We start from the raw sequence: 57,671 nt of genomic DNA on the forward strand, positions 1-57,671 counted from the left end.
TGTCAAATCTATACTGTGTTGTGTATCCCAGATATCAGCTGTTACCCGCAACATATCAGCTCTACTTAAAACCGGTAAGTCTCTATTGTCCACCTTGTCTCCGGGAGAAAGACTTAATATGATGGGTCTGTTACACTGACTGATAGCTTTTACAATAGCGTTGACTTCCTCTGGGTAAGGAACAATATCATCATATTTAATAAAATCGACACCCCAATCCGCCATTTGATTGATAAGACTGTTATAATACTCCTGTGCTCCGGGCTTGGACATATCGACTCCATAATTGTAAGTACACCAAGTACACACATTTATTGTGTCAGCGATATCAGCAGCTTTATATTTCGTGCCTTTTATCGGAGTATTCAGATGTACAGCCTTACGGGGAATCCCACGCATCAGATGCAGTCCAAACTTTAACCCTTTTGCATGACAACTGTTTATCAGATCTTTAAATCCATTCGGAAAATAAGTTTTGGAAGGTTCAAACAAACCATATTCATTTATATGAATATCCGAGGCATGCCTTTCTACAGAGAAACGGGTATTTTTCTCCAACAAATACTCTCCAAACCAGCCGTTATCTATCACAAAATAAATATAACCATAAGGTTTAAGCTTTATATTCATCGCCTCCAGATTAGCAAAAGCTGCTTCTTCATAACAATAAACACCATAGGAATCAAAACTATTCCACCCCATAGGCGGAGAATCTGTTCTCTTTTGACAAAACACAGAGACTTGAACAAACACATATATCAAAATCAATCCTATTTTTCTCATTTCTGTTCCTTTAAACATATTCACTCAGACCCAATTTTTTAATTATGATCTGAGTGAATAAAAACTGAATTACAAATTAATTACTCGGCGAATTATATCCAGGATTCTGTTTCAATGATGGATTTAATACCAATTGATCCATTGGTAACGGATCCAGATAATAGATATCCTGCCAGCCGGGATTAGGTTCCTTAAAAAACACAATCCGTCCGGCATCCCTGTTATTATCAGGATAAAGATTCAAAGCAAATTTTGAAATATCCGGTTCACGACCACCGTTAATATAAGCACAATGCCTTTCATCTTCATAGTCGCTTTTCTTTACATAGACTCCCAACTGTTGCTTATTGACATATTTTCCTTTTCTCCACCGGCGCAAGTCGTTCAGACGAAAACCTTCAAACATCAGTTCGACACGCCTTTCACGACGGATTTCCCACAAAACAGGATCCACTGCATAATCCTGATCATATTTAGGATCACCTCCTCTATCTCGTTTAGGATCGAAAGAAGCATCTATTTCCGCCACATTCATATCTGCGACATGAGCTCGTTTACGAAGTTGATTAATTGTAATATCAGCAACTCCCTGATTAAATAAACCCAACTCCCAAGCCGCCTCTGCATGATTAACCATCACTTCTCCCATACGGAATAAGGGGCAGTCTGTTGAATTATCACTTTGGCTACTGCCTAATAATTGTAGGTTTGCTCCATAATAATGTTTATACACATAATATCCTCCAGAGCTGATATTATAAGGTTGATTCATATTATAGATGCCACGCAAATGAGGTATCTCCAATAAATAAATACATCCCCACTGCATGAGAGGCAACTGTTTTGAAGAACCATCAGCTTCCGGTTTACCTGTAATTGTTTGCATAAAGTCGATATACTCCCTGTCTTCCGGCTTTTCTGTATTAGTTATCTTTGATGCATCATCAGGATAATAAAGCGGAGCGCCTCCATTCACACGATAAGGAGGTGCCACAGTAAAATATAAACGATAATCACGATTTCTAAATTCCACATTCATCGTTGCATCACCTGTCTTCGGATCTCCTTCATAATTACTACTTGTCCAAATAGGTTTTCCGTCTGAACAAAGAAAAGCCTGAACAGATTCAGCACATGCTTCAGCATATGAATCACTCGACCTCAAGATTCGATCGATTCCATGTCCTTTCCCCGGATTAACGTAATTACGATACAGCAAAACACCAGTTACACCTGCTAAAGATTCCGAATTAAACAGCTCATCAAAATGATTATGTACAGTAGGATACTTACCGATCAATTCTTTCGAAGCATCATAACTTGCCTGTAAGTAATCAGTATAAGGGATCTCTCCGGAAATCTGATGATATTTCTGAAATGTACCTTCGAATAGTCCGAATCTGGATATAAGTGCATTTACAACATCTCTATTAATTGTATTGTCTCCATCACCAGTCGTTTTTATATTATCTCTTGCATAAAGTAAAAGATCAAGAATCTTTTTGGAAACTTCCGATCTCGGAGTTCTTGGACCATATAAAAGTTCATCATCCTGATCGGTCACCGTCTTTTCCAACCAAGGAACATCTCCAAACTTAGCAACCAATTGAAAATAATTGAATGCTTTGAAAAAGTATCCTACACTCCTCCAGTGTTCCTTATCTTTTTCATTCATGCTTGAATCATCAATCTTATCCAACATAACATTTAACGCACGAATATTTCCAAAATCCCATCCTCCACCACTTCCCGGAGTTGTTACTTTATTAAATGCATATATATTTTCATTACTGGCTGCTCCCCAAAAGCCGTTATCTGTATTAGCCTCCATTTGGTTTTTATCGTAAGCGTATTTTCCCAAATTCTGATAGAACTTCCAACAATACGTCTTAAAATTGTCATATGTTGTAAATACAGTTGCCTCAGTAAGCGAATTCTTTGGTTGTCTGTCCAGAAAATCATCATTACATGCAATAAAAACCAGACAACATATAGTCATTACTAAATATTTTTTCATATTGAATTAGAATGTTAGATTAATACCAAATGAAACTTGTCTCATCAATGGATATGACCAGGCCCCACTTCCCGAATCACCTGTAACTCCGGGCAACATGGAACGACTGCCTGGAACAGCAGCATAAGCATCCGGATAAAACCCGGTAGGAAGATGATGCCATGTATATAGATTTTCTCCACTAACGAAAACTTTCAAGTTCTGAATAGTAAGACGCTGACACCATATCTGAGGCAAATTATAAGACAATGTTATATTTTTCAGACGTAAGAACGATGCATCGCGCAAATATTTTGTTTGCACCTTCTGGTTAGCCCCATTATTACCTCCAACACCATAAGCTTTAGGCCAATATGAATTTACATTATCTTCAGTCCAATAATTCATTTGATAATCAAACACAGATGTAATAAATTGTGAATTTGGCCCCCAGTAATTAGGCATCCACAAATCACGTTTTCCCACTCCATTGAGGAAAAGTGACAAATCGAAATCTTTCCAACCGAATCCGGCGGTTATCCCATACAAAAAACGAGCAGAGTTATTACCGATAACACGACGGTCACCCGGATTATTAAAAGTATTATCGGCTGCCCATATTTCACCATCGCCATCATAATCTACAAAAAGAATATCGCCCGGATTAGGATTTACACCTTTTACACGCGGAATGCCCGGCAATAAATTTCCATTTGCATCAAAATCAGCAGTTGTATAAAAACGATCGGTTGTATATCCCCAGATTTCACCATATTGCATACCTTCACGTAAGTTAATCGTATTATCCGAATCAAGCGCACCTGCGGGATTATCATATTTTGTGATCTCCGCCTTGGAATCGTACAGATTGAATCCAAGATTATATCTGAAATCTTTTCCGATATTACTTCTCCAGGACAGGCTTATTTCCCATCCTTTAGTTCGTAAACTGGCAGCATTACTCTTTGGGGCGGATGTTCCCAATATACCAGGCAAAGCCTTTGATGGAGCCAACATTTCTTTTGTATCACGTTGATACCAGTTGAAAACAGTCTCCAATCTATTATCAAAAAGCCCTAAATCGAAACCGACATCAAATGTTTCAGCTTTCTCCCATGTATAATTAGCACTAATCAATCCCGGAGCACCTATTGAGGTTACATAATCAGATTCACCTGGCAACACCCAATTTGATTTAGTATTCGATGTTTGTGTCAAAGCATTCATTGTTGCAATATACCCGTAATAATCTACATTCTGATTACCGATACTACCCCATGAAGCTCTCAATTTTAATTGAGTCAGGTAGTCTTTGGTAAATTCCATAAATGACTCTTCCGATATTCTCCATCCAGCTGAGAAGGAAGGAAAAAATCCGTAACGATGATCCGGATTAAAACGAGATGAACCATCATAACGTCCGTTTGCTTCAAACAAATAACGTCCTTTATAATCATAATTTACACGGTAAAAAAGACTGCGCAGGGCATATTCCTGAAAATTATCATTATTTGTCAAAGTACCGGTAGCCAATCCTAGTGATGGCAAGTCCTGGTTTATCAGATCCTGCCGTGAGCCGGCTAACAGTTCATAATAGTATTCTTCCTGATTAAAACCTCCCATAACAGAGATATTATGACTGTCAGCGAAAGTCTTTTTGTAAGTTGCATAAATATTTATAGCATTGTTTGTCGAGAAGTTCTGAGACATGGAATAAACAGTATTGGTTCTTGTCTTTTTCTTCTCATTACTGGTTGGTAACAAATAATCAAAAATCATAGGAGAAGTACTTTCCGAGGCCCAAGTTCGATAAAAACTATATTCTCCTACAACTTCCAATTCTTTCAATGGCTTAAGAATAATACGTCCCAAAATACGAGTGCTATTGCTTCTATTCATTTTAGGATTACCTAGCTCAATCAAATTGCGTGGAGAACCATAAGGGACAAGTTCTTCCGTATCACCACTATTCGGATGTCCATATCCTAAAGGTCCCATTGGCTGATAATTAGAAGCGAACGCCCATATTGCCTGATTATTGTTTTCAGCATTAGTCATTGCTGTCGATGTTTTTGAATCAGAATAACGAATATCCAATTGTCCTGTCAACCACCTAGTTGCATCCAAACTGACAAATGAAGAAACATTGTAACGAGAATAGGTATCTTTGTCTGTTATCAAAATACCATCATTATTAACCATACCAAAAGAAATACGATAACTGGCTTTGCTTCCTCCTCCGGAAATAGACAAATTATGTTGTTGCTGAAAGCCGAATTTATCCATCATATCTTTATAGACATCGGTCGGCGCCAAATTATAAGGAGTTCCTCCATCCAACACAACCCCTTCGGGATGCAAACCTTGTGCATATTCATCCAGATATGTCAACCATTTACCGGTACTCTGTCCCGCATAATAAGTTGGAGCAGAAATATCATCGTACACTTTAACTGTTTCATACGGAGATACTTTCTGAGGCAAAGTCGCCGGCTTGGAAAATGCAAAATTATTAGAATAATTGAAACGAATCGGTGAATCTTTCTGTCCTTTCTTCGTTGTAACAAGAATAATCCCAAAAGCCGCACGCGCCCCATATATAGCTGCGGATGCTGCATCTTTTAAAACAGATATTGACTCAATATCATTTGGGTCCAACATATCTAAATCCATTGGCACATTATCAACCAGAACCAATGGCTTTGCATCCGGATTATTAATACTAGTCACACCACGGATATTATAATTCATTCCCGAACCTGGTTTACCATTATTCGAACTGATTTGCATACCCGGAATCGCTCCTTCAAGAGCCTGAATAGCACTTGCTACAGGTCTGTTTCCTAAAACTTCATCCATTTTTACAGAAGTCACTGCACCTGTCAAATTTACTTTCTTTTGGCTTCCGTAACCAACCACTACGACTTCGTTCAAACTTTGAGTGTCTTCCGTTAAAACGACATCCAATGATGTTTTTCCTTTAAGTGCTATTACTTGCTGTCTATAGCCTATATAAGATACTACAATTTCAACATTGTCAGAAGGAACTTCCAATGTGAATTTCCCGTCAATATCTGTAATTGTTCCACTAGTTGTTCCTCTTACAGATATATTTGCACCAATAACACTTTCTCCTGTATGATCTTTTACGGTACCGGTTATCTTATGGACCCTCTGCCGGGGATTAGGTGTCAATAATATCTTTCTATTTTCTATTCGGTAAGAATAATCGCTGAATACATCTTTCAATATACTCTCTATATCTCCTTTTCGAATGTTTACATCTACTCTTTTCGTCAGATCTATCTCTTCCGTACTATAAAAGAAAACAAACTCTGTTTGCTTTTCAATAGCTTGTATGGCTTCTTTCAATGAGACATTGGATAACTTTAAATTAATAGATGTCTCCTGAGCATAACTATTCACCGCCGATAATTGAAAAAAGGTAACAAAAACCAAAAACAATATTAGTTTCATTCTTCTAAATGAATTAATGTTAAGAAAGGACATACCATTCCCTTCCGTGGATTTTTTTTTCATATGTTTGTATTGCTTTATATTAATAAGAAGCTCTCGATTGTCGCATTTTGAGAGCCGATTTTAATTAGACATTTATTAGGCGGATGTTACCAGCATCTGCCTAATTTGTTTATTACTTTGGAACTTACATCATAGGCTATCAGATTTAAAAGGTTAATACTATATTTTATAAAGAATAATGTTGTCGTCTTTTATAGTATAGTCAATACGGACCAATATAGACAACATCTTTAATATTTCTTCTTTTGACTCATTACGTATCGTCAACGAATATCTGGAATTTAAAGGAACACCCTGTTTACAGGATATCTCAATACCGTACCACCGTTCCATCTTTCTGAGAATCGTAGATAAACGTTCATCTTCAAAGACCAGCTTTTCAGCTGTCCACAAAGCATATTCAGCTGCATCCACACGATCAACAGTAAAATTGTTTGCCCGTTTATCAAAGGACAATTTCTCATTGGGAGACAGGATACGTTTTTCTCCGCTATTCTTCATCATGACTTCGACCTTTCCTGATAACAGAACTGTTTCCGATATATTTTTCTGTTCATAGTTTCGCACATCAAAATGGGTTCCAAGTACTTTAACTGACATATCGGAGGTTTCCACATAAAAAGGAGCATTCGCATCCGGCTTTACTTCAAAATAACCTTCACCAATCAGTTTTACTTTCCGGACATTTCCTTCAAACTGATCAGGATAAATCAATTTACTATTGCTATTTAACCAGGCCAATGTCCCGTCCGGCAAAGTTACAGCCCCCTTATGTCCGGGTCCCATAATGGCCTGATTCATCATGACATTTACAATTTTAGGCATATTCATTGCGCTTTCTCTTCCAGAGAAAAAGGCAATAGTCGCACAGGCAATCAATAAAGCTATCGAGGCCGCAACTTTCATTAATTTTATAGAAAAGAACTTCTTCTTACCTCTCTTTTCGAAAGCCAATGCATTCTTTCTAAAAGTATTAAAAGCTTTGACACTTTCACCATAATGCAAAGAAATCGAAGCCTCTGAGGTTAACCATAAATCTCTTGTTACAGCAAACTGCTGCTGATTATCCGAGTCTTGCTCCAACCAATTCAGCAATTGCTTCATCTCTTCCTCCGTTGCTGTCTGGTTCAAATATTTTATAATAATATCTTCCATTTCATCCATCATTTATAATTATCACACAAAAACATCTTCTATCCCTTGCTTTATCCTAAGAAATAAATATTATTTAACACATGAAAAGCATTAATACCTGAAAAGACCAAAATCGGAATAGAATATTGCATCCTTTCATAAAATAGGTATCTTTGTGCGGGAGAGGATGTTTATTAGATTCAAATAAAATGCATAACAGACACAATATGATAAAGGACGATCCCCTGAAACAAGATTTTATCTTTTTCGAGGATATGTTTCATGTTTATTATTGTCCTTTACTGGCATTTGCCAATAAATATACAAATGACAAACATGCTTCAGAGGATATTGTACAAGATGTTTTTCTTGCCTTATGGATGAAACGAAAAAGTATTAATTTTAATGAACCTATAAAACCCTATTTATATAAGGCTACCTACAATAAATCAATCAGCTATCTTAACTCTTTACAGGAAAATCTAAATATCGACGAACAAAATATCAAATTACAGTTACAACAAAAAATAATCAGTTACGATTTACAGGAGTCATTACTATTAAAAGAAATTTCAGAAGAAATTATTTCCTGTGTAGATACACTACCAGAACAATGTCGCAGAGTTTTCCTGCTAAGTCGTGGACAAGGGCTAAAAAACAAAGAGATAGCACAACAACTAAATATCAGTGAAAAAACGGTGGAAGGACATATCAGTAAAGCTCTAGCCGAACTTCGGTCTCATCTAAAAAAACTGGATTTGCTACCTATAGTTTCATATATCCTATATCAATGTATAGGACTGTCTTAAAATGTTCTTTTTCGCCACAGACAATAATGTACTTGGAAAATAACACAAAAAAGCTGGACTCTATCTGTAAAATAATAGAATCCAGCCTCTTCTTTTAGATATAGAAACCTCTATTACAATGTAAATTCTCCTTCCAGCCGGATATCATCCGAAGCTGCTCCAACCATGACTTTAAAGTCTCCCGGTTCTACCACTTGCTTCATTTCCATATTATAAAGAGACAGCTCTTCTTCACCCAATGTGAAAGTGACTTTCTTACTTTCGCCTTTCTTCAGGGAGAGACGTTCGAAAGCCTTTAACAGGATTGGGGACTGGGATACAGAGGCTACTTTGTCACAGATGTAAAGCTGAACGACTTCTTCCCCTTCACGGTCTCCGGTATTGGTAACCGTACAACTGACTGTTTGCAAGACATCTTTTCCATTACCTTTCTGTAGCTCCAATTGACTGTAATCAAACTTAGTATAGCTCAATCCATAGCCAAATGCATAAAGAGGCGTTCCTTCTTCTTCGACATAGGCACGCTGTTTTCCCTGTGAATAGAATAAGGGTAACTGACCTTCGCTACGGGGTACGGATACTGGCAAACGTCCGGCAGGATTATAATCGCCAAACAAAACATCTGCTATAGCTGCCCCACCTTGTTCACCCGGATACCAGGCAGTAAGCAACGCCTGTGCCTTTTCCGAAGCCAGGTTCATATTTAATGTACGTCCCTGGATATAAATAACAACTAATGGTTTGCCTGTGGCAGCTACCGCCTCCAGGAGTTTTTCCTGATCGCCCAGTAAACGCAATGTGCTACGGTCATATCCTTCGCCACAATCCATATCCGACAGGAGTTGGTTTCCATCATTAGAAACATCCGCTGCACCTGTACCTATATATTTTGTCTTGAAATCGCGGGCACTCGAACCACCGACAACCAAAACAACTGCATCGGCAGCACGGGCAGCTTCCACCGCTGCCGGGATATTACTGGTCGTTACATCACGGATTGCACAGCCTTTTACATAATTCACTTTCGTTGAAGGAGAAACGGCTTTTCGTATACCATCCAGTACTGTAACAATCTCTTCACGTTCCTGAGGAGCCGTGTAGTCACCCAACTGGTTATACATCATATCCGCATTCGGACCGATTACAGCTATACTTCCAATATTTTTTTTCAGAGGCAATACACCTTCATTTTTTAGTAAAACAATCCCTTCACGGGCAACTTCGCGAGCCAGTTCTTTGTGAGTTTTTGAACGTACCACCTGTTTGGCCTGTTCCGGTGAAACATACGGATTCTCAAACAGTCCCATGCGGAATTTCAGACGAAGGACATTAGCGACCGCTCTGTTGAGGTCATCCATGGTAATGGCACCTTCTTCCAAAGCTTTCTGAAGATTCTTTCCATAAGCATTTCCTCCCAGGTCCATATCAAGACCGGCTTTCAAAGCCAGAACGGCAGCTTCCTTATTATTTTTCGCCACTCTTGCCCCGACAATGCCTTCGATACTTGTCAAATCCGAATAAACGAACCCTTTAAAACCCCATTGATCACGGAGAACATCCGTCAATAAATATTTATTAGAAGTACAGGGAATACCATCGATAGAATTATAGGAAGTCATAATCGTTCCAACCCCTTCTTCCACTGCTTTCTTGAAAGGAGGCAGATAATCGGAAAATAACTGACGCATACCGACATTGGCACGTGCACCGTTATGTCCGGCTTCAGGAATGCCATAAGCGGCAAAATGTTTCAAGGTAGAATACAAATGCTTTCCGTCATTCTGCGATTTCCCCTGCATACCTTTCATAAAGGCAATCCCCAGATGAGTTGTCAGCACAGGATCTTCACCGAAAGTCTCTTCCATACGTGACCAACGTGGTTCACGGGCAATATCCAGCACCGGACCATAACCGATGTTGGCCCCCTGTGAACGTGCTTCCAGGGCAATAGCTTCTCCCATCCGATGCATTAACTCTGCATTCCAGGTACTTGCCTGAGACAAAGATGTCGGGAAGACAGTGGTACCAATCGCCATATGTCCGTGAGGACATTCTTCTGCAAACAGCACAGGGATTCCCAGACGGGTTTCTTCTACAGCATATTTTTGTAAGGCATTCAAAGCTTTAGCTGACAGTTCCGGATTTAATCCTGTCTCCAAAGTCTTTTGTGTCCAGGGATCGGCGCGGAGGACTGCCCAGAATGAACCGATAGGCATCGTCTTCATCCGTTCTTTATAGAGGTCGGAAGCAACAACGCCGTTTTCCGTTTTAGTATACATTTCCCAACCAAGCGGACAACATAACTGGCCGACTTTTTCTTCAACCGTCATACGTCCTATAAGATCGTTTACTCTGTCTTCAACAGGAGCCGTAGCCTGCTTGTATAACGGTCGTTGCGCCACGGCCTGTCCCGCACAAATGGCAAGGCCGATAATTAAAGTTGTTGTTTTACTCATATAACAAGTTATTTTATTTCAGTTATTTATCAGAAGCAAACTGCAAAGCAATCGGTTCGTTTTTCAACCCTTTCGGAAGGGTGACTCTTACCTTACCGTCCTTGCTTGTATATTTTACTGTTTTGTTACCTTTCAGCATTTTCATTTTACCTGTCGGAATGTTTCCTGTCCATTCAATTGTTTCAGGCAAATTCTCTCCTTCCGGCAAAGCATAAACAGCATATAATGTTTTACCGTCCTTATCAGCTGTAAACCAGACATTTCCATCATTATAAACCGGAGTGATACGAGTGTTGTAAATAGCCTTTCCATTGGCTCTCAGCCAGTCACCGATCACATGCAGACGTTCTGCAACAGCATCTTCAATAGTACCCTGTGGCGTAGGACCGACACCCAGCAGCAGACATCCGCCTTTTGCTGTGATTTCAGCCAGCAGACCGATTACTTTCGTCGGAGATTTATAAGGAGCATTAGGAACCCATCCCCAATCGTTACTCAAAGTAATACAACTTTCCCAGGGATTATTCAACTGAGTCTCAGGAATACTACGTTCCGGAGTTTGATAATTTTCATTTCTTCCACGGATAGTACGGTCTACGGAAATCAGTCCGGGTTGAGTAGAAGTACGTACCTTGTTCAATAATTTATCCAGATGGACATCTTCACCGGTCACCCAGCCGCCATCCAGCCAAAGGATATCGAAGTTGCCATAATTAGTCATCAGTTCATCCATCTGGTTATAGGTAAATTCCTGGTAATTTTTCCACCAGTCTGGATGACGGTCTATCTTATAATTCTGTCGACGGTTGGGAGTTGCAAAATAAGGATTCCAGAACCATTCGCAATGCCAGTCCGGTTTGGAGAAATAACACCCGATCATGAAATCCTTCTGACGGAATGCGTCAAAGACATAACGGGCCACATCTTTTTTGGGGTTATTGGCAAAAGGACCGTTTGCAATAGAAAAATCTGTATATTTTGAATCAAACATACAGAAACCATCATGGTGTTTGGTTGTAAAAATCATATATTTCATTCCGGCATCCTTCATAATATCAGCCCATTTGTCCGGATTGAACTGTGTCGGGTTCAATGATTCCTTTAAACCGAAATACCACTTCTTGTATTCATCATAGGTCATATCCTTTTTACGGGAAATCCAGTCTACATCCTCTGAACAAATAGACCATGACTCTACAATACCCGGAACCGAATAAAGCCCCCAATGGAATAACACACCGAATTTCTGGTCCTGCCATTTATCAAGTTTATCCAAGACCTGTTGATCTGTAGGCCATTCATAATCGGTAGAACGTTCATGAACGAATCCTTGTACTTCTTGGGCGTTTACATTCATAGACAAAGCTACGCCAACTAAACATCCGAATAGTGTTTTCTGGAATTTCATAAAATGATTGTTTTAATTATTGTACATTCTTAATTTTTCGTTTAAGTCAAATCAGATTTAGTATTAAAAATCACGGCAAGTTATAGAAAATATCCCAAATGTCAAAATGTAATCCAGACAATATGTAACAAAAAAAATGTATGGACTGGGCGAGTGATTGATTTGTCAGACGACATTCAATCTCAGCCCGGTCCATACACTTTTTGTTCTATTTATTCCAAAGAACTATCCAATACGATGATCTTCCCTTTTGCCAGCTTAACAGATTTCACCAAGCCGGCATAACGTACAGGAATAATTTCATCCCTCTTCGTCCTGTCTGCTTTAATTACTGCTTTAGTCAATACTCCGTCTTTCCAGAAAATATCGACCTCATAACCACCACGTGCCCGCAATCCGGTAACAGAGCCTGTCGGATATTTTGCCGGTAAGGCTGGTAACAAGCTGATTTCCCCTGCATGACTCTGTAAAAGCATTTCGGTAATAGCGGTAGTAATACCAAGGTTTCCATCTATTTGCCATGATTTCATAAATTCGCAAGTCAGATTCGGAGATAAAGCCAGATCAAAATGACGGTCTATCACACGTTGCACACTATCCGGTTCTTCAAAACGGGCCCAGTAAACGGCTGGGAATGATCCTGTCCAGCTACCACTGTTATAAGAATAACCCGGGCGCCGGTATTCTATCGTTTTTCTGAAAGCCTGGGCCAGTTCAGGCGTCCCGCGCAGCGTTATTTGATTTCCTACGGCAAATGCCCAGCCATGCCCGACCTGTCCGCTGGCCGGATTGGAAGGTTCCCAATCATCGTTCCATTCCTGTAGTTGTCCTGTTCTTGGGCTGATCTTCATCGGAGGCAGTTTAGCATATGCTTTTGCCACTTCTTCTTTAAAAGCTCCGTCATTCAGAATTTCAGCAGATTTCATCGTATTTTCAAACAAAGCACGAACGATCTGCATATCCTGGGCGGAACCGATACAGGCCCATCCCTTCTCGCCATTCGGTTTGATATAACCATTCTCAAAAGATTCGGACGGACTCGTTACCAGATACCCATCCCGATCCGTTTGCAGGTTATCCAGGTAAAAGATGGAAGCGCTCTTTAATAAATCATAGTGATCGCGAAGGAAATCCTCATCCAGGGTAAACAGATAATGATCCCAGATATGTTGGCAAAGCCAGGCACCTCCTACCTGGAACAAAGAATATAATCCGGTTCCTCCAACCATCCAGGTCGTACGCCATATATCGAGATTATGATGGGCAACCCAACCACGGGAGTTATACAGGTTCTTGGCTGTCCTTGCACCGTCGACAGCTGTTTCCCGGATCATATCGAACATCGGGAAATGGCATTCGGAAAGATTGGTGATCTCAGCCGGCCAGTAATTAATCTCCGCATTGCAGTTGATCGTCCAGTTTGCACTCCAGGCAGGTTGCATGTCCTGATTCCAGATACCTTGTAAGTTTGCCGGCTGCGAACCTGGCCGTGAAGCCGAGATAAGCAGATAGCGTCCGAACTGGAAATACAAAGCAGTAAGGGCCGGGTCCATGTCGGGTTTATAATTTTTTATTCGCTGGTTAATCGGTAAATTTGATTCCGGAGATTCACCCAAATCGATACTTACCCGTCCGAACAGGGAAGAGTAATCTGCCAGATGCGCCTTATATAAATCAGGGTATTTCTTCGTCTCCAGAGAGGAAAGATATTTTTTGCATATTGCTTTTTCATCTCTCCCATTTACAGCAGGATCTTTATCGAAGCCATTAAAGCTGGTAGCTGCAACAAAAGTAATAGTGGCAGATGCCGCATCTTTTACATGCAATTTATCATCTTGGGCAGAAATCGTTCCTCCCTCCTGCTTTACTAATAACCGACCTTCAAAACGCATGCCTTTCCCTTCCTTATATACCGGAGGATGAACGCCTGTATAATTAGGATCGGTATGCCAGGGAGCCTGCCCGTTAATTACAATCTGATCACCTTCCACCTTTGTCTGGTTATTGATCTGACTACCCAGGCCAGCGATAAACTCAACAGCGTTCTTCTTATCTGCAGAGATATTCATTACAAGAGCCTGGTCGGGGTATGAAGCAAACAGTTCCCGTTTATAATTAACTCCATTCTGCGTATATGTAATCGTGACTACTCCCCGGTTCAGGTCCAACTCTCTTCTGTATCCGGAGACATTCCCGTCACCAGGCCATTCCAGCAGAATATCGGCCAAAGGCATATAATTCTGGTTCCAGGGGCCAAGCATATGTTTATCGATCAACTCTTGGGCCTCCAGGTTCTTTTCTCCCAACAGCAATTTTCGTATTTCCGGAAGACATTTATAAGCTCCCGGCCGCTGCAAATCCCGTGGTTCGCCGCTCCAAAACGTATCATCGTTTGTACGGATGGTATCTTTGGTTACTCCTCCATAAACCATCCCGCCCAAACGGCCGTTGCCTATAGGAGTCGCTTCATACCAGGAAGCGGCAGGCTGGTCCATATAAAGGATGGTCGAAGACAGGTTCTTTGCCAGAGGCTGACCTCCGGCACAAGACAATAATGCTACCGGTAATAGGTACCGGATAACTTTTATAAAAGTGTTTTCCATAATATATAATATATCTATCAATTATTTATAGCCGGGTTTCTGATCCAATTGAGGATTAACATCCATCTCGCTAAGTGGAAATGGCCACACATACATATGGTCCTCAAATGTACATTTTCCTGCCGGAGTTACCAAAGAATTCATCACCTCTTTTGCTGTCTTCCACCGGATTAAGTCGAAATGTCGTAATCCTTCGAAAGCCAGTTCACGCCTTCTTTCCAGTCGTAGTTCGTCACGGGTTACAGATGTTACAGAATTCAAGCCGGCTCTTTCCCGGATTTCGTTCATGCACTTAACAGCCAAAGCATCTGATGTGCTACCATTCCCCTGCTCCATCATTGCCTCTATATACATCAGATAAACATCTGCGTAACGGAGAATAACAACATCATTATCTGTCCGGAAATCATAATTTGTATATGTGTAAGTTTCTTTTTTATATTTATCCATATGTTTCAGTAAGATCCATCCTGTCAAAGGAGCCTGTTCTGTCGATGCTTCTTCTCCAAAAGGATTGATAAATGTTTTCTCACCTATACCGGTAAAAACGTACCATTCTTTCAAACGTTCATCATTCTCATTATAACATTTCATCAGATCGTCCATCGGAGCGATTTCATTCTGATAATAATAAACCATCTCTGCATCATGACGGTAATCCGGATTCAAGTAAGTAATGGAAAATATAATTTCCGGGTTATCCTTCTGTCCTTCCCTCTTTATAAAAATAGACTGATAAGTATCTGCCAGGCGATACCGGCCGGACTGAATCAATTCCCGGGTAATGTTTTCCACCGTTTTCCAATCTCCCTGAAATAAAGCAATCCTTGCCTTTAAAGCCTGGGCCGACCCTTTCACTGCATGTCCGCTGCCATAAGCAATATCCGGTAAATTATCTACGGCAAAATTAATATCCTGATAGATAAAATCATAAACCTCCGAAGCCGGACTTTGCTTTACTTTAGAAGCCTCCACCGAGGTAATCGCCTCCTTATACAAAGGAATATCACCGTAAAAACGAACTAACTCGAAATAGAAAAAAGCTCTTAGAAAACGAACTTCGGCTTCATAAGCATTTGCCTTTTCCTCACTCAACTTGGCATTCTCCTTTGCTATCGGGAAATTCTTCATAAAATTATTACAAGCAGCAATACCTTCATACCCGGCTTTATAATTATCACTGATAATTCCACCGGTTGTCGCTTCTATCGATCCACTTTGGATACTGGCTATTCCGCTCCAGGTTGTCCAAGAGTAAGAATTATCTGTAATATTATCCAGTCCGTAGCGGTTCCAACTCATCGATCCTCCTTTGAGTTTGGTATAGACACCAGCGATTCCGCTTTGAATATCGAGTTCTGTTTTCCAGAAATTATCCGGTCCTAACTGGTCCTGAGGAAACAGGTCCATATCATTACATGCAGGCATGGTAAACAGCAAACATGTAAGAAGCATATATATCAGATTCTTTTTCATGGTTGTCTTTTTAAAGTTTTAAAATTTAAGATTTAATCCAAGTGAGAAGGTTTTTGCATGAGGATACTGGGCATGCCAGCCGTCCCCCGCCCGTTCCGGATCAAAATCAGGATATTTCGTAAAGGTGAAAAGATTCTCTCCCGAGAAATATACCCTCAGAAAATCAATGCCAACTTTATTCAACAATGATTGCGGCAGATTATATCCCAATTGAATATTCTTCAATCTCAGGTAAGCGGCATCTTTTAGATTATAAGTGGAACGTAATCCCGTCATCGGTGCATAACCATGCGTATAAAGTGCCGGAACATTGGTATCCGTATTTTCCGGAGTCCATGCATCCAGGAATCGTGAAGGAGGAGGAGCTCCCTGTGCAAACGGGGCATCGCCAAAGAAGTCGGTCCATATCTTGCGGCGGGTTATTCCCTGGAAGAATACCGACAAATCCCAATTCTTATAGCCGACATTAAAGTTAAACGAATATAACATTTTAGGATAGACACCTTCTACCATTGTCCTGTCTTTTCCATCGATTACTCCGTCATTATTCAAATCTTTAAACTTGATGTCTCCCGGTTTTGGATTATTCGGATGGTCTGGTGAGTTGGCTATATCTTCTTCCGACTGGAATATCCCGTCCCATATATATAGATAATGTTCTCCATATGGTTTTCCCACTTCATAAATATAACTGCCATAAGAAGGAGCCCTTAATTCCAATACCTCATTCTTATTCATGGAAGCCATAAAGCCTGCTCCGTAAGTAAATTCGCCAATCCTGTTCTGATGTCCGAATTCCAATTCAAAACCACGGTTTCGCAATTTTCCGTAATTAATTGTCGGAGCCCCCATCCCCACACTCAGCGGAATAGCAGCCTGCGATAAAATACCATCAGTTATTTTATTGTACCAGTCGATCGTTGCAGAAAACAGGCCGTTGCCTAATGTAACATCCATTCCGACATCCGTCACAGTCGTTGTTTCCCACTTCAAGGATCTGTCCTTCAGATCTTTTTGTATCACAGCCTGCTGCACCGCTCCGTCAAAAATATAAGCAGTACTGGAATAAACCTCCTGATAAGGATAATTACCAATTTCCGAATTCCCCAGTTTACCCCAGGAAAGACGAAGTTTTAAATTATCCATCCAGTTAATATTATCTTTGACAAATGATTCCTCTGAAATTCTCCACGCACCTGAGAAGGAAGGGAAAATACCCCAACGATTATCTGTATGAATCCTGCTGGTTCCATCATAACGAAAATTAGCCTCTGCCAGATACTTCCCTTTATAAGAGTAATTCAAACGTCCGAAAAGAGAACGCAATGAATATTCGGCAAGTCCTCCGGATAAAGTCTGCCCAGCCGTGGAACCGCCATTGATTTCCGTCATCGAATCTGAAGGATAGTTCTCACGCTTGCCTTCCAGCGTCCGCGTACTCTGAGCCTCTTCCTGATAACCCAACAGAGCCTCTATGCTATGATCGTTCGTTATATCCCAGGAGTATCCTAAGGTCGTGTAAAACATACGATAAAACTCCCTTTGATCCCGGTTGGACACACCTTTCTCCGGGAAAAAATCAACAGCATACATGTGTTCATCTGCTCCTCCCGGCTTATAGTCAGATTCTTTCAGGTAATAATAGCCTTCAGGATGGGCCGGATAATGCGTATTCAGGAACTGGTCGGCATAACGAAAACCTGCCTTAGTCGTCCAGTTCAACTGCATATTATCCTTTTTAATAAAATCAACAATGGCATAAGCCTGCGCATTGGCAATCCAGTTTTCAACCTCCCGGGAAGTCTCGTTCATTGCCCAGACAGGATTTCGGTTCAGCCATTCGCCACCATAACTCTCCGGCATATTCAGATACGAATATCGACCGCTTCCATCCGGCAAATAAGGTTTTGTCATCGGACGTGACTGAAGGATCATCAGGACTAATCCATCATTCGTATAGTACGGTTCATCCAGTTTGCCATTATAAAAATTACTGGTTGCCCCGATCTTTATCCGTTCATGCACCTGTGCTTCCAGATTCATCAGACCGGTATATCGCTTGTAATCATGCCCCGGCAGCAGACCTTCCTGCTTTAAATATCCAAGAGAGACATTATAGGTTACCTTTTCCGTACCACCGCTTACATTGATGTTGTGCGTCATGTTTGAACCGGTTTTGAAAGTTTCCTCCATCCAGTTATAATCAGGATACAGATTCATATTCCGGTTAGGATCACTATATTTATCAATCATTTCCTGGGAATACTTCACCTTCCCTCCCATACGGTCAGCCATCTGGTTATACATTTTCATATAAGTAGCCGATTCCCAGACCTGATCGCTCAGACTGGTCGCTTGTTGCCAACCATAATTAAAACTATAAGAGACTTGTGCTTTTCCTGATTTCCCCTTTTTCGTGGTTACGAGGATAACGCCGTTAGCCGCCCGGGCACCGTAAATAGCAGCAGACGCAGCATCCTTTAAAACACTGATGGATTCTATATCATCCGGAGCCAATGCACTTAGAGATCCTATAATCCCATCGACCAGTATCAGCGGATCGGAACTGGCACCAAATGACCCTTTCCCACGAATGGTAATATTTCCGCTATCACGCCCTGGTTGAGCCGAATTACTTACAATCTGCAAGCCGGGGATTTTCCCCTGAATCATATTCTGAACATTCGGCTGTGGCCGTTCTTCCAGTTCTTTTGCACTGACAGACGATACAGATCCCGTTAAGTTGATCTTTTTCTGCGTACCGAAACCAACAACTACCACTTCATCGAGCCTTTGCGTATCTTCTTTCAATGCTATATTCAGAATCTCCCTGTTCTGAACCGGTATTTCCATACTCAGATAACCTATATAGGAAACTTCAAGAATAGCTCCCTGCGATACCGAAAGTGTAAACTTACCATCCATATCCGTGATAGAGCCGTTGGTTGTTCCTTTTTCAACTACATTAGCTCCTATCACAGGCTGTCCGGTTTCATCTACAACCGTACCGGTAATTATCTTTTTGGCCTGCTGACTAACAATATTATTATCTTCCGGTTTGTAAATAATAATATGCTTATCTTTAATCTCGTATTGTAATCCTTGATTTTTCAATACCTGATTCAATATAGTTCCTACTGTTTGCTGGTGGACCTGTACCGAAACCCTTTCCTTCAAATTCACCTCACTACTTTTCAGAATGACCGAAAATTCCGAATTCTTTTCTATCTCATTAAAAACACTTTCTAACGTCTTATTATTTATATTCAAATTAAAACGAGTAGTCTGGGAATAACCTGGAGCTGCAAACATATTATAAGATACAAAAAGTAAGAGAATAAATATGTTTCTCATGGCTATAATCGTCTTTCGGTACCCGGGTTTTCCCCGACCGGTACCTGTGTTATTTTTCATAATGAACCAATTTTAATTAACAATAAACTCTGTAACATGATCTCTCTGATCCTGTATCAAGGATCTTGATACTGCCTTATATTTACTGCGAATAAATAAAAAAGCAGGTGGTAATGATTTTTCATTTTATCATAGGCAACAGTATTTAATTAGTATTTCTTTCTTATTTCGATGGTACCATTTTTCTTTTCATATTTCCAAAAACGCTTGTGGGACAATAAGGTCAATATTTGTTCCAAATTTTCATTATAACCGAAATGGGCAAAATAACGATCATTTTTAAGAGATTCGGAAGCAATCAATATTTTCACGTTGAATTTGCGTTCCAGTATTTTAACTATTTCATCCAATGTCGTGTCTCTGAAATACAACACCCCTTCTTTCCAGGACAGATATTCAGCCGTATTCACATTCCTGCATTGAAATTCACCGGTACGATTATCTAATACCAATTGTTGATTAGGTCGCAGAACAATGCCGTTCACCGCTTCTTTATTTGATGGCATTGCCTTTACCAAACCCTCTTTCAGTGTCACAATAGTTTGATTATCCTCTTTATAGGATTTAAAACCAAACTTCGTACCTAAAACCTTAACCGACAAATTATCGGCATTCACAAGAAACGGATGTTCCGCATCTTTCGCCACTTCAAAGAAACCCTCCCCGGACAGACTGACACATCTCTCCTTTCCTGCAAATAATGTCGGATAGGTTAACTTTGATCCTCCGTTTAAAGTAACAACAGTTCCATCCGGCAGCGTTATTTTAGTCGTTACACCTAATGGAGTAACTGTTTCCGCATATAGATTAGCCCTTAACTCCTGTCCAGACTTATAGCCGAGATGATAAGCCGCACTGACAGACATGAGTAACAATAAAGCAATTCCGGCAGCTACTAAAAAGCGAATGTTAACACGTCTTTCGTTCATCTGGGAAGTCAGTATGGAATCCGTCTTGATCTTATCATTAACACGTTCAAAAACAAATTCCTTACTATCATTTACCTGTTCTGATACATCCGGATGTTTTAAAGCATTCAATACCCGAAATACTTCCTTACATACTTCATCTACTACCACTTTATTTTCATCAACTTCTTTTAAAGTCATGATCTCTTATTTTTCATTAATCCTTATGATCTATCATATCTCTGTTTATAAAGAGTATTCCTCCGTTTTTCACCTATAGAGATATTTCCGTTTTTCACTTTTTTTATCATTAAAACTCAAAGAAGGATAGTACTTCCTGACCGTTTCTACAATTTTGCGAATAGCAATATTCATTTGCTGCTCAACCGTTCCTTCCGTGATCGATAGAATCCGGGCAACCTCCTTATGTTTTAAGCGTTCTTCTCTGATCATTAAAAAAACAAGTTTACATCGTTCAGGTAATTCGGAAACAGCACCATTATAAACATCAAGCATTTCCTCTTCTATCATCTCTCCTTCCACATTGTTTCTATCGATCAGCAATTCTACAGGCATATCATCGATGGAGATATTCGAATTTTTCTCTTTTTGTTTCAGATAATGATAAGCCTCATTTCGGCAAACAATATAGATCCAGGCTTTCAGATCCTTTATGTCAAGCAGGGAATTTCTCTCTTTCCAGAATATAAAAAAAACATCGGAAACGACTTCCTCACAGTCCGCCTTATTAGGTAAAAAATAATGGATAAACCGATATACCTGTGGATAGATTATATCATAAAAAGAGCGGAAAGCATCCCTGTCTCCGGAAGCAATCCTTATCAACATAACTTCTGAAATAAAATAAATATCTCTCATTCTGCAATATTCTCGAATCTCTTACCTATAAAGTTCGTCTCTTGATAATAACGAGTAAAGATTCACCATTTCCCTATAATGAAAAAATCATTTTAACATATTTATATTACATAAGTTATATCTTTGCACGCAGTTTTGATTGACAATATATCTGTAACATGATCTGTCACAAAACAAAAACGGGAAGTGCTGCGAACACTTCCCGTTACTTTTATCGATATGTACCTATTTCAAAACTTAACCTGCCGTCTTTATATCCACCCATTCACCTTTACGGGTTTCAAACGATAGTATGCCGTCTTCGTTCGTAACATCTCCGGCATTACCTGTTACTACTGCTTCATCTGTTCCGAATGGAGATGCGAGACGTAATGTTCCGCCCTGTTCAGGATAGATGCGAAGTTTGGTGATCTTTCCATTCTGTTTTTCGGCAGAGATAAGGAAAGCACCCATGGCACGAAGGTTATCAAAAGAGACATTCGACCAGTCGGAAGGGATCGCCGGGAACACACGGATGATTCCGGTATGACTTTGCAAAAGCATTTCCTGGATACCGGCAGCGAAGGCAAAGTTACCTTCCAGGGTAAACGGACGGTATGTGAATTTGGACTTCCCTGTTTTTGTCTGGTCGCCGTTGGCATGGAATGTATTACGCAAGCAAAAACATTCAGCAAATGTACGCAATTCCCGGGCAGCACCATCACCATCAAATGCACGGGCTTTCATATTACCAAACCAACTATATGAATAACCGGTCCAGTAGTCGGGACCATAATCCTGCAACTTCTTTATCGTAGCTTTAATGATCTGTTGTGACTTTTCACCCTGACTCCAATCCAGCAAACCTAGCGGATGGATAGCCATTGCATGAGAGAAATGACGGTGGGACTGATCGTATGAGAAACCTTTGGCAAACGTCAAGGCACCATCCTTATCCACATCCAGTTCCGGCAGTTGTTCATTCAGTTTTTTCCAATGAGCGGCCTCTTCCGGAATCTCTAATTCAGACGCAAGTTCAGACGCGGCACTGAAAGCGAACTTCATCAAAGCCAGATCATAGTTTGTCATATCCTTAAACCAGGCGTTGATCGAGTTATCGTATATCTCAGGACTGGAACTCATGGTCAGTTTACGAACACCCTGAGCATCCACCACAGATATTTGTTCCAGGTATGTAGCCACATCTTTCAAGAAAGGATAAGCACGGTCTTTCAGGAAATCACGATCCATCGAATATTTCCAGTGAAGATAAAAATGCTGTGCCAGCCAGGCTCCGGCAGTCTGCGACATGGAATATTGAATCCATCCGCCCATCGGAACACCTAACAACGTACATACACCGGGGACATTCATTCCATCCGTTTCAAAATACTGGCGGGTATATTCCTTATAGACATCCCGCTGATTCCAAAGCGTATTCAGATAACCCAGACCTTCCGTCAGATGGTTACCGGTATAAGTCGGCCAGTAACTGAGCTGGGTATTCAGGTCATGATGATAATCACCTTTCCAGGGCGGGAGCTTACCGTTATCGGCAGTCCATACGGCCTGCAAAGAGATGGGATAAGAGTTTTCGCGGGTGGCAGAACCGTATTTATACATTTCATTATCATATTGTTTCTGCAAAACAGGATCCGGAAGTGTGACGGATGACTGTGCCCAATAATTCTTCCAGAAATTCAGGTGAGACTGATAATCCTGATTCACTCCGCGTGTCATGGCCTCCTGTGTCTTTTCTGCTGCCTTATCGGATTCCAATGAAGAAGTCACGCTCCAGACACCATACAGCGTCTTTCCTTTCTGTTCCCAGCGAACATTCACATCATACGAAAAACCATTCCAGCCTTCCTGATGATAGGTAATCTGATTCGCATCTTCATCAATAGTACCTTGTTTATAACCTAGACGGCGCAAATCCTGCCCTTCTACGGAATTACCGGCTTTATCTCCTCCTGTACTGTATTTGGGAGAAATTAAGGTAGGAGTTATCGACGAGGGTAAATTCTCGAAAACAAACCAACCGACCGGTTCGGTGGCATGGACAAAAGTTTTCAATGTGGTTCCGTTATCCCACGTCGCTTCACAAAGCGCATCATTCAAATAAAGACGGACATCGGAAGGAGAACCCAGTTCTTCCAGAGAGAACTCCAGCGCCGCCCCCGGTATTTTGGACGGAGCCGGTTGACGGTCATACGGATGGTCGTATTTCTGCTGAACCGGAAGATAATCCTTTTTCTTCACTTGTTCACGAACCCAGGCAAACCGGTTATTCGGACCGGAGATACTATCCATCGGACGCAAATCCCAAAGGTCAGTTCTATCCAACGAGAAACGTAATGCCGAATCCCGCTGCCAAACCAAAGCCCCGACAGTCGCATTTCCTAACGGCATCCCTTCATCCCAGGTAGTTGCCAGGTTGGAGAATCGCAAATCGCTTTCGGAAGGAGTAACAGGCAGATCGACCTTTCCACCATTACAGGCTGCTAATAGCCAGACTGTCGATACGAGTAATAAATGTTTCATCATTATATGTATAAATTGGTATTATTTTATTGCATAAGTTTTCCTTTAATACCGAAATCATCGATAATCAGCATACCGTTTCCTTGCTTCATAATGGCAATATAAAAGTCTGTACATGAGGGAACCGTAAAGCATACCCGACATTTGCCCGGACGATTCAGATCGTAAGAAAATACAGGAACTTTTTCCGATGGAGAGATTCCAACGACCTTATAAACATCACGAGCGTCTACTTTATAATCGAATTCGATCTCATACGTCTGACCGGGCACAAAACGAATCATGGCCGGAGAGGTTCTGTACACTTCGCCGTTCCGTTCACGCCAGGTTGCTAAAGACCAGTTACCATTAATCGTATTATCGGTATAGATGCCATGCTTTTCAGACAGATGTGTTGTAAAGGCACTGGGTTGGCAAGGGATAAAAGGACCCCATCCTTCATCTACATGCTCAAAGTCTTCGTAGTAATCATATCCTACTTTCTTTGGAGACTGATAAGCGATGACACGTACATCATCAAAGGCGACAACAGACGTATCACCCGAAACAGCAGCACATAAAGATAATGTAACGCTACTTTTACCGGCCGGAACCCGGAAAGGAAGTTTCAAACGCTGCCATGTCGTTTTAAAACGATCGGTATTATCGGTATAATTAAATACGTTACTTTCTTCAATAGAAACCTGTTCATTCTGTTGGCTGCCCGTCTGTATATTTAATGCAGCTCCCTTCCGACCGGTTACATTAACCCACACGGATGCAACATATTCCTTACCAGGAACCAACCCTTCAATCTGCTGGCTCACACTAGCAGCTCCTCCTCCTTTTACAGATAAATAACTTTGACCGTAATCCGTCCTTTCAACAGATACTGCGGCAGCATCCCCTTCCACTTTCCAATGATCGAATGTATGGCTATCAAAACCCATATCTTTAACAAGACTACCTGTACTCCATTCCATTGCCGGCGATGGTTTTGCTTCTTCTTTATATAAAACATAACCGGTTTCCGGCAATGCTTCGATCTCTACTCCACCGTTGCGTACGGGCAGTTTTGCCACAAATGATTTTCCGGTATCTCCCAAGCGATATAACCAAGCATCTGTAACCGATTTCCAGGAAACAGGAAGTAGCCAGGATGTCTTACCGCCTTTTACATTATAATGATATATCTTCTCTTCCGTAGCCGGATTCCAGGGAATAAATACGCTACCGCCGGACATCAGTATCCGGTCGCCTTTACGAATGACAGTTTCCTCTTTTTCATCCCAGTAAGAAGTCAGGCCGTCTGCCAGTACGGCACGAACGGTGTCGAGTTGCATAACCGGATAATGCATCAGATAACGATAAGGCAATTGTTTAGTAAAGAAATTACGTATCACGCCATTAAAATCACGTCCTTTCTGCCATCCCATAAAACCTATCTCGGCCCCCCGGTTATACCCCCCCCAGCAATGCCGGATGTTTAGCATATCCGTCGCGATATTGGTGATGCACAAAACGATGTATCAAGCTCTTAGCCTCAGGATTATAATGAATCCAGGTTGCTTCTTTATCGAAGACATTGGCATCTTCCGTCCAGATCGCCCAACCGTTCTGATTGAAAATCCGGGCAGTCTGATAGGCTAGCCAACGATATTCACGGTACGTATCGAGATAGACGAAAGAGAGATCGGGCACATCTTCCTTCAGCTGATTCAAACGTTTCTCAAAAGTTCCGGCCAGCATATCTGCTTCTTTATTGATAAAGAATGCCTGATCCAGCCAGCTCCAACCGGGCATATCGGTGACGATCTTGTCGTCGAATGCTTTTGCTTCGGGATACGATTCACTATGATTGATATGGACACCGATGTGAGCATTGTATTTGCGGGCTTCTTTGGCGAGGAAGGCCAGGTCGTCTTTACCGCCTGCCCGCTCGTTATAATTGCCGGAATAGTCCGGGTGAGCACTGTCATGTCCTTCACTCTGGTAGCCTTTCAACTCGAGCATTTGTCCGAAGCCGTCGGTTGCCAGATAGAATTTCTTTATGTTATCCAGCTGACGGAGGAAAGGGTATTGAGCGCAACTGGCAAAATTCATCGTAATGGTAGCATATGAATTCTGCAGCTTTTCTACGCCGGAAGGTGCCGGATAGACTTTCTGCAAAGCAACTGCTCCATCTTGCCAGTCTACCTGATTATCCTGATTACAATCATCGGACAGGATTACTTTTATATAAGGCAGTTCAGTCACTTCTCCGTCATGTCCGCGGTAAATCCACTCATTCCCCCATATACCGGTAACAACTTCCCCCGGCAACTGTACCGACTGATATAAAAACTGACGGGTACCATAAATAGAATTACTTTCAAGTGTTGCCACCAACTTATCTGAATTCAACAAAAGAATGGAACCATATTGACAGGTATTATCAACAGCCTTATCCTTTAGCGGATAGAATATATCGGAATGTACATTATCGGCAATAGCCAGAGAGGCATTCGGAGTGGATGCGGAAGCAGATACCAGGTGATGGTCGGGAAAGGCTAGTGTCTTTACTTTAACATCGCCATCTTCTTCGATCTTTTTTACGGAAAGCTGAAATATATTATCGGTTACTTCGCAGCAAACATGTAGTGTAACACCTATTTCTTTTACTTTCAACGTATACAATATACAATCAGCCTCAACTTTACTCGTCACCTTGGGTTGATAATAATCTCCGTTGATCGTGATACCCTTTACGTCAAATAACTGTCCGTTCAACCGAGCCTGATTATCCTTCCACGTATAGGATTGGATAGATGGAAAATCTTTATTCAGCAAGACATCCATTCGGGAAGAAGACAACCTGTAAGCACTTCTCTTTTTGGCAATTTCTTTGCCGGGTTCCGGCAATGCCCGGCAAACGACGTTAGATATTTGCACATTACCTTTATCATGTACACGAAATCCTGTCTGTCCGGATGAAAAAGTAATGTCTGGTATATACTTATGACCAATTTGTTCACCGTCTACATAAACTGTCAATGTACGTCCGACGCAGTTTACTTTGATATGCCTTAAATGATGTGCATATAATTTCGCTATATCGCGCGCAATCTCGATCTTTTCACCCGGTGTTTCCACATACCAAACTGCAAAACCCAAGTTATCCGCAGCCTCGTTGCATCCAACATACACCCAGTCCTTCGCATTCTTATAACGCAATAAGACACCTACCTGGGCTGATGAGTTTTGCGGTAACAGATCAAACTCGACAGTACTGTTTACGGCAGAAAAGTCATTTACCAGAATGAGACTATCCACTTTCGTACTCAACCGATAAACAGATGAAGGGGTCTTCATTCCCCTTTCTACCGGCGATAAGGCAACAGAGGCGACAGAGATCAAACTGAAAACCCCGATTGTAAGTATTTTATTCATGGTATCTACTTGTAATTCCTATATGATATACAATAATCAAATTAACAAAGATAAAAGGTCTATACATATAAAAGAAATATATTCCTGCTCTCTTTTCCACTATATCGTATTTTGCAAACTATTCCACAGATTATGCAAAACACAAAGCAATCGTACTTCTAATAATATGTTTATTCCTCCACGATAGCCACTTTTGAAATAACCAGATCAGGACCATTCTTCAGCTTTGCTTTCAAACGAAGTATTCCGTCGTTTGAATCTTCACGCATAATATGGAGTTTAACCCATGACTCTTCATTCTCTTGTTTTACCAATTCGTAGTCACGACCTTCGAAGACAAGATGCCCCGTGCGTCCTTTCTTATCCTTGTCGACAAAACAAACATATAAGGAACCGATGATTCCCGGAGGACATTGGATCGTCAACTCCATCTCCTTTGCCTGCCATTCGGGAGTTATCTCGTATGTTGTCTTCTTATTGGCAAAAGTTTTATCCTGAGCTGCACAATCTATATACAGTAAAGCATTGCTGAACTCACCGGTAACAGTGCTCTTCAATGGTTCCACATAAGTCAGCATTTTCTGCAAGGAGGCAATATCTTTTTCATACGAAGGATTGAAATCGTCCGAACTCATATAATGCAGGATGCTGTTCTTCAACTGGCGTGCGGCCGGATTCTTTTCATCTCTCAGATCAAAACCGCAGACAAGCAATTTTCCTTTTCCTACTTTCAACTCAAAGATAGAGGCCAGCTTATTATTCCGATGGAAATCATCGACCGGCTGTGCAATCGGCTTATAACTTTCCGGATAGTCGTTTATATAGAAGGCACGGGCATCTTTATAAACGGATTGCCACTGCCAGTCGCTATGTGAATCGGTCGGGAACTGGGCAAACAACGGATGTTTATCGCGAACAATCATACCGATCGTGTTCTTACCCTGTCCGGGGAAGAAAGTCAGCGACCAATACAAAGGGTAAAAACTAATCTTATCGCAGGTTTCTTCCGTCCCTAAAGCAGATGCCTGCAAAAGAACCTTCTCTCCTTTTTCCAAACGTTTCAGGCATTCGGCATCCATCCGGTCGGTGACATACACATCTTCCGCCACAACAGGTTTGTCCGGAGACTTTGCAGACGGATAAACCCAGATATTCCACCGGTTAACTATGGGCCGTCCCTGCAAACCGACCTCAACCGTCAGTTTTTGAGCAGCAGAGATAGAAGAAAGATCACAATTTATTTTACCTCCCAGTTCGGAAGTACCTACAAGCCAACGGCGGGATGCAGTCTTTCCGGAAGCGACCAGATTACTGTTTCCATCTTTAATCTTCCAGTAAAGCCCCTCCTGCAAATCTTCGGTTCCGTAATGTGCCAGCTGCATTTCAGCAGTAAAAGCCTCGTTGTTTTCCCATACATATTTAGGCATACGTAACAAAGGGACTGTCGTATCATGGTATGCACGGAACTGTTCAGGCGTTGTAATGCCTTTGCTGTCATAAAAAACATCCAGCCAACCGATCAACGCTTCGCCCTGTCCCTGATAATCCTGCATGCTAAGCAACTGGATGCCGGCACAGGAAGGTGTACGAAGGAAGGATTCTATTTCATATTTGTACATGATCTGGTTCAGGGCACCGGAAGCTGCAACAAATTCCTCATTCTGCTCCTCGATCCTGTTTTTACGTGCCTGTTCGCGGAACTCTTCTAAGTTACGTGCCTTCAGTACACCTGTATATTTCTTTATCTCCTCCCATTTCGGATAAACCGGCCATTGCCCGATCTCATGCGAAAGAATGGGGATGTCCGAACGTGAATACACATCTTCAAAATCCCAGGCGGTAGAAGCACCACCCCGAAGACCGCGGGTTCCGCCCAGTCCGTCAATATAATGGGTGACCATATATTGATCGAGCGGCATGATCTTACGAGCCGTTGAAGTTGCATACAGGCGACGCGAGTCTTTTTCTTTCAAGGGTTTCATCCACGACTCCATCACTTCGAAATCAGAGTTACCCAACTCGTTACCGATACATTGCATAATGAAAGACGGATGGTTGCCGTAAGCATCGATCATACGGGTTAATTCCTGCTGCACATACCGGTCGGCCGAAGGATTCTTACCCAATCCCTGCGGATGGCCTTTGGTATCCATCTCTTTTCGTTCTTTCTGCTCGACAGACATCCACCAGTCGATCCAAATCGTTTCTGCCTGGATATAAATACCGATCCGGTCGGCCGCGATAAAAGCCGCTTCCGGAGGACACCAGGAATGAAAACGAACATGATTCAGACCGTAGTCTTTATAAATACGGAAAATCTTTTCCCAATCTTCTACCTTACAGGACGGATAACCCGTCAGCGGGAAATGCACGCAATCGAGATTACCACGCAGAAAAACAGGTTTTCCGTTGATAAGAACTTTCGATTTGGATGTCGTCACTTCCCGGAAGCCGAACTCGATTTCACGGGTATCGTATATTTTCTTTTTATCCCGTACGGTAACTTTCAACTGATACAAATGAGGAGTGACATCATTCCATAGCTTGATACGCTCCGGCATAGATGCTTTAAAATTCAGAACATTCGCTCCTTTTTGCAGCAACTGTTCGGTCACTTGTGTAAAAACAACTGCTCCACTCTCACGCTCTGTCAGTTGCCAGGTTATACGTGCATCGACCTTTTTGGATGAAGTATTCATCAAAGTATCCATCAGTTGCAGAGAACAGGGAAAAACCTTGGTAAACACCTGCGGATTAGAGAAATGAACCGGTTCGATCGCCTTCAATTGTATGCGTCCGACAGCTCCGTTCCAGATACTTTGCGTATATTCCGTATAGACATGACCTTTATCACCGATATTATAGATCAGATCATTATTGATACGAATAGTCAACCGATGTTTACCGGGGGATAGATAACCGAGATCATGGTAATGGGGAGTAGACAAAGCATCCTGCACGGATACCTCCTTTCCATCTACAAAAACACGTGATTCCCATAAGACGCGTTCCAGTTCCATCCGAATGCGTTTTCCGTTCCATTCGGATGGAATTTCAATTTCTCTCGAATACCAGGCCGGACCATAGTATTTATAAGCACGGGTCAGGATACCGAAATCGGAACCGGACGTCTTCCCGCCATATTGCGCTTCATCGGTTGTTCCCGGCAAGGCAATCGTTTTATCAAACGAACGGTCCTGCCAGTTTTCTTTCATTCCCTGATCGGCAGGGTCGAGGCTGAACTGCCAGGTTCCTGCCAACGATTGAATATCCTGCGCATGCAGATAGCTTCCAAGAGTTAAAGAAAGTAGTGTTAGTGAAATAGTTTTGCTTAGCTTCATATAAAATTATGTTTCTGATACAGTCTATTAGCCCGGTCACAGTATGATTTACCCGCCAGTTTGTAAGGATAAACCCCAATTCTTTATTCATATCACAGCTGTGAAACAAAAGAAACTCAACTGTGATACAAACGGAATCCAACTGTGAAACAAAAGAAATGCATCTGTGATATGGAAAGAATATACGCTTATTCCGTCATAAACTTGAAATTATATTCACTGAATGACCAAATCTTTTTTCCTTTCGGTTGAACGGCTTTTCCTTTTTTCTTTCCTTTCTTATCAACCGTAACGGTCAGATCGATGCGGGTAAACTCTCCCTTTTCGTAGTTATAGGAACTTCCGTCATCATCATATAAAGAATATGTGCCCGGTTTGTTTCCATAATGCCGTACTTCCAGCGGATATTTCTGATCACCAAATTTCGACATAGCAGGCCAGAGTGGGATAATACCACCGTCTTTTACATATACAGGAATATGGCGGTCAGCCGGGATAACAGTTATGACTTCTCCCTCACCGGCAAACTTTCCGGTGTAAAAATCATACCATTTACCTTGCGGGAGAACGACTTTACGTTCTTTCTCTCCGGCAAACAAAGGAGCGACCAGGATATTCTCGCCGACCATAAACTGGTCTTTCACTTCCCGGCGTACAGCCATCGCATACGGATTCTCAGTTGCATCCAGCTTACCTTCTTCCGTCTGTGCTTCAACAGAATAACCTTCTTCCAGATTCATGGCACGCACCGGAGGTGTTCCGTAGAATGCGTAATCGGCAAAAGCGGTATATAAATAAGGTATCAACTGAATACGCAACAAAGCGATCTCACGAATATCATCTTCTACATCTGCAAAAGTCCATGGTTTCGTTCCGTCCGCCCAGGCATTCAACTGTGCAATAGGCGAAAAACAAACAGTCTGCATCCGTCGAAGCCATTCTTCCGATGTTTTGGAGGAACGAACTTCCGGTGTCCATAACACGCCGATAAAAGAACTGTTTATCAAAGCGGTGATAAAACCGCGATGGTCGTAATAGTCATTATACAGGACATAAGGATAAGCATTCGTTCCCGCATTACCGGCACGTACCTGCCCATAAGTACGCAGATTCTTTTCGCGATACATCTTTACCGTAGCCTGTTGCATCAGCGAACCATACAAGTTACGCAACTGTTCCGCCGGGATACCGGAAGGAAACGTAGCTACATCAGGCCACAACCAGGAATCATAACCATCGTTCTCATCCATCTTATATCCGCTTATTCCCAGGTCGACCTGATGTTTACGGAAGTGATCGGTCATAATTTTACAGGCCTCAGGCATGGAGTAGTCGGGAACCTCACCCAGCCAGACCGTATGAGAACCGGTATAGGGTTTTATTTTATCGTAGACTTCACTATATTTGGATACATACGGATTCATCCAAAGGTTCAACCGTATATTCCGGTCGAGCATCTCTTTGGCAAAGCCGGGAGCATCCGGGAAGCGGGTTTTATCCCATTCATAGGTACAAGGATAAGCTTTGCTATGCCATCCCGGTTCAAGACCAATCACGGAAAGAGGAAATCCGCGTTTCTCAAATTCATCCACCTCTTTCTTTACATCGTTATCGGTAAACAAAGTCGGTGTACGATGCCAGAAACCCAGTCCCCAACGCGGAGGCAAAGCGCCACCACCATTATACAGATTATAACGGCGAACGACATCTTGCATGGTTGGTCCCGCAAAGAAAACCAATTCCACGCCCTGTGCGGGAACCAGGACTTCGATATTGTCGGAATAAGGTTGTGCAGGCCAGGTCGGATCTGTATTACGGTCCTGTTCCTCCGGAGCATTCGGCCCTTTGCGAACGGCCGTTCCTACCCATAAATCTATATAGCGGGCGGAATTGATTAATACACCATATCCGCGGGAAGAGACGAAGAAAGGAACCGGTGCATGGGTACGGCCGTTATCGCTTCCGGTGTAATGATCCATATGCAGCCGCATGATACGGCCCCGTTGTTCGACAGTTTTGAAGTTAAGCCCCAGACCGAATATCTTCTCCCCTTTTTCCAACGGGAAACTGATATACGTTTTGCCATCCCTTAATTCTGTTTTTACATCAGCCGGTGATATAGGTAACCGACCTTCCGCCATCTGCTGCAAGGCTTCTTTCTTCGGAGTTATATCGAGTTCGCTCAGCAGATTGATCTTTTCGGGTGTGCCTACTGAAAGTTTCCATACTCCGGCATATTCATTATTGCCCCATTCTTTGGGGGTTACGTTCGGTTGACTATAGGCTGTCATGACTAAGCCGATAGACGCAAATAATAAGGTAAGTCTTCTCATGGTATTGTTATATACGTATTTACTCCGCAAAATAAGAGTTTTTCCCTAAAAGAACAAATAGACTATATAAGAGAAAAGATGGACAATCATTCGATAATCCATCTTTTAATCTATTTTCAACGTTCACTATTCATAACCTTTTTTACTCTGCATGTAAGGTTATTGTCCCTCCAATCGTATCCCCTGCCTTTAACGGTTTCCTGAACGGAGCATAATAGCTACTCAGGAACATTTCGTTGCCGGCAGTGACGAAATCAGCCACCAGGAAACGGATACGGTCTTTTTCCAACCATGAACGCCAGTGCTGTTTGCCATCAGAAACGGCGGTTACCTTATTGCCTGCGGCATTGGTTAGGCCGGCGTACCAGATATTACGACGGGTAGAGCGGAAATCGTTGCTTCCCAACTCATTGTAATCGAGGCTCCACGACCAGGTGGGCTCCACTCGCGGATTAAGATGCGAGGGTAAACCGGAATAAAACAGGTCTGCCTCTCCTACCGGACGACTGATATGGTCTTCCGGATAAACACTCCACAGGCCATCGCGACGCCAGAATGTTTTATTGAAGGTTGCCGGAGCTTCAAAAACCAATCCCCATTGGCGGGGGTTTACGTCAGCCAGCGCATTAAATGAATAGCTGACAGAAAGTTTTCCGGCCGCGTTGACAGTCAGTTTATAGCTTCCTTCAAATTCTTTATAGCTTCCTTTTACCGTGACAACTACATCGTCACCGACTTTTGCCGCATCGATTTCCGTTGGGTTCCATTCCGTACAAATATCATTAAATAAAGGAGTATTTGCATTATGGTTCGGATAACAACCGCCGCCATTCAGAGGAAGCGCCATCAGCCACGGACCGCCGTTCAGTATCTCCTGCTTTCCCTGTTTCAATGACAGGATTTGTCCGGTCGTGCGGCTCACTTCACAAATAAAGTTTTTACCGGTAATGCGGTAACGGTCACTTGCCTTCTTCAGTTGTGTCGTAAGCGGCTGCAATTCCGGTAATTCATTCTGAACCTGTTTACCTACCGGAATGATATACTCGTCAGCAATGAAACCGCGCGGATCGGTAAAAGAAAGATACAACTCGTTTGCCTGATCCGGATTCATAATCGGAATACGTATCTGACCGCTCTCTCCCGGCTTAATCGAGGCAAAAGAAACTCCTCGTTCATCCCCATATTTCCAGTTGAGTTGCAATTCATTGAAATCAGTATAGGTATATCTGTTTTCCAAATGAATAACCAACTCTTTAGCAGGCGACAACCGGTCTGTTTGCACACGAATCGGACTATATATCTTTTTCATATCCCAATACTCCGGTTTCGGACGACGCCATCCGTCTATCGGTCCCCACGGACCGTAACCCACAGCATCCCCATTCGGCAATTGGAAAATATCGTCGATACCCGACCAGATAGAACCGCCCAGCACGCCATCCGTCTTATACATATTCTCCCAGGTCGGAGACAGTGCCAGCGCCCAGTCGCTACGTACACCGGGATCGGTCACCAACTCGCTGCGGTTGTAAACATTCAGGTGGCAATATTCCCCATACACCATCGGACGGTCGCTCTTGGCGGCAACCTTATATCCGCCCGGTCCGGGATAGTGAATATTGGAAATAGGAGCCGTACTTCCCTGGTTGTTGAAACCACCGTATGCCTGGTCATGGAAAGTATGCGGACGAGTTGGATCGGCTTTCTTCACATACACCTCAACCAGAGCAAACTCCTTGTTCCAATACGACTCGTTGGCAATCGACCAGAAGATAACGGACGGATGATTCCGGTAGAAATGGATTGTCTCCATATTTGCCTGCAAGACATACGGATAATATGTACTATCCTGATAATCGAGTTCTTTCCAGTTCTCATTCGCATGATGACCAATCCAGCAAACAGGCGCTTCCACTTCGACAAACATTCCCAGTTCATCACAGATTTCAAGTAATTCTTCGCAAGGAGGATAATGTGACGTACGGATAAAGTTACAGTTAGCGGCACGATATAATTCCACATCTTTCCGTTCCAGTTCCGGAGTCATGACACGCCCGGTAAGCGGATGCGCTTCATGACGGCAGACGCCTCTCAACTTTACCGGCTTGCCGTTTACCAACAGACGGTTGCCCTGTACTTCTACTTCACGGAAACCGAAACGTTTTTCTATCTGTTCAGTGGTTACGTCCGCATTTCCCAATTCTATTTTCATCGTATATAAATAAGGATGCTCATTATCCCATTTCCGGGGATCGGCCACTTTTCCGGTTAACCAGCCGGTCCAGGTTTGGCCCGGAGACAGTTCCGGAATTGCCTGATCGAGAACAACGGGAAGACCGCCGATAGAAAGACGCGCTGCTATATTCTTCTCCGTCTCCCTTCCGGCATTTGTCACAGCCAGATACACTTTGAGTTCGGCATCCTTATATTGTTCATCCAACTCCGTCACGATACGGAGATCGGAAATATGCACATCGGGTACGGCAAAGAGCGTGACTTTGCGCGTAATACCTCCCAGTTGATGAGCGGCATACTGCGTCAAGCTTCCCAGCATATCAGCCAGCGATTCGCTACGGACCTTCAGTGCTAATCTGTTTTCTCCCGGTTGCAAAGCTGTGGTAGCATCCAACTCAAACGCAGTCATACCTCCCATATGGGTTCCTATCTCTTTTCCGTTCAGCCAGACAATACATTCGCTGGATACACCGTCGAAACGCAACTTCACCTGCTTGCCTTTCCAGTCTGCCGGCAACGTAAAAATAGTCTGATAACCTCCAAAGCCGGCAGAATCGACTTTGAATCCCTGCATCGACCATTGTCCGGGTACGACAATCGGATGCCATCCGTCCGTATCGGCCTTGCGGGTATAAAAATCAGCTTTCGGAGACGGATTAAACTGCCAGGTCCCGTTCAATGAGAGAACCGGATTGTACACGCCCGGCACACTGTACGGAACAGTTGTATAAACCGGAAGATGTTCTTCCACATTCACGGTCGTATCCACCCGGTAACTCTGCGTCTGTGCCAGCGCCAGCTTTTTATCCCCTTCAAACGGAATCGGTTTCTTTGGATTGGATGAATAAAGATTCAATTCCGAAACAATGCCATTCGGTCCTTTCAATACTTCGAAAACCAGTACCAGCTGCCCATAAGCAAATGCCTTTTTCGGCAGGTCGATACGGTAACGCTGTTCCTTCCCTTTTTCAAGAACGACAGGAGCCTGTACCTCGTTTCCATCGGCTACAATCCGTTGCCGGCGCTCGCTATCCGCCAGATAGACTACCTCCAACTGGTAATCCGCCTGTATATCCAAACGGTCGAAAGCATAGATAACAGTCCCTCCGAAATTGCAGGTTCTTGCCGTCATACTTCCTCCCGTTTCATCGGGCATGGTATAATTATCGCCTTTCACCAGAAACGGTTGCTTGCCGTCCACACCACAGTCGTTGGAAGCAACCGGATGCAAGGTCGTTGTTTGTGCGCTCATTGTTACAATCGAAAGTAACAAGATCAAAGTACTCAGAACAGGCCTCCTGTGCCTGGATCGTTCAAGGTTATTCATGCTATATCATATTTAGTATTTCTACTGCAATATTACGAATATATGTCCGCTTTACCCGTATATTTTTCCGATAGAAAAAACGAGAGGATGGAACTAATACCGAATAAACTTATACAAAACGGAATAACGGCATATTACTAAATTAATGGCCTTATTTCATAATAATAATATATTATAGAATAATAAACAAGATATATAGTTCATTATCCGAATTATTTCCGTTCCTTTGCACTAGAAACAATAAGAGATTTATTTCGATCTTACTTTCACATGTATCTCCTCAGTAATAAGCATTGAGTATTTCCATCTCTGATAAAGACCTTCCTAAAGTTTTATTGTTATATTATTAATTTTTTATTTTTATATTTATGAACATGTATATTGGTAACCTTAGCTACAATGTTAAGGAATCAGATTTGAGAGATGTAATGGAAGAGTTCGGAACAGTTGATTCTGTAAAACTTATTGTAGACCGCGATACCAGAAGATCGAAAGGTTTCGCTTTTGTTGAAATGCCGGAAAATGCAGAAGCCTTCAAAGCTATCAACGAATTAAACGGTGCAGAATACGAAGGCCGGGCAATGGTAGTGAAAGAAGCACTTCCAAGAAACTAATTGACTGACATTATATTTATTATATATCAGTAGGAGAAAGGATATTCCATATGGGATATCCTTTTTTTGCGTTTATAGTACAGGGTTTTCTACAAATCAACTATCATACTATCATTCCCTCATGTAAGTATCTATATACAGGCACATTAACCTATGACAGTTACCGCTTTTAACTATCACTAATCTATCATACAACCATCATTTTAACGATATTTTAACCAAAGAACAGTCATTTCAACTCATAAAAAGTACCTGTAACCGTTCGATACCACCTCTTATAATTCGTCGCCCTACTACCTTTTTATCTCAAACCTATGACTTATTTTCATCCGAATACCTATTTTTTGTTGCCGGCATGCCCATTTCGACCTGTTTCACACCCCCATCTCAACGATGCTTACACCCGGGTGTCGAGCATATCAAGACCCGGGTGTCAAGCGACTTATATTACTATCAATCTGATTTTGAACAGTATACTTACTGAAAAGAAGTACTTATCTATCCGTCTTTTCAAGCAGGCTATGATAGTTGCGTGATAGATAAGTGATAGTTAAAAGCGGCAACTATCATAAGACAACACACACATATACAACACATTACATAAACAAATGATAGTATGACAGTTAATTTCAAAAAAACATGGTAGTAAATCTGTTTAGTTGAAATACTTATTGCGCCTTCAAACTATCTACCGGATTGGCATTTGCCGCCCGCCAACTCTGGAATGTGACTGTTCCTATCGTAATGACCAGCACAATTGTCAATGCGGCCAGATATACCCACCAGTACATCGGTGTCTTATAGGCAAAACTTTCCAGCCATTTCTTAATGCCATAGTAGCCGACCGGCGCAGCCAGGGCAAAACAAACTAGTACAATATAAATATATGAACGGTTAAGCATCTTCAGAATTTCACTGTTAGTCGCCCCATGTACCTTACGCACACCGATTTCTTTCCGACGATACTGTGTATCGAATACGACTAATCCGAATACTCCTACAAGCGATATGATTATTGCCAATATGCTAAAGACAGTAATCAGACTACGCAAATTCTCTTCCTTATGATACAAATGATTAAAGATCGTATCATAAAACTGCACATCAAACGGATAGGCCGGATCAATATCCGCCAATGTCTTACGGATATGATTAACAGCAGCATGCACATCGGATCCCGCTTTCAGACGAATATAAGAGACAGACATCGGATATGGCATTTTTGACACCACAAAAGCAATATTGTTCTCTCCGTTGCGAAGAGAGGTAAACTTCACATTTCCGGTAAATCCGATAATACGTCCGGGAACCCATGACTGAAGAATATCTCCCTGTTCCATATTTACCGCCAGTTTGGCTGCCTCATTAAATATATAAACAGGTTCTTCCGATAACTCATCGGACAAAGAGAAATCGCGCCCCTCTTCAACCGGAATACCCATCACCCGGAGGAAATTGGAAGAAGTCATGATCATAAAAAATTGAAACTCCTTTTGCTTCAAAACAGCTCCATTGGTACTGTAACCATCTTTTGAAGCCACTTTTTCCATGGCAAAGGCAACATCCTCGATATCCGGAAATTCCTTCAACCGGTTTACATATGTCTCATGATGTTTGTTATAAAGTTCTCCGCTTAATTCCACAATAGCGATCTGATCCTTATCGAAACCAAGCGAGAAACTACGCATATAATCATTTTGTAACTGCACAAAGCTAGCCCCGATAATCAACAGGATAGAAACTATAAATTGTACACTGACCAAAATGGTACGCAGTTTACGACCGGACGGAGAAAGTCCGAAACTGCCTTTCAGCACCAGTGCTGGCGGAAAAGAGGTTACATACCAGGAAGGATATAATCCGGCGACCACTCCGGTCAGCAATGCCACCCCACCCGTAATCAAAATAATCGGCAGATTCTTCAGGATACTCAAATCAGCTTCCACAAAAGGTAAAGCGGTTGCCCTGCCAAGCATCCAGACCAGAACCAAACTGATCGACCAGGCTATAAGACTGACAATAGCAGCCTCCGCCAGCAAAGCGTTTCGTAATAATCTATCAGAACTGCCCAGTACCTTTTGGGTGTTGATACTCTTAATACGAAGAGGTGTCAGGGCCGTACTGAAGTTGGTAAAATTGATAGCAGCTACGATAATGATCAATAAAGCGATAAAAAATAACAACAAGGTCACTTCGTTATTTCCACTGCGGAAAATCATTCCGTCCTGGCTTTCATTCAGATAATAAATAGCTGTGAGAGGGGTAAGTTTAAGCTGTTGGCCTTTATTTCCTATTTTAGTAAAATCAAAATTTGCATTGAAGTTATCAACCACATCCTGTGCAGATTCCGCTTTATCCAGCAACACATAACAGGCAAAATTACTCGCCCCAAAATTATCCCGCTGAAAAGTCGGTCCGATAGCCGTATAGATCAGATTCCTCATCTGGGTGTTCCCGGGGAAATCTTTATAAACGGCACCTACGGTATATTCACGGTTATCTTTGGTCTGTACATTCTCTTCGGCATGCAACATTTTACCTACAGCCGGTTGGTCTCCAAAAATTTTTCGAGCTATGCTTTCAGGTAAAATGAGCTTATCGGGATCTTTCAAACAATCGATATCTCCTTCCAATATAGGGAAATCAAAGACACGGGTAATCTCAGGGTTACAAGTATATACCGGTTCGCGGTAACCAACCTTCTCTCCATTCTCCATAACGGAAAAATAAATAGCCGGATTATAAGGATAGATCAACGACCCGGCTTCAATATGCGGGGATGACTGGATAACAGTTTCTACAAATCCACGAGGTAAAATAAGACCGAATGTACCGGGAGTTTCCAACTCCACTCTGAAAACTCTTTCCGCCGTCGGATGGCAACGATCAAAACTACGTTCATAATTTACCTGTATCAGAATAACGATAAAGGCTGCAAATGCAACAGCCAGTCCCGCCACATTCAAAAAGGTTGCCATCTTGAACCTACGCAGTACGCTTAAAAAGTTTCTTAGTATTGTTTTCATTATCATATATGTTTGCTTTGGTAATTCAAATTACATGCCAAAGCAACAACACACAGAATAACAGAATATTAGCCCAACCATCAGAAAAGAACAATGTCTAATAATTAGACAATGCTGTCAAATTATTAGACATTGAAACAGATTCTATGTAAAACGCTGTTACTCCGACTTCAAACTATCCACCGGGTTAGCATTAGCTGCCTGCCAGCTCTGGTAAGTCACCGTACCGACAGTAATAGTCAGTACAATAATCAAAGCCAGCGGATAGACCCACCAAAACATTGGTGTCTTATAGGCAAAACTCTCCAGCCACTTACTGATCCCATAATAACCAACCGGTACTGCCAGCACAAAGCAAATCAAGACAATATAAATATAGGAACTGTTCAGCATCTTCAAAACCTCACCGATAGTCGCACCATGCACCTTTCGGAGACCGATTTCTTTCCGGCGATATTGTGTATCGAATACCACCAGATTAAAGACACCCACAAGTGAAATAATGATCGCCAAAAGGCTGAATACCGTGATCAGGCTACGCAAATTCTCTTCCTTATGATATAATTCGTTGAACACAGCATCATAAAACTCGATCTCGACCGGATAAGCCGGATCTATATCAGCCAGTGTTTTATAAATATGTGAAACGGTTGCATCGACATCTGCCCCGGCTTTCAGGCGTATATAAGAAGTAGTTAGCGGATAAGGCAGTTTCCCTGTCACAAAACCGATATTACTTTCTCCCTCTCGAAGCGAAGTAAACTTGACATTGCCTGTCAACCCGACAATATCACCCGAAGCCCACGAATCCATTTTATCCCCCACTTCCATGCCTACTTCCTGTTTTGCCGTACAATTAAAAATGTAAGAAGGCGTTTCAGCCATTTCATCGGCCGGATAAAAGTCACGCCCCTCTTCTACCGGGATTCCCATCACACGCAGGAAATTTGCGGAAACAAAGATCATAAAGAAGTGGAAATCATTTTCCTTGACAGAACCGCTGTTCGTACTGTAACCATCCTGCGAACCGACCTTCTCCAGAGAAAAAGCCACATCTTCGATACCGGAAAATTCCTTCAGGCGATTAACATAGGTCTCATGAGAATTAATATACAGGTCACTGCTCAAAGGAACGATCGCGATCTGATCTTTATCAAATCCCAGCGAATAACCACGCATATATTTATTCTGCAAATGAACAAAACAAGCACTGATAATTAATAAAATAGATACCACATATTGGATACCGATCAACACCGTACGTAATTTGCGTCCCGACGGTGAAAGCCCGAAACTTCCTTTCAGCACCAGGGCCGGAGGAAAGGAGGTCACGTACCAGGAAGGATATAATCCGGCCAGTATGCCGGTAACCAATGCGATAACACCGGTCAATAAGACAATCGGCAGGTTATCTATTATACTCAAATCGGCCTCTATAAACGGCATGGTACCGGTCGTAGCCAGCACATGCACAATGAACAGGCTCGCCAGCCAGGCCACCAGACTGGTTATAGCAGCTTCGGCCAATAAAGCCCGACGTAATACGCAATCCGGACTGCCTAACACTTTCTGGGTATTGATACTCCTGATACGCATCGGCGTCAACGAAGTATTGAAATTCGTAAAATTGATGGCAGCCACTATAATGATCAGTAAGGCAATAAAAAAAAGCAGCCAGGTCACTTCTTTATTACCGCTGCGGAAAATCGTACCATCCTGGCTTTCATTCATATAATAAATGTCCGTAAGAGGCGTCAACTTTATCTGTACCTTCCCACTTCCCAACTTGGAAAAGTCGAAGTTCGCATTGAAGTTGTCCGTAACAAGCCGCGCCGATTCCGGATTATCCAGTAAAAGGAAACATATAAAACTACTGGATCCGAAATTCTCCCGCATAGTATTATCGATACCCGTATAAATAAGGTTACGAATCTGCGTATTTTCCGGGAAGTCTTTATAAACGGCTCCGACAGTAAAATTCCTTACATTCTTGCTCATTATTTGCTCTTCAGCATGTAATGCCTTACCTACAGCCGACTGTTTTCCAAACATCTTACGAGCCATACTTTCCGGTAAGATCAGTTTCTCAGGATCGTTCAGGCAATCGATATCTCCTTCGATGATCGGGAAATCGAATACATGGGTCAGTGCCGGATGGCAAGTCTGAATCAATTCATGATAGCCTTCCCGTTCGCCGTTCTCCGTCACCGTAAAATAGATGGCCGGACTATAAGGAAAAATCAGGCTACCAGCCTCGATATGGGGAGATGATCCTATTACAGCCTCAATCAATCCTCGCGGAAGAATACGGGAAAATGTCCCGGCCTCCGCTTCTATCTCCTCACCACTCAATTCCACCCGGTAAATACGGTCGGCCGTCGGATGGCAACGATCGAAATTACGTTCGAAGCTGATCTGTATCATAATAATGATAAAGGTTGCAAAAGCAACGGCCAACCCCGCAACATTCAGGAAAGCGGCCAGACTGAAACGGCGCAGCACGCTGAAAAAGTTCCTTAATATTGTCTTCATATCAGTTTGTTTTTACGGCATCCATTCCAAAGCCGGATTATTCCGACTTTATACTTTCCACCGGATTCGAATTTGCTACCTGCCAGTTCTGGTAAGTAACGGTTATAAAAGTAATGGCCGAAACAATAACAAAGGCTGCCGGAAATACCCACCAATAGATCGGAGTACGGTAAGCAAAGTTCTCCAACCAGCGATATACGCCATAGAACGCAACCGGAGCCGACAGCACAAAACAGATCAACAGGATCAACAGATAACTTTTGTTGAACATAAACAGTATCTCCGAGGTAGAAGAACCCAATACTTTCCGTACCGCCACTTCCTTACGCTTATGCTCGCTTTCAAAAACGACCAGGCCAAAAACACCGACAACAGAGATAAATATGGCTATCAGACTGAACAAGGTTATCAGGTTACTTATCTTCAACTCCTTGTCGTACGTATGTTGCAACACCTCATTGTAAAAAGAGACTTTAAACGGATAGACCGGATCGATCTTGCCCAACGATGCTTTTACATGTTCCATGGCAGCCCACAGGTCGCTACCGGCCTTTACTTTGATATAAGCTGCACTGTAATACCGGATTCCGTCATTTCCTTTCCAATACTTTCCACCGATGTAAAAAGCCATTGGCGACACTTCGTTACGGAAAGAAGCAAACTTGATATTAGGAATAATTCCGGCAATCTCTTCGCCTTCGACCGATTCACCCACCACAAGATCATACATATCGCGTGCCTTTTCATTAAATATATACGTTCCTTTATCTTTCAGATCATCTTCCGGCCGGAAATCACGGCCATCGATTACATTTATTCCCATGACATGCAGAAAACTCGGGGAAACCGGGATACATTGAAAATCGATAGGTTTGTCGTTATAATTCCGTCCCCAGCCCATATAATAGTCCCGGCTCGACAATATCTGGTCGGCACACGTGATAGCTTCTATTCCTGAAAATGTTTTTATTTCACTTTCCAGCACACTCAGGTTTTTATTGATCTTACTGTTCAGCTCGACAACGATCAGTTCGTCCTTATCATATCCAAGCGGCGCACTTTGCATATAATGGTTTTGCAGGAACATGAACAGAGAACCGATGATCAGGATAAAAGATGCAATAAACTGAATACTGACCAATGTACTCCGCAGCACACGTCCTTTAGGCGACAACCCAAAACTCCCTTTCAGCACCAGGGCCGGCGGAAAAGAGGTGATGTAACAAGCCGGATAAGCCCCTGCCAACACACCGACTAGCAGGGCAATGATCCCTGTGACACCGATAATTTTCCATTGCACCACCAAAGACATATCGGCATCCACCAAAGAAGCAATAAACGAATCTTCAGCCAGATGCAATACGACCAGTGAAATCAGGAATGCCACGAAACTGATAATGACAGCCTCTCCCAATAAACTCAGCCGTAGCAGGCTATCCGGACTACCGAGCACCTTCTGCGTATTGATGCTCTTAATGCGCATCGGCGTCAATGCCGTACTGAAGTTCGTAAAATTGATACCGGCAATCAACAGGATTATGAAAGCGATGGCAAACAACACCTGTACTGTCTGACGACTGGCTTTCGGCATCGAATCGTAAGAAGCGTTGGTCAGGAAATGTAATTGGGTAAGCGGAGTGATATGCAGGTCGATCTTATCCCTTTCCCAATCCAGATCAGAACCGGCCATTTTTGTCTTATCGAAATTCTTTTTGAAGTTTTCCTTCACATCTTCCGCATTTGCCGGATCATCCATACGGAAAAAGAAAAAATAATTACTGTTACCCCACTCATCATAATTTTCCTTCGGATCCATCTGGAGGTAAATGATATTGCGGACAGAAGAATTACGGGGAAAATCTTTAAAAACACCGTTGACGATCGCGACTACCTTTCCCGATGTCCCACCCATCAACTGTTTACCGATAGCCGATTCATTACCGAACAGGCGATTAGCAATGCTTTCGGGAATCATGGCCGACTTCGGTTGCTCCAGCGCCGTTTCATCGCCTTCCACCATATCGAAATGGAAAACACGGGTAAAGTCGGGGGTTACCGTCGCTACCGGGTCCTGATAATTTTGTATCTCACCGTTTCGTTCGACACTGTAAAACCGGTCGGAAGTCCACAATGTCATAAGAGTTCCGGCCTTGATATGAGGCGACGATTCTGTAAAAGCCCTTGCCAGAGGACGACTCATAACGGCTACCAGTTCTCCCTGATATTGCATATCCATCCGATAGATCGCTTCTGATTCCGGCTGGCAGGAATCGAACGTATAATCATAACTTACCTGCATCATGATCACCATAAATGCGGCGAAAGCAATGCTTAATCCCAGAATATTCAACAAAGTCGCCATCCTGAAACGGCGGAGTACACTGATAAAGTTTCGTAATATCGTTTTCATATTGACCTCTTTTTATCCAATTCGTTCAAATAACATGCCAAAACGATAACTCTTTATCTATCAAGAACATTTGGCTCACGCCTTAAAAATGAATGTCTAATAATTAGACAGTCGTGTCAAATTATTAGACATTCATAAAGGAAAATAACTTCCCGGTCACTCCGACTTTATGCTCTCCACCGGATTTGAATTAGCGACATGCCAGTTCTGAAAAGTTACGGTTATAAAGGTGATGACCGAAACAATAATAAAGGCTGCCAGAAATACCCACCAGTACATCGGCGTGCGATAAGCAAAGTTTTCCAGCCAACGATATACACCATAGAAAGCCACAGGAGCCGACAAGATAAAACAAATAACCAGAATAATCAGATAACTCCTGTTGAACAACACCAATATTTGCGGAGTGGACGATCCCAATACTTTGCGGACAGCCACCTCTTTACGTCTGTATTCACTCTCAAACACCACCAGTCCGAAGACTCCCACTATGGAGATTAAGATCGCAATGACACTGAACAGGGTGATCAGGTTACTGATCTTCAGTTCCTTCACATAAGTACGTTGTAATATCTCGTCATAAAAAGATACTTTAAAAGGATAAACCGGATCGATCTTCTTTAATGAAGCCTGAATATGTTTCATTGCCGCACGCAAATCACTGCCGGCCTTTACCCTGACATAGGCTGCTGCATAATATTTACTGTCGACTTCCCCTCCCCAATAGTATTTTCCCCAGACATAGAAAGTCATCGGTGAAACTTCATTGCGGAAAGAAGCAAACTTGATATTAGGCATAAAACCAATAATCTCGCCACCGTCAATCTTATCCCCCAGTTCCAGATCGTACATCTCACGGGCCTTCTCATTAAATATATAGCATCCCGTATCTTTCAGGTCATCTTCTTGGCGAAAATCACGTCCGTCGGTCACTTTAATCCCCATTACACGAAGGAAAGAAGGAGACACCGGGATACATTGGAAGTTAATATCCTTATCTTTATACTCGCGTCCCCAGCCCATATAGAAGTCCCGGCTCGATAAAACCTGTTCGGCAAAAGTGATATCTTCAATCCCGGAGAATGTTTTTACCTCACTCGCCAATACATCCTGGCTCTTATTCACCTTACCGTTCAACTCCATCACGATCAATTCGTCCTTGTCATATCCAAGCGGTGTATTCTGCATAAACCGGTTTTGCAAAAACATGAACAGGGAACTGATAATCAGAATAAATGAAGCAATAAACTGGATACTGACCAATGTACTTCTGAGCAACCTCCCTTTTGGAGACAGTCCGAAACTGCCTTTCAGTACCAGTGCCGGCGGAAAAGAGGTAATATAACAGGCCGGATAAAGACCTGCCAACACACCGACAGCCACAGCAATAACCGCCGTAGTAATAATAACTCCCGACTGTGCCGAAAAAGCCATGTCGGCATCCACCAAAGAGGCTATAAAAGTCTTACCGGCTATAAACAACATCCCCAACGAAATCAGATAAGCCACCGCACTGACGATAATCGCCTCCGCCAGTAAACTCAAACGAAGCACACTATCCGGACTTCCCAGCACCTTTTGCGTATTGATACTTTTAATACGCATCGGTGTCAATGCCGTACTGAAATTGGTAAAGTTGATACCCGCAATCAGTAAGATGACAAAAGCTATGGCAAACAAGACACGCACTGTCTGACGGCTGGCCTTCGGCATTGAGTCGAAAGAGACATTTTCCAGGAAATGTAACTCGGGAAGCGGTGTGATACGCAGGTCAATACCATCTTTCTCCCAGTCAAAATCCTTACCGAACTGTTGGGATGCATCAAAATTCTTCATAAAGTTTTCTTTCACATCCTTCGTATTGGCAGGATCATCCATTCGGAAAAAGAAGAAATAATTCTGATTACTCCAAGTATCGTAGTTTTCTTTCGGATGCATCTGCCGGTAGATAATATTCCGGATAGAAGAGTTAAGGGGAAAATCTTTAAAGACGCCGCTTATTGTTGCGACCGTACTTCCCGTCTCCACATTCATCAGCCGTTTTCCTATAGCCGACTCGTCTCCGAACAGGCGACGCGCCATACTTTCAGGGATGATGGCAGTCTCCGGCTGATCCAGTGCCGTTTCATCTCCTTCCAGCATATTGAAATGAAAGACACGGGTAATCCCGGGCGAAGCATTCACGACCGGATCCTGAAAATTCAGCCTCTCCCCTTGCCGTTCGACACTATAAAAAAGTTCGGAATTCCACGACGCCATAATCATGCCGGCCTTAATATGGGGCGATGACTCTGTAAAGCCTCTTGCAAAAGGACGGCTGAAAACGGCACTCGCTTTTCCCTGAAAATCCATGTCCATCCGGTAGATTGCATCTGCTTCCGGCTGGCAGGAATCGAACGTGTAGTCATAATTCACCTGCATCATAATCACCATAAAAGCAGCAAAAGCGATGCTTAGTCCAAATACATTCAGCAACATCGCCATTTTGAAACGGCGAAGCACGCTGATAAAGTTTCTTAAAATAGTTTTCATATCAATTGAATTATTACTCCGATTTAAGGCTGTTCACCAAACAACTTTTTAATAAATACGTAATAATTTCAGAAATGTTGCATGATTGCTATTCTGTTTTTATACTTTCTACCGGATTTTCATTGGCAGTCTTCCAGTTCTGGAAAGTAACCGTCAGGAATGTTATAACGGAAACGACTACAAAAGCGACCGCATATACCCACCAATACATCGGAATCTTATAGGCAAAATAAACCATCCAGCGGTTCACCCCATAATAGGCAACCGGTATTGCCAGAACGAAACAGACAATCAGGATACGGACATAAACTTTATTGAACATAAGCAATATCTGCGAAGTGGTAGCACCATGAACTTTCCGGAGACCGATCTCTTTCTTTCTGTATTCGCTCTCAAAAATAACCAGTCCCAACACACCGACAACCGATATAAACACGGCTATCAGGCTGAATAAAGAGATCAGCCACCCGATACTCAGTTCCCGCTTATAGAGATTATTCAATATCGTATCATAAAACCTGATCTCGGCCGGGAAATTCTTATCTATCGAAGTCAAGGCTTTCCTGATCGAAGCCACTGCATCCCGGATATCCGCCCCCGCCTTTATTTTGATATAGGCATACCTCGGCCGATACCCAGCCGCAGGCGAAACATAAAAAGCCATCGGTGCCACTTCCGTACGGAACGAAGCATATTTAATATCATCTATAAACCCGGCAATCAAGGCGGGAGGAGCCTCATACCATTCATTTCCCGTGATATATTCACCGGCAACCAGATCATATTGCAATCTGGCCGCTTCGTTAAACAGGTAAACGCCCCCAACCGATTTACTGTCTTCCTGAAGGAAATCCCGTCCCGAAATAACTGGAATGTTCATCAGCCTAAGAAAATCAGGTGAAACGACAAACACTTTGAACTGTACGTTATTCTCCCTGTAACCACGGCCAAAGTCGGTATATTCATCACTTGCCGAAAGTAAATCTTCCGCAAAAGAAACTTCCTGCACAGAGACTTCCTGCTCTAATCGATTTTCCACGGCCTCTATATTTTTAATCAACTGGCCGTTCAATTCCACAATAGCCACATGCTCCTTATCGAAACCTAAAGAAGAGGCCAGCATGTAATGATTCTGCAAGTAAATAAACAAGGCGGCGATAATCAGAGCAAAAGAGATGACATACTGGAAAGAGACCAACAAACTCCTCATCCTTTTACCGGAAGGAGACAATCCAAACGATCCTTTCAAAACCAAGGCAGGAGAAAACGACGTTATATGCCAGGCAGGATATGCTCCGGCCAGCAGGCCGGTAAGAGCTGCCAGTATTCCCGCCCCTATCAATAAAGGAATATTGGCTTCCAATGAAAGTTCTCCACTGATCATATCTGCCAGCCAGGTATTAGCCATCCCTTTAACAATAAACAAGGAAAGGATGAAAGAAAACAGACAGATCGCTACCGCTTCAACCAACATGGCACAACGCAACGTATTATCCGATCCTCCCAGAACCTTTTGTGTATTGATACTTCGGATACGCATGGGAACAAGTGCATTGCTGAAATTCGTAAAATTAATCCCGGCAATGACAACGATCAATACAGCGATGGTAAACAACACGAATACCATCGTTTTATTACCTTTGTCTTTCTGTGAATCAAAACGGGCATCTGCCTCATAATAAATATCGGTCAGTTGGGTCAGTCTCACATCTTTCGTTTTCCAATCATAATATTCATGGTTGAAATGATTCTTGAAGTCAGCAATTATCTGGTCTTTTTTACCGGGATCATCCAGTAACACATATAACTGGTAGCCGTTGGCATTCCAATTATCCTGATTCTCCTTTTCACCGATTCTCCTGTATACGGCATTTTGTACCACTGAATTTTGAGGAAAATCCTTATATACGCCACCCACAACAAAAGATAACTTATCGGCTGTCAACTGTTTGCCGACAGCCGGTTCATCTCCGAAAAACTTTTCAGCCTGGCTCTGTGCTATCAAAACATACCCCGGATTATCCAGGCTTTCTATCTTCCCCTCCAGCATCTGAAAGTCGAAAACAGAGGCATATTCAGGAGTTATTGCATTTACCGGACACCAGAAACTCGTTTCATCCGTATCATTTCCCCTTTTTAATGCAAGCTGACTACCCCAGGAAGAAAGTAATGCTCCCGTCTCTATATGGGGAGACGATTGAACGAAAGCCTCTGCAAAAGGGGGAGAAACAACCACCTGGTTCCCCCAATCCGGAGTATAAAGTCCTACCCGGTAAATCCGTTCTGCATTCTTTTGGAACCTGTCGAACCCCCAGTCATATTGTAACTGGATCATTAAAATTATAAAGGCAGCAAAGGCTATACTTAAACCCATCACATTCAATAGAGTCGCCATTTTAAAACGACGGACAACTCCTAATAAATTCCTGATAATTGTTTTCATGATAGTATCTGTACTAAGTTTATAAATCTAATGACCCATCCGCTATTCTGTTTTTATGCTTATCACCGGATTTTCGCTTGCCGCCCGCCAGTTCTGGAAGGTAACAGTAACGATCGTCACAGCCGACACCAGCAGGAAAGCCAGTATGAACACCCACCAATAGATCGGAGTACGGTAAGCAAAGTTCTCCAACCAGGCATGAATGGCATACCAGGTCAACGGAGCGGCCAGCACAAAGCATATCAACAGGATACGGACATACGTTTTGTTAAACATAATCAGAATCTGCGACACGGAAGACCCCATCACCTTGCGGACACCTATTTCCTTTCTGCGATACTGGCTGTCGAATACTACCAGACCAAAGACACCCACCATCGAGATAAAGACGGCTATCAGACTGAATAATGTGATCAATGCTCCCAGACTCGTTTCTTTTTCATATAAATTATTCAGCACTTTATCAAAGAAAGTGATATCGAAAGGATAATCCGGATGAATCTCGCTCATTACATTCTTGACATGCGTCATAGCTGCTCCCATGTCCGAGCCGGCTTTTACCTTGATATATGCAAACGCCGCACCTCCCGAATAACTTTTACCACGCACTAGGAATGCCATCGGAACCACCTCCGTACGGAAAGAAGCGAACTTGATATCCGGAACAAAACCAATCACCTCCATATCACCGATCTTATCTCCCAGCTGAATGTCATAGGTCTTTCGCGCACGTTCATTAAATATATAGGCACCATGCTCCGTCAAAGTATCTTCTTCCCGGAAATCCCGCCCGTCACTTACTGCAATATTCAGTACCTTCAGGAAAGAAGGATCGACCGGCATCACCTGATACTGAATATTTTTACCATTCAGTTCACGTCCCCAGGTCATATACTGATCCTGGCTGGCCAACAGAAACTCCGCACAGGTCACATCCTCAATACCGGAGAACGATTTCATACGATTCGTGAAAGCCTCTTTACTGTTTAAGACTGTAGCCGTCAGGTCTGTCACGATGATTTGATCTTTGTCATATCCCAACGAACTGGTTCGCATAAAATTATTTTGCAAATACATGAACATAGCGCCCATAATCAAAACAAATGAAGAAATGAACTGCACACTGATCAGCACGTTCCTCAATACCCTTCCTTTGGGAGAAAGTCCGAAATTACCTTTCAGCACCAGCGCCGGCGAGAAAGATGTCATATAATAAGACGGATAAATCCCGGCCAGCACTCCGACCAGCACAGACAGCAGAGCCGTCAACGAAATCAACACCGGATGAGCGGAAAAAGAGATATCCGCATTGATCAGGCCGGTTATGGGACTGCTCGCCGTCATACGGACGATCCATAATGCCAGCAAGAAAGCCACGACACTGATACAAACCGCTTCCATCAATAAAGAGAACTGTAATGTTGCATTAGAACTACCCAGCACCTTTTGCGTATTGATGCTTTTCATACGCATTGGAGTCAATGCCGTACTGAAATTGGTAAAATTGATACCGGCAATAAGCATAATAACAAATGCGATGGCAATCAGAACCAATATCGTCTGGCGGCTAGTCTTAGGAACCATGTCATAAAGAACATCCGTTACATAATGAAGTTCCGTCAAAGGAGTCAACCGCAAATTCAGGTCATCGGTAAACCACGGCATATTTTTCCCTATCTCATGTTTTTTATAATAATCCAGAAAGTCGTTTGTCAAATCCTTTGCCGCTTCGGGGCTATCCAGGCGGATATAAGCATAATAATTAGAACTTCCCCAATCATTCAGGCCCTCCTTATCATCCAGTTTCACATAGACAGCATTCTGGAGGATACCGTTTACCGGAAAATCCTTATAGACACCTCCCACCGTATAATCCATCTCAGGTATGGTAAAGAGGCCAGCCAACCGCCCTCTGGTATCTTTCGCTTTCATCCTCCGCCCGACAGCCGATTCCGTACCGAATATCTTTTTAGCCTGACTTTCCGAGATCAAGATCTTTTCCGGGTCCTTCAGGGCATCCTTCGTTCCTTCCAACATATCAAAAGTAAACACATCGGTAAAGGAAGGATAAATAGTCATATTCGGTTCCATATAACTATCCTGTTTCCCGTCCTTATCTACAATAAAAACCGTCTCACTATAGATAGGATAGCTAATGGCTCCGGCTATGATATGCGGTGAAAAGTTGAAAAACACATCCATCAGGGGCCGGCTTACAATAGCCTGCGGCGTTTCCTTACCCCACTGTAGCTCCACCCGGTAAATATTATCGGCTTCATTATGGAAAGTGTCAAAATTCTTATCATAATCGACCTGCATCATAATGATCATAAATGCAGAAAAAGCCACTGAAAGCCCTAAGATATTAAGAAGCATTGCCATCTTAAAACGACGTAATACACTGATGAAATTTCGAAGAATTGTTTTCATTATATATTTATTTTTACCCGAATAGGTTCAAAACGCATGCCAAACATGTAATCATCTAATAAATAACGCCTTGACGAATCAAGGCGTTATCAGAAGTGTCTAAATTTTAGACACTGGTGTAAAATAATTAGACAAAGAACAATACAAACCCCTAGCCTCCGCCTAATTATCTTTTATACTTTCGACCGGATTTGAAATAGCCGCCAGATAACTTTGAAGGAACACCGTCACGAATGAAACAAGCAGGCAGAACAATCCCGACGCAGCGTATATCCACGGCGATAAAACAATACGGTAAGAATACTCCGACAGCCACCCGTTCATAAAATACCAGATCACCGGTACCGAAATAATGAACGCTATTCCTACATAAGTCAGGAAGGCCTTTACCAACCGTACAAGCACCTGCACATTTGTCGAACCGAAAACCTTACGTACCGCTATCTCCGAAGAACGCTGCTGGATAAAATAGGTCGACATCGCCAGCAATCCCAATAAAGAGATCAGGATAGCAATCAGAGCAAAGATCGAAACGATCTTCAACGTCCTTTCCTGGTCGGCGAACGAAAGCTCGATCTGCTCATCGATAAACCGACCGGTAAACTCCAACCCTGTCAGTTTCTCAAAGACAGCCGCCACTTCCTTACGGGCGGCAAACGGATCGCCTTTTACTTCCACCAACACATTGCGCGGATGCAGGTCTTCCCTGTTTGTATAAAGCATCAGGATAGTCGGTTGTTTGTCCATCAGGATATTGTTCAACTGGAAATCCCTGACGATACCGGCCACAGTCACATCTTTCCACCCTCTGTATTTATAAGCCATAACATCTTCCGGCAGTTCCTGTACCCTCATCGTTTCCTGGGACAGATAATATTTAACCGTTTCGGCCACATTATTATCGCGCAGAATTTCAAAACCGAGCATATCCCAATAATTCTTATCGCCGCTAAACTCCTGGAAACTGATATTCTTATCATCGAAACGGCCTGTAAAGTTCATCCCCATATTGAACGGAGTACCTTCCGCCACTCCTACCCGTTTCACACTGGCCAGTTGTTCCAACTCGTTTACCAGGGTAAAACAAGTCTGCCGGTTCGACAATGCTTCTCCGCTTATATCGATGATGTTCTCCGAATTATATCCCAACGGCGCTTTAACCAAATGCTTCACCTGCAAAAACATAGTAATGGAGGCGGCAATAAGGCAGATCGTGATTATATTCTGGAAAATGATGAAAAACTTGCTGAACACCATCTTCGTCTGTTTGCGGAAAGTCCCGCGCACCACTTCGATCGGTTTGGCATTCGAGATGACAATCGCAGGCAGCAACCCGGCAATAAATCCGATAAACGCGATCAGAAGAATGACAATGATCCCGTTCAGCGGGGTGATCATTTCAGACGGATAAATCTGTTTTTGTACCAGATCGCCGGCATAAGGAGCAAAGAGGAAAGCCAGGAACAAACCGATACAGAAAGAAATAGCTGTCAGCAAAGTCGACTCTATAATCAGCCTCGAAAACAATTCTTTGCGTGAAGACCCCAACAACCGCCGGGTAGCCATCTCCTTTGCCCGGAAACCGGTCTGCGCCACCGTCAGGTTAATATAATTAATGATGGCAAACAGGAGGATAAGCAAACCGACCGATAACAAAATGATCACGAACTGGCGGTTGCCCCTCTCTATGCCGGGCGAATATGTATGATTCCAGAAATACAACTGTTTCAAAGGAACAAACTCGACGACTGTCGATAAATCTCTTTCATATATCCAGAAGAATGTCTTGAACCAGTCCCGGATATCATCCGATTTAGAGGCAAGATCAGCTCCTTCGCGTTTCATCACGAAAACATTTACAGACCCTGCACTGTTATAATCGTCAAACATATTCTGCCCCACCGCCCTGATGTTATCGATGCGGCACATGATATCTTCATTGGGGATCACGGAATGGCGTATATCCTTCAGTACGCCGTTGACAACCACCGTCAACTCATCATTGACACGGATCGTTTTCCCCATCGGGTCTTCATTGCCAAAAATCTTATTGGCAAACGACTCGGAGATCACAGCATAGTTCCTGGCAGCAAAGGCCTGGTCTCTGTTTCCTCTTATCAGAGGGAAATTGAAAAAGTCGAAAAAGGTCGTATCGACAAGCATCAGGCCGGCATTCAGCTTATGCTCTCCGCTTTGAACCGGCAGGTAGAATGCCCGGGCCAGCACATGGCAACTCTTCTCAATCTCCGGATAACGTTCTTCCAGGCGATATCCTATCTGGTAGGCCGAACCCGTCGACTCGCCATTCGTCAACGCATAGATACGGTCTCCCTTCTCATGAAAACGGTCGGTCGATAACTCACCGACCACATAGGTCGCGATCAGGATCACAAACATCAGCGACACGGACAAACCAAACAGGTCGATAGCCGTATACCCCTTGTTCCTTCCCAAGAAATTAAGGAAAGATTTAAAATTCAAAATATTACTCATGGTTCATCAATTATTGGGTTTTACTCATTCCCTGTACTATATACTATTCATTAGATACTCTTTTCAACTCAAAATACATGCCAAAAGAACCAACTAACTAATTGTCAAACAAATACTCACAAGGTCAAAGTTCCGGTATTGTCTAATAAATGGACAGTCCTGTCTAATTTTTTTACAGGACTGTCCTCATTTACAAATAACTAATTATCTTTTATACTTTCTATCGGATTGGCTGTTGCTGCCTGGTAACTCTGGATAAAGACAGTGATAAATGAAATGATCAGGCAAAACAGTCCGGCAACTGCATAGATCCAGGGAGAAAGTGTGATACGGTACGAATAACCGGTAAGCCACCCGTTCATAAAATGCCAGATCAATGGTATGGCAATAATAAAAGCTACTGCCACATAGGTCAGGAAAGCCTTTACCAACCGGAGAAGCACCTGTGCATTTGTCGAGCCAAAGACTTTACGGACGGCTATCTCTGCCGCACGCTGCTGTATAAAATAGGTCGACATGGCAAGCAACCCCAGCAATGAGATCAGTATTGCGATAGCGGCAAAAATCATGACGATCGTAGAGGTCCTTGTCTGAACGGCAAATGATTCCTCGATCTGCTCATCCAGAAACTTACCGTCAAAGTCCATCCTTGCCAGCTTTTTATACACAGCCGCCACTTCCTGGCGGGCGGCAAACGGTTCCCCGTTCACCTCCACTACGATATCATGCGGACTAAAATCTTCTTTATTCTCGTGAAGCATCACAATGACCGGCTTATTCTCCAGCATCACATTACGCAACTGAAAATCTTTGACGATGCCGGCAATAGGATGCTTACCCCAGACATTAAAATCAAAATCCGTTGCATCTTCATTCAGTTCCAACGCCTTCATCGATCCTTCGGACAGAAAATACTTGACAGGGTCAGCTACATGATTGTCCCGCAAAGTTTTAAAGCCCAAAATATCAAAATACTCCTTATCACAACGAATACCCTGAAAACTAATACTCTTATTATCATAACGGGCCGTATAATTCATTCCCATATTGAAAGGCGTTCCGTAACCTATCCCTACCCGGCTGACACAAGACAATTGCTTCAACTCGTTTACCAGCGTATAAGCCATATTTTTATCCGGCATCTCTTCACCGTTTATATTCAGAATATTCACCGAGTTATATCCCAACGGAGCTTTGATCAGGTATTTTACCTGCAAAAACATCGTAACGGCGGCAGCAATCAGGCAAATAGTGATCGTATTCTGAAAAACAATAAAGAACTTACTGAATACCATCTTCGTTTGTTTACGGAAAGTCCCCCTCACCACTTCGATCGGCTTCGCATTCGAGATGACGATCGCCGGCAACAGTCCGGATATAAATCCGATCAGAACGATCAAAACGATAACGATCATGCCATTCAACGGAGTGATCATATCAACCAGATCTACCTGCTTCTGCAACAGATTGCTCGCAAAAGGCGCAAAGAAAAAGGCCAGCAGCAAACCGGCAAAGAAAGAAATCGTTGTCAGCAACGTCGATTCCATGATCAGACGGGAAAACAGTTCTTTACGCGAAGACCCCAACAATCGCCGGGTAGCCATTTCCTTTGCCCGGAAACCGGTTTGCGCCACAGTCAGATTTACATAATTAATAACGGCAAACAAAAGAATAAGCAAACCAACCGATAGCAGGATCATCACAAACTGCCAGTTCCCCCTCTCTATGGTAAACATTCCGAACGGATTGCTCTGCTCCCAGAAGTATAACTTTTTCAACGGGACAAAATTGACTTCCTTAAACGATCCTTTTTCATATATCTTGAAAAAGGTCTTGAACCAGTCCCTTATATCATCGGAGCGGGAAGAAATATCAGCCCCCTCGCGTTCCATCACGAAAACATTGACAGCTCCGACACTATTATAGTTGTCGAACATACCCTTTCCAATTGCATCGACATTGTCGATCCGGAACAGGATATCTTCATCAGGGATAACTGAATAGCGGATATCCTTCATTACAGCGTTAACAATCAGCGACAAGTTATCATTGATGCGGATCGTTTTACCCATCGGGTCCTCATTTCCGAAATACCTATTGGCAAAAGATTCGGAGATCACAGCATAATCCTTTGCAGCTAACGCCTGTTCCCAATTTCCTTTTACCAACGGAAAATTGAAAAAGTCGAAAAAAGTCGTATCGGCAAGCATCAGGTTTGCCGTCAGGTTATTCTCACCGTTCTTCAACGGGGTATTGTCGAAGACACGTGTCATGACATGGCACACTTTCTCGATCTCCGGATAACGTTCTTCCAGGCGGTAACCGATCCGATAGGCAGAACCTGTATATTCACCGTTACCTAAAACATATATCCGGTCGGCTTTTTCATGATAGCGGTCAGTCATCAACTCGCCGGTGACATAGGTAGCTATCAGGATCACGAACATCAGCGAAACCGACAGGCCGAACAGGTCGATGGCTGTATATCCCTTATTCCGTCCCAGGAATTTAAAGAATGATTTTAAATTTAAAAGATTGCTCATGATATATTTATTGTTTAGATTAGTTATTCACTTTTTACACTGTTCACCGGATTCTCATTTGCCGCTTTCCAGTTC

Annotated in this window: 28 protein-coding genes (2 of these 28 cut by a window edge); 2 read left to right on the plus strand and 26 right to left on the minus strand. The window is 42.7% G+C overall.

What is annotated here, in order from left to right; translation table 11 throughout:
• From NBH14_RS17285 to NBH14_RS17300, 4 genes are all read right to left on the minus strand, one after another.
• Positions 1-783, minus strand: the 5' portion of a protein-coding gene (locus NBH14_RS17285) for a glycoside hydrolase family 27 protein (protein WP_186960380.1). It extends 579 nt beyond the left edge of the window; the window shows 783 of its 1,362 coding nt (coding positions 1-783); the start codon lies at positions 781-783; its stop codon lies beyond the left edge, outside the window.
• A 76-nt stretch (positions 784-859) separates the two neighbouring features.
• Complete coding sequence (locus NBH14_RS17290; RefSeq protein ID WP_186960381.1) at positions 860-2,800, minus strand: RagB/SusD family nutrient uptake outer membrane protein; 1,941 nt, start codon at positions 2,798-2,800, stop codon at positions 860-862.
• 6 nt (positions 2,801-2,806) lie between these two features.
• Complete coding sequence (locus NBH14_RS17295) at positions 2,807-6,256, minus strand: TonB-dependent receptor (RefSeq protein ID WP_186960382.1); 3,450 nt, start codon at positions 6,254-6,256, stop codon at positions 2,807-2,809.
• A gap of 222 nt (positions 6,257-6,478) precedes the next feature.
• Positions 6,479-7,474, minus strand: coding sequence for a FecR family protein (locus NBH14_RS17300; RefSeq protein ID WP_186960383.1), 996 nt, complete (start codon positions 7,472-7,474; stop codon positions 6,479-6,481).
• Positions 7,475-7,680: 206 nt separating this feature from the next.
• On the opposite strand from NBH14_RS17300, the gene NBH14_RS17305 reads away from it, so the two are divergent.
• Positions 7,681-8,262 carry an RNA polymerase sigma-70 factor gene (locus NBH14_RS17305; RefSeq protein ID WP_250817679.1) on the plus strand — a complete coding sequence of 194 codons (582 nt, stop codon included), beginning with the start codon at positions 7,681-7,683 and terminating at the stop codon, positions 8,260-8,262.
• A gap of 113 nt (positions 8,263-8,375) precedes the next feature.
• On the opposite strand, the gene NBH14_RS17310 is transcribed toward NBH14_RS17305, so the two are convergent.
• The 13 genes from NBH14_RS17310 to NBH14_RS17370 all read right to left on the minus strand — a co-directional run bounded on the left by NBH14_RS17310 (position 8,376) and on the right by NBH14_RS17370 (position 36,573).
• Positions 8,376-10,718, minus strand: a complete 2,343-nt coding sequence (locus tag NBH14_RS17310) for a glycoside hydrolase family 3 N-terminal domain-containing protein (RefSeq protein ID WP_186960385.1) — start codon at positions 10,716-10,718, stop codon at positions 8,376-8,378.
• A gap of 22 nt (positions 10,719-10,740) precedes the next feature.
• A complete protein-coding gene (locus NBH14_RS17315) occupies positions 10,741-12,126 on the minus strand; it encodes an alpha-L-fucosidase (RefSeq protein ID WP_186960386.1) in 1,386 nt (461 codons plus the stop codon).
• Positions 12,127-12,338: 212 nt separating this feature from the next.
• Positions 12,339-14,729: a glycoside hydrolase family 95 protein gene (locus tag NBH14_RS17320; protein WP_186960387.1), complete on the minus strand. Its 2,391-nt coding sequence runs from the start codon at positions 14,727-14,729 to the stop codon at positions 12,339-12,341.
• Positions 14,730-14,750: 21 nt separating this feature from the next.
• Positions 14,751-16,205: a RagB/SusD family nutrient uptake outer membrane protein gene (locus NBH14_RS17325; RefSeq protein WP_186960388.1), complete on the minus strand. Its 1,455-nt coding sequence runs from the start codon at positions 16,203-16,205 to the stop codon at positions 14,751-14,753.
• An 18-nt stretch (positions 16,206-16,223) separates the two neighbouring features.
• A complete protein-coding gene (locus NBH14_RS17330; protein ID WP_250817680.1) occupies positions 16,224-19,619 on the minus strand; it encodes a TonB-dependent receptor in 3,396 nt (1,131 codons plus the stop codon).
• Positions 19,620-19,768: 149 nt separating this feature from the next.
• Positions 19,769-20,728: a FecR family protein gene (locus NBH14_RS17335; RefSeq protein ID WP_186960390.1), complete on the minus strand. Its 960-nt coding sequence runs from the start codon at positions 20,726-20,728 to the stop codon at positions 19,769-19,771.
• A gap of 69 nt (positions 20,729-20,797) precedes the next feature.
• Positions 20,798-21,376 carry an RNA polymerase sigma factor gene (locus NBH14_RS17340; RefSeq protein WP_250817681.1) on the minus strand — a complete coding sequence of 193 codons (579 nt, stop codon included), beginning with the start codon at positions 21,374-21,376 and terminating at the stop codon, positions 20,798-20,800.
• A 267-nt stretch (positions 21,377-21,643) separates the two neighbouring features.
• A complete protein-coding gene (locus NBH14_RS17345) occupies positions 21,644-23,932 on the minus strand; it encodes a glycosyl hydrolase family 95 catalytic domain-containing protein (protein WP_186960392.1) in 2,289 nt (762 codons plus the stop codon).
• 23 nt (positions 23,933-23,955) lie between these two features.
• Complete coding sequence (locus NBH14_RS17350) at positions 23,956-25,401, minus strand: glycoside hydrolase family 101 beta sandwich domain-containing protein (protein WP_250817682.1); 1,446 nt, start codon at positions 25,399-25,401, stop codon at positions 23,956-23,958.
• Positions 25,367-27,337: an endo-alpha-N-acetylgalactosaminidase family protein gene (locus NBH14_RS17355; RefSeq protein ID WP_250817683.1), complete on the minus strand. Its 1,971-nt coding sequence runs from the start codon at positions 27,335-27,337 to the stop codon at positions 25,367-25,369. The genes NBH14_RS17350 and NBH14_RS17355 overlap by 35 nt, the downstream gene beginning before the upstream one ends.
• 170 nt (positions 27,338-27,507) lie before the next feature.
• A complete protein-coding gene (locus NBH14_RS17360; RefSeq protein ID WP_186960394.1) occupies positions 27,508-30,678 on the minus strand; it encodes a glycoside hydrolase family 2 protein in 3,171 nt (1,056 codons plus the stop codon).
• Between the two features lie 188 nt (positions 30,679-30,866).
• Entirely contained in the window at positions 30,867-33,011 is a 2,145-nt protein-coding gene (locus NBH14_RS17365; protein WP_250817684.1) for a TIM-barrel domain-containing protein, read from the minus strand.
• Positions 33,012-33,153: 142 nt separating this feature from the next.
• The gene (locus NBH14_RS17370) at positions 33,154-36,573 is read right to left on the minus strand and encodes a glycoside hydrolase family 2 protein (protein ID WP_186960396.1); all 3,420 of its coding nucleotides are present in this window, start codon (positions 36,571-36,573) and stop codon (positions 33,154-33,156) included.
• Between the two features lie 368 nt (positions 36,574-36,941).
• Here NBH14_RS17370 and rbp point away from each other — a divergent pair, with 368 nt between their 5' ends.
• The gene (rbp, locus tag NBH14_RS17375; RefSeq protein ID WP_007653338.1) at positions 36,942-37,187 is read left to right on the plus strand and encodes an RNA-binding regulator; all 246 of its coding nucleotides are present in this window, start codon (positions 36,942-36,944) and stop codon (positions 37,185-37,187) included.
• A gap of 668 nt (positions 37,188-37,855) precedes the next feature.
• Here the strand turns inward: rbp and NBH14_RS17380 are convergent.
• The 9 genes from NBH14_RS17380 to NBH14_RS17420 form a co-directional block, all read right to left on the minus strand.
• Entirely contained in the window at positions 37,856-40,213 is a 2,358-nt protein-coding gene (locus tag NBH14_RS17380) for an ABC transporter permease (RefSeq protein WP_186960397.1), read from the minus strand.
• A gap of 159 nt (positions 40,214-40,372) precedes the next feature.
• Positions 40,373-42,745 (minus strand): ABC transporter permease, encoded by a 2,373-nt coding sequence (locus NBH14_RS17385; RefSeq protein ID WP_186960398.1) that lies wholly within the window; start codon positions 42,743-42,745, stop codon positions 40,373-40,375.
• 37 nt (positions 42,746-42,782) lie between these two features.
• Positions 42,783-45,155, minus strand: a complete 2,373-nt coding sequence (locus NBH14_RS17390; protein WP_186960399.1) for an ABC transporter permease — start codon at positions 45,153-45,155, stop codon at positions 42,783-42,785.
• 156 nt (positions 45,156-45,311) lie between these two features.
• Entirely contained in the window at positions 45,312-47,687 is a 2,376-nt protein-coding gene (locus tag NBH14_RS17395) for an ABC transporter permease (protein ID WP_186960400.1), read from the minus strand.
• 88 nt (positions 47,688-47,775) lie between these two features.
• Positions 47,776-50,130, minus strand: a complete 2,355-nt coding sequence (locus tag NBH14_RS17400) for an ABC transporter permease (RefSeq protein WP_186960401.1) — start codon at positions 50,128-50,130, stop codon at positions 47,776-47,778.
• A 42-nt stretch (positions 50,131-50,172) separates the two neighbouring features.
• Entirely contained in the window at positions 50,173-52,560 is a 2,388-nt protein-coding gene (locus NBH14_RS17405; protein ID WP_186960402.1) for an ABC transporter permease, read from the minus strand.
• A 162-nt stretch (positions 52,561-52,722) separates the two neighbouring features.
• Positions 52,723-55,053, minus strand: a complete 2,331-nt coding sequence (locus NBH14_RS17410) for an ABC transporter permease (protein ID WP_186960403.1) — start codon at positions 55,051-55,053, stop codon at positions 52,723-52,725.
• A gap of 200 nt (positions 55,054-55,253) precedes the next feature.
• Positions 55,254-57,596 (minus strand): ABC transporter permease, encoded by a 2,343-nt coding sequence (locus NBH14_RS17415; RefSeq protein WP_128134200.1) that lies wholly within the window; start codon positions 57,594-57,596, stop codon positions 55,254-55,256.
• 23 nt (positions 57,597-57,619) lie between these two features.
• Positions 57,620-57,671 carry the end of an FtsX-like permease family protein gene (locus tag NBH14_RS17420; protein ID WP_186960404.1) on the minus strand. The gene runs 2,321 nt beyond the window's last position, so the window shows 52 of its 2,373 coding nt (coding positions 2,322-2,373); its start codon lies beyond the right edge, outside the window — the gene reads right to left on this strand; it ends in the stop codon at positions 57,620-57,622.

This window comes from Parabacteroides caecihominis (genome assembly GCF_023656785.1).
GTDB classification, from domain to species: Bacteria; Bacteroidota; Bacteroidia; order Bacteroidales; family Tannerellaceae; genus Parabacteroides; species Parabacteroides segnis.

Excerpts from the sequence above, each read along its gene's own strand:
- NBH14_RS17290 (WP_186960381.1), bottom strand. The coding sequence starts at position 2,800 with ATGAAAAAATATTTAGTAATGACTATATGTTGTCTGGTTTTTATTGCA.
- NBH14_RS17295 (WP_186960382.1), bottom strand. The coding sequence starts at position 6,256 with ATGAAACTAATATTGTTTTTGGTTTTTGTTACCTTTTTTCAATTATCG.
- NBH14_RS17300 (WP_186960383.1), bottom strand. The coding sequence starts at position 7,474 with ATGGAAGATATTATTATAAAATATTTGAACCAGACAGCAACGGAGGAA.
- NBH14_RS17305 (WP_250817679.1), top strand. The coding sequence starts at position 7,681 with ATGATAAAGGACGATCCCCTGAAACAAGATTTTATCTTTTTCGAGGAT.
- NBH14_RS17310 (WP_186960385.1), bottom strand. The coding sequence starts at position 10,718 with ATGAGTAAAACAACAACTTTAATTATCGGCCTTGCCATTTGTGCGGGA.
- NBH14_RS17315 (WP_186960386.1), bottom strand. The coding sequence starts at position 12,126 with ATGAAATTCCAGAAAACACTATTCGGATGTTTAGTTGGCGTAGCTTTG.
- NBH14_RS17320 (WP_186960387.1), bottom strand. The coding sequence starts at position 14,729 with ATGGAAAACACTTTTATAAAAGTTATCCGGTACCTATTACCGGTAGCA.
- NBH14_RS17325 (WP_186960388.1), bottom strand. The coding sequence starts at position 16,205 with ATGAAAAAGAATCTGATATATATGCTTCTTACATGTTTGCTGTTTACC.
- NBH14_RS17330 (WP_250817680.1), bottom strand. The coding sequence starts at position 19,619 with ATGAAAAATAACACAGGTACCGGTCGGGGAAAACCCGGGTACCGAAAG.
- NBH14_RS17335 (WP_186960390.1), bottom strand. The coding sequence starts at position 20,728 with ATGACTTTAAAAGAAGTTGATGAAAATAAAGTGGTAGTAGATGAAGTA.
- NBH14_RS17340 (WP_250817681.1), bottom strand. The coding sequence starts at position 21,376 with ATGTTGATAAGGATTGCTTCCGGAGACAGGGATGCTTTCCGCTCTTTT.
- NBH14_RS17345 (WP_186960392.1), bottom strand. The coding sequence starts at position 23,932 with ATGATGAAACATTTATTACTCGTATCGACAGTCTGGCTATTAGCAGCC.
- NBH14_RS17350 (WP_250817682.1), bottom strand. The coding sequence starts at position 25,401 with ATGCTAAACATCCGGCATTGCTGGGGGGGGTATAACCGGGGGGCCGAG.
- NBH14_RS17355 (WP_250817683.1), bottom strand. The coding sequence starts at position 27,337 with ATGAATAAAATACTTACAATCGGGGTTTTCAGTTTGATCTCTGTCGCC.
- NBH14_RS17360 (WP_186960394.1), bottom strand. The coding sequence starts at position 30,678 with ATGAAGCTAAGCAAAACTATTTCACTAACACTACTTTCTTTAACTCTT.
- NBH14_RS17365 (WP_250817684.1), bottom strand. The coding sequence starts at position 33,011 with ATGAGAAGACTTACCTTATTATTTGCGTCTATCGGCTTAGTCATGACA.
- NBH14_RS17370 (WP_186960396.1), bottom strand. The coding sequence starts at position 36,573 with ATGAATAACCTTGAACGATCCAGGCACAGGAGGCCTGTTCTGAGTACT.
- rbp (WP_007653338.1), top strand. The coding sequence starts at position 36,942 with ATGAACATGTATATTGGTAACCTTAGCTACAATGTTAAGGAATCAGAT.
- NBH14_RS17380 (WP_186960397.1), bottom strand. The coding sequence starts at position 40,213 with ATGAAAACAATACTAAGAAACTTTTTAAGCGTACTGCGTAGGTTCAAG.
- NBH14_RS17385 (WP_186960398.1), bottom strand. The coding sequence starts at position 42,745 with ATGAAGACAATATTAAGGAACTTTTTCAGCGTGCTGCGCCGTTTCAGT.
- NBH14_RS17390 (WP_186960399.1), bottom strand. The coding sequence starts at position 45,155 with ATGAAAACGATATTACGAAACTTTATCAGTGTACTCCGCCGTTTCAGG.
- NBH14_RS17395 (WP_186960400.1), bottom strand. The coding sequence starts at position 47,687 with ATGAAAACTATTTTAAGAAACTTTATCAGCGTGCTTCGCCGTTTCAAA.
- NBH14_RS17400 (WP_186960401.1), bottom strand. The coding sequence starts at position 50,130 with ATGAAAACAATTATCAGGAATTTATTAGGAGTTGTCCGTCGTTTTAAA.
- NBH14_RS17405 (WP_186960402.1), bottom strand. The coding sequence starts at position 52,560 with ATGAAAACAATTCTTCGAAATTTCATCAGTGTATTACGTCGTTTTAAG.
- NBH14_RS17410 (WP_186960403.1), bottom strand. The coding sequence starts at position 55,053 with ATGAGTAATATTTTGAATTTTAAATCTTTCCTTAATTTCTTGGGAAGG.
- NBH14_RS17415 (WP_128134200.1), bottom strand. The coding sequence starts at position 57,596 with ATGAGCAATCTTTTAAATTTAAAATCATTCTTTAAATTCCTGGGACGG.